At 63.8% G+C, this 56582-nt stretch carries 55 protein-coding genes, 1 tRNA gene, 1 pseudogene and 1 riboswitch (1 of these 58 running past the window's edge); of the genes and pseudogenes, 20 read left to right on the top strand and 37 right to left on the bottom strand.

What is annotated here, in order from left to right; translation table 11 throughout:
- Positions 1-455 carry the final stretch of an EAL domain-containing protein gene (locus HLH25_RS12680; RefSeq protein WP_310889104.1) on the top strand. Its footprint begins 1498 nt before the window's first position, so only the last 455 of its 1953 coding nucleotides appear in the window; its start codon lies off the left edge, out of view; its stop codon occupies positions 453-455.
- Here the strand turns inward: HLH25_RS12680 and HLH25_RS12675 are convergent.
- On the bottom strand, positions 430-1380 hold the full coding sequence (locus HLH25_RS12675) for a helix-turn-helix domain-containing protein (RefSeq protein ID WP_182974405.1): 951 nt from the start codon (positions 1378-1380) through the stop codon (positions 430-432). The two genes, HLH25_RS12680 and HLH25_RS12675, sit on opposite strands and share 26 nt — an antisense overlap.
- 186 nt (positions 1381-1566) lie before the next feature.
- Between HLH25_RS12675 and HLH25_RS12670 the strand changes: the two genes are divergently transcribed.
- Positions 1567-2463 (top strand): DMT family transporter, encoded by an 897-nt coding sequence (locus HLH25_RS12670; RefSeq protein WP_182974404.1) that lies wholly within the window; start codon positions 1567-1569, stop codon positions 2461-2463.
- Between the two features lie 91 nt (positions 2464-2554).
- Here the strand turns inward: HLH25_RS12670 and HLH25_RS12665 are convergent, their stop codons facing one another.
- From HLH25_RS12665 to HLH25_RS12625, 9 genes are all read right to left on the bottom strand, one after another.
- The gene (locus tag HLH25_RS12665; RefSeq protein WP_246402200.1) at positions 2555-3154 is read right to left on the bottom strand and encodes an IMPACT family protein; all 600 of its coding nucleotides are present in this window, start codon (positions 3152-3154) and stop codon (positions 2555-2557) included.
- Positions 3151-4554, bottom strand: coding sequence for a DNA repair protein RadA (gene radA, locus HLH25_RS12660; RefSeq protein ID WP_182974403.1), 1404 nt, complete (start codon positions 4552-4554; stop codon positions 3151-3153). Before radA ends, HLH25_RS12665 begins: the two co-directional genes overlap by 4 nt.
- Positions 4555-4682: 128 nt before the next feature.
- Positions 4683-5474, bottom strand: a complete 792-nt coding sequence (locus tag HLH25_RS12655) for an ABC transporter ATP-binding protein (protein WP_182974402.1) — start codon at positions 5472-5474, stop codon at positions 4683-4685.
- Positions 5471-6256, bottom strand: coding sequence for an MlaE family ABC transporter permease (locus HLH25_RS12650; RefSeq protein ID WP_182974469.1), 786 nt, complete (start codon positions 6254-6256; stop codon positions 5471-5473). The genes HLH25_RS12655 and HLH25_RS12650 overlap by 4 nt, the downstream gene beginning before the upstream one ends.
- Before the next feature lie 305 nt (positions 6257-6561).
- On the bottom strand, positions 6562-7818 hold the full coding sequence (locus tag HLH25_RS12645; RefSeq protein ID WP_182974401.1) for a multidrug effflux MFS transporter: 1257 nt from the start codon (positions 7816-7818) through the stop codon (positions 6562-6564).
- Between the two features lie 41 nt (positions 7819-7859).
- Complete coding sequence (locus tag HLH25_RS20310) at positions 7860-8153, bottom strand: hypothetical protein (protein ID WP_246402197.1); 294 nt, start codon at positions 8151-8153, stop codon at positions 7860-7862.
- A 293-nt stretch (positions 8154-8446) separates the two neighbouring features.
- Positions 8447-10984 carry a TonB-dependent siderophore receptor gene (locus HLH25_RS12635; RefSeq protein WP_182974400.1) on the bottom strand — a complete coding sequence of 846 codons (2538 nt, stop codon included), beginning with the start codon at positions 10982-10984 and terminating at the stop codon, positions 8447-8449.
- Positions 10985-11236: 252 nt separating this feature from the next.
- Positions 11237-12187 carry a FecR family protein gene (locus HLH25_RS12630; RefSeq protein ID WP_182974399.1) on the bottom strand — a complete coding sequence of 317 codons (951 nt, stop codon included), beginning with the start codon at positions 12185-12187 and terminating at the stop codon, positions 11237-11239.
- A gap of 127 nt (positions 12188-12314) precedes the next feature.
- Complete coding sequence (locus HLH25_RS12625) at positions 12315-12824, bottom strand: RNA polymerase sigma factor (protein WP_246402195.1); 510 nt, start codon at positions 12822-12824, stop codon at positions 12315-12317.
- 243 nt (positions 12825-13067) lie between these two features.
- Between HLH25_RS12625 and HLH25_RS12620 the strand changes: the two genes are divergently transcribed.
- Positions 13068-13310, top strand: a complete 243-nt coding sequence (locus HLH25_RS12620) for a DUF3297 family protein (protein ID WP_114725014.1) — start codon at positions 13068-13070, stop codon at positions 13308-13310.
- 97 nt (positions 13311-13407) lie between these two features.
- Positions 13408-14664 carry an NAD(P)/FAD-dependent oxidoreductase gene (locus tag HLH25_RS12615; RefSeq protein ID WP_182974398.1) on the top strand — a complete coding sequence of 419 codons (1257 nt, stop codon included), beginning with the start codon at positions 13408-13410 and terminating at the stop codon, positions 14662-14664.
- A gap of 118 nt (positions 14665-14782) precedes the next feature.
- Here HLH25_RS12615 and HLH25_RS12610 read toward each other — a convergent pair whose 3' ends face one another.
- The 7 genes from HLH25_RS12610 to HLH25_RS12580 form a co-directional block, all read right to left on the bottom strand.
- Positions 14783-17374 carry an MMPL family transporter gene (locus HLH25_RS12610; RefSeq protein ID WP_182974397.1) on the bottom strand — a complete coding sequence of 864 codons (2592 nt, stop codon included), beginning with the start codon at positions 17372-17374 and terminating at the stop codon, positions 14783-14785.
- Positions 17375-17594: 220 nt separating this feature from the next.
- On the bottom strand, positions 17595-18599 hold the full coding sequence (locus HLH25_RS12605) for a lysylphosphatidylglycerol synthase domain-containing protein (RefSeq protein ID WP_182974396.1): 1005 nt from the start codon (positions 18597-18599) through the stop codon (positions 17595-17597).
- Positions 18600-18667: 68 nt separating this feature from the next.
- Positions 18668-19150, bottom strand: coding sequence for a 6,7-dimethyl-8-ribityllumazine synthase (gene ribH, locus HLH25_RS12600; protein ID WP_182974395.1), 483 nt, complete (start codon positions 19148-19150; stop codon positions 18668-18670).
- Positions 19151-19160: 10 nt separating this feature from the next.
- On the bottom strand, positions 19161-20426 hold the full coding sequence (gene ribB / locus HLH25_RS12595; RefSeq protein WP_182974394.1) for a 3,4-dihydroxy-2-butanone-4-phosphate synthase: 1266 nt from the start codon (positions 20424-20426) through the stop codon (positions 19161-19163).
- A complete protein-coding gene (locus tag HLH25_RS12590) occupies positions 20411-21028 on the bottom strand; it encodes a riboflavin synthase (RefSeq protein WP_182974393.1) in 618 nt (205 codons plus the stop codon). The genes ribB and HLH25_RS12590 overlap by 16 nt, the downstream gene beginning before the upstream one ends.
- Positions 21010-22038, bottom strand: coding sequence for a bifunctional diaminohydroxyphosphoribosylaminopyrimidine deaminase/5-amino-6-(5-phosphoribosylamino)uracil reductase RibD (ribD, locus tag HLH25_RS12585; RefSeq protein WP_310889105.1), 1029 nt, complete (start codon positions 22036-22038; stop codon positions 21010-21012). The genes HLH25_RS12590 and ribD overlap by 19 nt, the downstream gene beginning before the upstream one ends.
- Before the next feature lie 152 nt (positions 22039-22190).
- Positions 22191-22358, bottom strand: a riboswitch (FMN riboswitch).
- A gap of 94 nt (positions 22359-22452) precedes the next feature.
- On the bottom strand, positions 22453-22659 hold the full coding sequence (locus HLH25_RS12580; RefSeq protein WP_182974391.1) for an entericidin A/B family lipoprotein: 207 nt from the start codon (positions 22657-22659) through the stop codon (positions 22453-22455).
- Between the two features lie 110 nt (positions 22660-22769).
- Between HLH25_RS12580 and HLH25_RS12575 the strand changes: the two genes are divergently transcribed.
- Together HLH25_RS12575 and HLH25_RS12570 are read left to right on the top strand one after the other, a co-directional pair.
- Positions 22770-23924, top strand: coding sequence for a serine hydrolase domain-containing protein (locus HLH25_RS12575; RefSeq protein WP_182974390.1), 1155 nt, complete (start codon positions 22770-22772; stop codon positions 23922-23924).
- Positions 23925-24040: 116 nt separating this feature from the next.
- Positions 24041-24535 carry a PaaI family thioesterase gene (locus tag HLH25_RS12570; RefSeq protein ID WP_182974389.1) on the top strand — a complete coding sequence of 165 codons (495 nt, stop codon included), beginning with the start codon at positions 24041-24043 and terminating at the stop codon, positions 24533-24535.
- Between the two features lie 76 nt (positions 24536-24611).
- Here the strand turns inward: HLH25_RS12570 and HLH25_RS12565 are convergent, their stop codons facing one another.
- Positions 24612-25499: a S1/P1 nuclease gene (locus tag HLH25_RS12565; RefSeq protein WP_182974388.1), complete on the bottom strand. Its 888-nt coding sequence runs from the start codon at positions 25497-25499 to the stop codon at positions 24612-24614.
- Between the two features lie 213 nt (positions 25500-25712).
- Between HLH25_RS12565 and HLH25_RS12560 the strand changes: the two genes are divergently transcribed.
- Positions 25713-25789 (top strand) — tRNA-Arg (locus HLH25_RS12560).
- 749 nt (positions 25790-26538) lie between these two features.
- Here HLH25_RS12560 and HLH25_RS12555 read toward each other — a convergent pair.
- Entirely contained in the window at positions 26539-27114 is a 576-nt protein-coding gene (locus HLH25_RS12555) for a recombinase family protein (protein WP_182974387.1), read from the bottom strand.
- Positions 27115-27431: 317 nt separating this feature from the next.
- Here HLH25_RS12555 and HLH25_RS12550 point away from each other — a divergent pair, with 317 nt between their 5' ends.
- Entirely contained in the window at positions 27432-27617 is a 186-nt protein-coding gene (locus HLH25_RS12550) for a hypothetical protein (RefSeq protein ID WP_182974386.1), read from the top strand.
- A 9-nt stretch (positions 27618-27626) separates the two neighbouring features.
- Here the strand turns inward: HLH25_RS12550 and HLH25_RS12545 are convergent, their stop codons facing one another.
- The 9 genes from HLH25_RS12545 to HLH25_RS12505 all read right to left on the bottom strand — a co-directional run bounded on the left by HLH25_RS12545 (position 27627) and on the right by HLH25_RS12505 (position 33844).
- Positions 27627-29549, bottom strand: coding sequence for a DUF927 domain-containing protein (locus HLH25_RS12545; RefSeq protein WP_182974385.1), 1923 nt, complete (start codon positions 29547-29549; stop codon positions 27627-27629).
- Positions 29518-30585 (bottom strand): DUF7146 domain-containing protein, encoded by a 1068-nt coding sequence (locus tag HLH25_RS12540; protein ID WP_182974384.1) that lies wholly within the window; start codon positions 30583-30585, stop codon positions 29518-29520. Before HLH25_RS12540 ends, HLH25_RS12545 begins: the two co-directional genes overlap by 32 nt.
- Complete coding sequence (locus HLH25_RS12535; RefSeq protein WP_182974383.1) at positions 30572-31132, bottom strand: hypothetical protein; 561 nt, start codon at positions 31130-31132, stop codon at positions 30572-30574. Before HLH25_RS12535 ends, HLH25_RS12540 begins: the two co-directional genes overlap by 14 nt.
- Positions 31129-31398, bottom strand: a complete 270-nt coding sequence (locus HLH25_RS12530; RefSeq protein WP_343065496.1) for a helix-turn-helix transcriptional regulator — start codon at positions 31396-31398, stop codon at positions 31129-31131. The genes HLH25_RS12535 and HLH25_RS12530 overlap by 4 nt, the downstream gene beginning before the upstream one ends.
- A 146-nt stretch (positions 31399-31544) precedes the next feature.
- On the bottom strand, positions 31545-32738 hold the full coding sequence (locus HLH25_RS12525; RefSeq protein ID WP_182974382.1) for a hypothetical protein: 1194 nt from the start codon (positions 32736-32738) through the stop codon (positions 31545-31547).
- A complete protein-coding gene (locus tag HLH25_RS12520) occupies positions 32735-33154 on the bottom strand; it encodes a hypothetical protein (RefSeq protein ID WP_182974381.1) in 420 nt (139 codons plus the stop codon). The genes HLH25_RS12525 and HLH25_RS12520 overlap by 4 nt, the downstream gene beginning before the upstream one ends.
- Positions 33151-33396 carry a hypothetical protein gene (locus HLH25_RS12515; RefSeq protein WP_182974380.1) on the bottom strand — a complete coding sequence of 82 codons (246 nt, stop codon included), beginning with the start codon at positions 33394-33396 and terminating at the stop codon, positions 33151-33153. Before HLH25_RS12515 ends, HLH25_RS12520 begins: the two co-directional genes overlap by 4 nt.
- Entirely contained in the window at positions 33393-33677 is a 285-nt protein-coding gene (locus HLH25_RS12510; protein ID WP_246402183.1) for a hypothetical protein, read from the bottom strand. Before HLH25_RS12510 ends, HLH25_RS12515 begins: the two co-directional genes overlap by 4 nt.
- Positions 33674-33844 (bottom strand): hypothetical protein, encoded by a 171-nt coding sequence (locus HLH25_RS12505; RefSeq protein ID WP_182974379.1) that lies wholly within the window; start codon positions 33842-33844, stop codon positions 33674-33676. The genes HLH25_RS12510 and HLH25_RS12505 overlap by 4 nt, the downstream gene beginning before the upstream one ends.
- A gap of 888 nt (positions 33845-34732) precedes the next feature.
- Here HLH25_RS12505 and HLH25_RS12495 point away from each other — a divergent pair.
- Both HLH25_RS12495 and HLH25_RS12490 read left to right on the top strand, forming a co-directional pair.
- Positions 34733-35062, top strand: a complete 330-nt coding sequence (locus tag HLH25_RS12495) for a hypothetical protein (protein ID WP_182974378.1) — start codon at positions 34733-34735, stop codon at positions 35060-35062.
- Positions 35059-35496: a hypothetical protein gene (locus tag HLH25_RS12490; RefSeq protein ID WP_182974377.1), complete on the top strand. Its 438-nt coding sequence runs from the start codon at positions 35059-35061 to the stop codon at positions 35494-35496. Before HLH25_RS12495 ends, HLH25_RS12490 begins: the two co-directional genes overlap by 4 nt.
- Positions 35497-35543: 47 nt before the next feature.
- Here the strand turns inward: HLH25_RS12490 and HLH25_RS12485 are convergent, their stop codons facing one another.
- From HLH25_RS12485 to HLH25_RS12470, 4 genes are all read right to left on the bottom strand, one after another.
- Complete coding sequence (locus HLH25_RS12485) at positions 35544-35816, bottom strand: type II toxin-antitoxin system HicB family antitoxin (RefSeq protein ID WP_182974376.1); 273 nt, start codon at positions 35814-35816, stop codon at positions 35544-35546.
- A 70-nt stretch (positions 35817-35886) separates the two neighbouring features.
- A complete protein-coding gene (locus HLH25_RS12480) occupies positions 35887-36300 on the bottom strand; it encodes a PIN-like domain-containing protein (protein ID WP_182974375.1) in 414 nt (137 codons plus the stop codon).
- A complete protein-coding gene (locus HLH25_RS12475; RefSeq protein ID WP_182974374.1) occupies positions 36297-36986 on the bottom strand; it encodes a MerR family transcriptional regulator in 690 nt (229 codons plus the stop codon). The genes HLH25_RS12480 and HLH25_RS12475 overlap by 4 nt, the downstream gene beginning before the upstream one ends.
- 120 nt (positions 36987-37106) lie before the next feature.
- Entirely contained in the window at positions 37107-38429 is a 1323-nt protein-coding gene (locus tag HLH25_RS12470; protein WP_182974373.1) for a tyrosine-type recombinase/integrase, read from the bottom strand.
- Positions 38430-39313: 884 nt separating this feature from the next.
- Here HLH25_RS12470 and HLH25_RS12465 point away from each other — a divergent pair.
- Both HLH25_RS12465 and HLH25_RS12460 read left to right on the top strand, forming a co-directional pair.
- The gene (locus HLH25_RS12465) at positions 39314-39601 is read left to right on the top strand and encodes a hypothetical protein (protein ID WP_182974372.1); all 288 of its coding nucleotides are present in this window, start codon (positions 39314-39316) and stop codon (positions 39599-39601) included.
- A gap of 41 nt (positions 39602-39642) precedes the next feature.
- Positions 39643-40101, top strand: coding sequence for a response regulator (locus HLH25_RS12460; RefSeq protein WP_246402181.1), 459 nt, complete (start codon positions 39643-39645; stop codon positions 40099-40101).
- 18 nt (positions 40102-40119) lie between these two features.
- Here HLH25_RS12460 and HLH25_RS12455 read toward each other — a convergent pair whose 3' ends face one another.
- The 3 genes from HLH25_RS12455 to gmk all read right to left on the bottom strand — a co-directional run bounded on the left by HLH25_RS12455 (position 40120) and on the right by gmk (position 43101).
- A complete protein-coding gene (locus tag HLH25_RS12455; protein ID WP_246402178.1) occupies positions 40120-40755 on the bottom strand; it encodes a LysE family translocator in 636 nt (211 codons plus the stop codon).
- A 61-nt stretch (positions 40756-40816) separates the two neighbouring features.
- Complete coding sequence (locus HLH25_RS12450) at positions 40817-42340, bottom strand: replicative DNA helicase (RefSeq protein WP_375288977.1); 1524 nt, start codon at positions 42338-42340, stop codon at positions 40817-40819.
- 98 nt (positions 42341-42438) lie between these two features.
- On the bottom strand, positions 42439-43101 hold the full coding sequence (gmk, locus tag HLH25_RS12445) for a guanylate kinase (RefSeq protein WP_182974370.1): 663 nt from the start codon (positions 43099-43101) through the stop codon (positions 42439-42441).
- A gap of 105 nt (positions 43102-43206) precedes the next feature.
- On the opposite strand from gmk, the gene HLH25_RS12440 reads away from it, so the two are divergent.
- From HLH25_RS12440 to HLH25_RS12430, 3 genes are all read left to right on the top strand, one after another.
- Positions 43207-44025 carry an SDR family NAD(P)-dependent oxidoreductase gene (locus HLH25_RS12440; RefSeq protein ID WP_182974369.1) on the top strand — a complete coding sequence of 273 codons (819 nt, stop codon included), beginning with the start codon at positions 43207-43209 and terminating at the stop codon, positions 44023-44025.
- Between the two features lie 79 nt (positions 44026-44104).
- On the top strand, positions 44105-45448 hold the full coding sequence (locus HLH25_RS12435) for a purine-cytosine permease family protein (protein WP_246402174.1): 1344 nt from the start codon (positions 44105-44107) through the stop codon (positions 45446-45448).
- A gap of 37 nt (positions 45449-45485) precedes the next feature.
- Positions 45486-48788: an efflux RND transporter permease subunit gene (locus HLH25_RS12430; RefSeq protein ID WP_182974368.1), complete on the top strand. Its 3303-nt coding sequence runs from the start codon at positions 45486-45488 to the stop codon at positions 48786-48788.
- A 79-nt stretch (positions 48789-48867) separates the two neighbouring features.
- Here HLH25_RS12430 and HLH25_RS12425 read toward each other — a convergent pair whose 3' ends face one another.
- Positions 48868-49854 (bottom strand): glycosyltransferase, encoded by a 987-nt coding sequence (locus HLH25_RS12425; protein WP_182974367.1) that lies wholly within the window; start codon positions 49852-49854, stop codon positions 48868-48870.
- An 11-nt stretch (positions 49855-49865) separates the two neighbouring features.
- On the bottom strand, positions 49866-50765 hold the full coding sequence (gene rfbA / locus HLH25_RS12420; RefSeq protein ID WP_182974461.1) for a glucose-1-phosphate thymidylyltransferase RfbA: 900 nt from the start codon (positions 50763-50765) through the stop codon (positions 49866-49868).
- Positions 50766-50887: 122 nt separating this feature from the next.
- Between rfbA and HLH25_RS12415 the strand changes: the two genes are divergently transcribed.
- From HLH25_RS12415 to HLH25_RS20775, 5 genes and pseudogenes are all read left to right on the top strand, one after another.
- A complete protein-coding gene (locus tag HLH25_RS12415; RefSeq protein ID WP_246402159.1) occupies positions 50888-53119 on the top strand; it encodes a hypothetical protein in 2232 nt (743 codons plus the stop codon).
- 14 nt (positions 53120-53133) lie between these two features.
- A complete protein-coding gene (locus HLH25_RS12410; protein WP_182974365.1) occupies positions 53134-53799 on the top strand; it encodes a histidine phosphatase family protein in 666 nt (221 codons plus the stop codon).
- Positions 53800-54031: 232 nt separating this feature from the next.
- A complete protein-coding gene (locus tag HLH25_RS12405; RefSeq protein WP_182974364.1) occupies positions 54032-55681 on the top strand; it encodes an NAD-dependent malic enzyme in 1650 nt (549 codons plus the stop codon).
- Between the two features lie 155 nt (positions 55682-55836).
- Positions 55837-56073 (top strand): type II toxin-antitoxin system VapB family antitoxin, encoded by a 237-nt coding sequence (gene vapB / locus HLH25_RS12400; RefSeq protein WP_182974363.1) that lies wholly within the window; start codon positions 55837-55839, stop codon positions 56071-56073.
- Positions 56073-56489, top strand: a pseudogene (locus HLH25_RS20775) (PIN domain-containing protein). Before vapB ends, HLH25_RS20775 begins: the two are co-directional and overlap by 1 nt.
- Positions 56490-56582 lie beyond the last annotated feature (93 nt).

Genomic DNA, 56582 nt, shown 5'->3' with positions numbered 1-56582 from the left:
CGGCCCTGCAACGTACGGGCTGCCCGCCTTCGCGCCTGGAACTGGAAATTACCGAAACCGCGATGATCGACGACGTGCCCAGGGCCGCCTGCGTCCTGAAGCGTCTGCGCGAGCAGGGAATACAGATCGCGCTGGACGATTTCGGAACCGGCTATTCCTCGCTCAGCTTCCTGCACAGCCTGCCGTTCACGCGGATCAAGATCGACCGCAGCTTCGTCAACGATCTTCATGGGGGGGAGGGGGATGGCGCGGCAATCATCCGGGCGATTACCGGCCTGTGCGGAAGTTTGAATGTCGTCGCCACCGCCGAGGGGGTCGAGACGCAGGAACAGTTCGATTACCTGAAGGGCATCAATTGTTCTGAAATCCAGGGCTTCCTGATCAGCCGCCCCTGTCCGGCAGAAGAAATCGGCCCGTTTGCCGAAAAGATCAACCGGTCCGATCTGCCCCGCTGACCATCCGGTCACCCGGAGCATTGCCACCGAAACCCGGTTCGGGCCGCACGCCACAATGGCGTTGGTAATCGCTGGGTGTCAGCCCGGTCTGCGCACGGAAACGGGCCGTGAGGTGGCTGTGGCTGCTGAATCCGCACAATTCGGCGATCCGCGCCAGCGGTAAGTCGCGGCGCAGCAACTGCCGGGCGCGTTCGATCCGCAAGCGGGTCAGGAACTGATGCGGCGTTTCGCCATGCGTCTGGCGAAACGCCCGCGCGAAATGAAAGCTGCTGAGCCCCGCCGCGCCCGCCAGGTCGTCCAGGCAGAGCGGCCGTTCCATGTGCGCGTCGATCAGCGCCCGCACCCGGCGGGACGCCGCCTGCGACAGCCCGCCCCGGCGCGGCATGTCCGGCCGGCGATCGGTCATGTGCGCCAGCAGATAGGTCATCAGCTCGGTTCCGGCCTGCGTGACGGCCACCCTGTCCGCCGGCTGTCTCCAATGCCGCGACAGGATCATCGCGCGCACCTGCGCCTCGATCCGTGGATCGCGAAAATAGGCGTCCTCCCGCAGGGTGACACGGGCGGGGTCCATGTCGAACAGTTCCACCGTCGCGCGATCGAAGGCTTGTGGAACGATATAGAGATGGAACATCCGGATCGGCCCGGACACCTCCCAGTCGCTGGTCGCCCGCGCGGGCATCAGGCACAGGTCGCCCGCGCCGTTGCTGCATTTCCAGCTATTGCCCAGACGTTTGCGAAACCCCTCGCCATGTTCCAGATACAGGCTCAGCGTATGGTGGTTGGGCGTGTCGTATCGGGTCTGGGCGATCTCGTCGCGATCCCACACCGCGACGGCCAACCCGTGGCCGACATGGGCCGCCGCGCGCCGGGTGGCGCCCGTCGCGTGCAGGGTACGGACAATCGTCAGGTCGGCCAGTGCGGTCATGATGGACAAGGGCAGGGAGCGGAGGGTGAACGGATTGGATGGCCGGCGCCGCCCTCCCGACTATAGACCGCGATCGACGGCCGCGCGCCACGCCGCAATGCAGGAAAGCGCAGGATTCTGACAGCCGCCCCCGCGCGGCAAGGCAGGCGGCCCGGTAGGATGACGGTCTTTCGAAGAGGAAACCGCATGCTCGGCCTGCTGTTTTTGTGTGTCGTGGTCATCTGGGGCACCACCTGGTTCGCCATCCATGTGCAGGTCGGCGTCACCGTGCCGGGCACGGCGATCTTCTGGCGGTTCATGATCGCGTCGGCCGCGATGGGCGCATGGCTGTATCTGTCCGGCCGGCTCCGCCGGGTTCCATGGCGCACGCATCTCTGGCTCGCCCCGATGGGGGCATGCATGTTTTCATGCAATTTCCTGGCGATCTACCGGTCCGAGATCACTCTGGCCAGCGGTACCGTCTCGGTCATCTTCAGTGTGGCAACCCTGTTCAACACACTGAATCAGTGGCTGTTCTTCCGCCTGCGTCCCAGCGTGCGCAGCATTGCCGGCGGCTGTATCGCCATCGCCGGCGTCGCCTGCCTCACCGGCATGGGCGGGGTCGCCGGCATCTCGCAGACCGGCGCGGCCCTGGCGCTGACGGGAACCTTCCTGTTCTCCTGCGGCAATATCCTGTCGCGCCGGGTGGCGATGGCGGGGGTGGACCTGCCCAACGCGGTCTATCGCGGCATGCTCTGGGGCTGCGCGGTGCTGGCGGTCTCGCAGGTGGCACGCGGGGAATCGCTGGCCGGATCGACCGATCCAGCCTGGATCGCGGCCCTGTTGTATCTCGCCCTGCCCGGATCGGTCGTCGCCTTCCTGGCCTATCTGCATCTGGTGCACCGGATCGGCGCCGACCGCGCGGCCTATACCACCATCCTGTCCCCGGTCGTGGCCCTGCTGATCTCGATCCTGTTCGAGGGCACGCACTGGACGGCGGGCATGACTCTGGGGGTCGGGCTGGTGCTGGCGGGCAATCTCGTGACCTTCGCCCGGATCGACAATGTTCGTTCTTTTTTGCAAAAAAGAACCCAAAAACCCTGATTCGTTCAGGAGCCTTGTGCTGGGGACACGCAACGTCCCCAAACGATCAAAAGCCTTTTTGCTTCTTTTTCTTCAGAAAAAGAAGACTCCTTCACGCCACCACCCGAGGAACCGACTGCCCCCGCGTCAGGTCGGCAATCCGGCCAATGGCGTTCTCCACGTCCCCTTCGGGCACGGCAATCACCATCCGCGCCCCCTCCGCGTCGAACGCTTCGTCCTCCACCACCGCATCCAGCGCGGGCAGCCGCGCCTGAAGCAGCGCCAGGTCGCCAAAGCCGCAATGAAAGGTCAGGCGCGTCCGCCGCACGATCGGCACGCGCGGCGCCAGACGCAGGCATTCCGCCGCCGTGCCGCCATAGGCGCGCACCAGCCCGCCCGCACCCAGCTTGATGCCGCCGAACCAGCGGGTGACCACCACCACCACATTGTCGAAACCCTGCCCGTCGATCACCTGCAAGATCGGCCGGCCGGCCGTGCCGCCGGGCTCGCCATCGTCATCGCTGCGATAATCCTGCCCGATGCGGTAGGCCCAGCAATTATGCGTGGCATCCAGGTCCGACACGGCGCGGACAAAGGCCAGGGCATCGGCTGGCGTCGTCACGGGTGCCGCCTGCGCCAGAAACAGGCTCTTGCGCACGTCGCGTTCCAGTCGGGCGGGTTCGGCCAGCATCACCAGGCCGTCGGCGCTCATGCCTCCTCGCTGTCCGTGCCGCCGAACAGGGCCACCAGGTCGCCCAGATGGCCGATCTCATTCAAATGCAGCCCCTCGGGCGCCACCAGCCGCGTATTGCCGCGTGCGATGCGCCGGGGCAGGAAGGCGGCATCGAAGCCCAGCTTCTGGGCCTCCTTCAACCGCGCATCGACCTGCGCCACCTGCCGGATCTCGCCGGACAGACCGATCTCGCCAAAATAGACGGCCCCGGCATGGGTAGGCTTGCCGGTGGCGGCCGAAACCAGCGCCGCCGCCACCGCCAGATCGGCCGCCGGTTCCAGCACGCGCAGCCCACCCGCGATGTTCAGATGCACATCCATGCCATGCAGCTTCAGCCCGCACCGGGCTTCCAGCACCGCCAGCAGCATGTTCAGGCGCGAGGTATCCCAGCCCACCACGGCGCGTCGCGGCGCGGAATCGCCCGATTTGGGCGAGAGCAGCGCCTGCACCTCCAGCAGCACCGGCCGCGTGCCCTCGATCCCGGCAAACACGGCCGAGCCCGCGATATTCCCCCGCCGTTCGGCCAGAAACAGCGCCGAGGGGTTCGGCACCTCGACCAGCCCCTGGTCGGTCATGGCAAAGACGCCGATCTCGTCGGTCGCGCCGAACCGGTTCTTGGCGGCCCGCAGGATGCGGAACTGATGACCGCGATCGCCCTCGAAATACAGGACGGCATCGACCATGTGCTCCAGCACGCGCGGCCCGGCCAGCGCGCCCTCCTTGGTCACATGCCCCACCAGGATCAGGCTGAACCCTCGCTGCTTGGCCAGCCGGATCAGTTCAAACGCGGTAGCCCGCACCTGGCTGACGGTGCCGGGCGCGCTCTCGACCGATTCCAGCCACATGGTCTGGATCGAATCGATCACCACCAGCGCAATATCGGGTTCGCTCTCCAGCGTGCCGGCAATGTCGGTCACGTTGATGGCGGCGGCGATTTCCAGCCCCGGCGCATCCAGCCCCAGCCGGCGCGCGCGCAGGCGGATCTGGTCCACCGCTTCTTCGCCCGAGATATATTTCACCCGCCGGCCGGCGGCCGCCAGCGCGCAGGCCGCCTGAAGCAGCAACGTCGATTTGCCGATGCCGGGGTCCCCGCCCACCAGCACGACCGAGGCCGGCACCAGCCCCCCGCCCAGCACGCGGTCCAGTTCGGCCATCCGCGTGCCGATGCGCGGCGGCGGCTCGGCCGTGCCGGCCAGACTGACGAACGCGACCTTGGCCCCCCGGCCGCGACGCGGCGCGGTGCCCCCGGTGGCGGCGGGCTCGGCGGCTTCCTCGACAATGCTGTTCCACGCGCCGCAGCTCTCGCATCGCCCGGCCCATTTGGGAAAGACGGCGCCGCAGGACTGGCAGACGTAATGGACGGAAGGACGGCGGGCCACGGTGACTCCGGGAAGGGTAAGGGAAGCCTGTTCTTTTTTGAAAAAAAGAACCAAAAAACTTTGATTCGTTCAGCAGTCCTGGGGTGGGGACTTGCGGTGTTCCTGAACGGATGAAAGTCTTTTTGCGTTCACCGCCGCAATTCCATGCTGATCGGCCCTTCACGCCGCCCATGGGTAAACTGGTCCACCATCGGGTTCCCGCTGTTCAGCAGCGAGGTCGCCGGGCCTTGCCAGATCAGCTTGCCCTTGTAGAGCATCGCCGCCTGGTCGCCGATCCGCTGGGCCGAGGCCATGTCGTGGGTAATCGCAATCGCGGTCGATCCCAGCTTGCGCACGCAATCCACGATCAGCCCGTCGATCACCGCGCCCATGATCGGGTCCAGCCCGGTGGTGGGCTCGTCGAAGAACAGGATGTCGGGCTGGCCGGCAATGGCGCGGGCCAGGCCCACGCGCTTCTGCATCCCGCCCGAAAGCTCCGAAGGCGACAGCGCACCCACCGAGGGATCCAGCCCCACCTGTTCCAGCACCCGGCCGGCGGTGGCGCGGGCTTCGGCCCGGCTGGGGCGCTTGCCATGCCGCCGCCCGGCGGCCAGCAGCCCGAAGGCGACATTTTCCCACACGCTGAGGCTGTCGAACAGCGCCCCGTTCTGGAACAGCATGCCGATGGTCTCGATCACCGCTTCCCGCCGCCGGGCAGGCAGCGACAGCACATCCACACCGTCGATCTCGATCGTCCCGGCATCGGCCGGAATCAACCCGAGGATACAGCGCAGCAGCACGGATTTGCCGCTCCCCGACCCGCCGATGATCACCATCGAGGTACCGGGCATGACATCGAGGTCGATCCCGTCGAGCACGATTTTCGGCCCAAACGCCTTGCGCAGGCCGCGAATACGGATCTTGGGCGTGGTCTGGGTCATTGCGAGAAGAACACGTCGGTCAGGAGGTAATCGGATGCCAGCAGCAGGATCGAGGCCGCGACCACGGCGGCCGTGGTGGCCGACCCCACGCCCTGCGCGCCCCCCCGGCTGGTATAGCCATGGTAGCAGCCCATCAGCGTGATCAGAAAGCCGAACACCGCCGCCTTGGCCAGCCCCACGGTCACGTCGATCGTCTTCACCGCCGTGAAGGTGGCGGCGATATAGGCCGGCGCCGAGAAATCGAGCTTCACGACCGACACCACGAACCCGCCCAGCACGCCCAGGATATCGGCCACCAGCACCAGGCAGGGCAGGGCGATCGTGCCGGCCAGCAGGCGGGGCGTGACCAGATATTTCATCGGGTTGGTCGAAAGGGTCGTCAGGGCGTCGATCTGGTCGGTCACCCGCATGGTGCCGATTTCGGCCGCCATCGCCGCGCCCACCCGCCCGGCCACCATCAGCCCGGCCAGCACCGGCCCCAGTTCACGAGTCACCGCCAGCACGACGATGCCGGCAATCGCGCCCTGGGCATGGTACTGCGCGAAGCCGGTATAGGATTGCAGCGCGATCACCCCGCCCGAGAACAGGGCGGTCAGCGCCACCACCGGCAGCGAGAAGAAGCCGATCTCGATCAGCGAACCGAAGAAGATGCGCCAGTAAAAGGGTGGCCGCACCAGATGCGACAGCGCGGCAACGCCGAACAGGGTCAGGGCACCGGCGGTCCGGACCAGATTCAACGCCGCCCGTCCGAGCGCCGCGATGAAATCGAGCACGGCGTTCACGCGGGGCATAACCGGCCAGCCGGCCGGGCAACAGGGGTGGAGCGCATCATGTCTCCTGCCGTAGCGCGGCAGGCCCGGCGCGTCAAAGGAAGGAAAAACAGGACAACCCCCGAAAAAAAAAACGGCGCCCCGAAGTGCGCCGCCGTAGTCTAGGGAGGAAACGTCCATGAAGCGCGTAACAGTGCTACTTCGACGTTATCTCATAATCGTGAAGACACCCCGAGTCAAGAAAATTGTGCGATGCAATATATCCGCGCGCATCCCGCCCCGGCACGTCATGCCCCCACGCGTCATATCTCGGCGCGTCAAATCTCGGCGGCGGCATGCCGCCGGTGCCACAGCATGCAGCCCAGCATCCCGGCGACGCCGCCCGCCATCGTGGCCGCCACCGGCACGGCGCTGGTCAGCGGCAGGTAGCCCAGCAGCACCCCGCTCAGCGATCCGATGGTGAATTGCAGCGTCCCCAGCAGGGCCGAGGCGCTGCCGGCATGGTGCCCATGCCGGGTAAAGGCCAGCACGGTGGCATTGGGGTTGACGAAACCCAGCGAGCCGGTGACCAGCCCGACCATGGCGCAGACCAGCAGCGGATGGCGCGGCCCGGCAAGCCCGGCGACGGACAGGGTCAGGAACAGCCCGGCCGACAGCGTAATCGCCACCACGCCGCGCTGCATCAGCACATGCGGCGCCACGCGGTGGACCAGCCGGCCATTGATCTGGGCACCGGCGATGAACAGCGCGGCATTCATGCCGAAGAACAGCCCGAATTGCTGCGGCGTGAAGGACAGGATCTGTTCAAACAGGATCGGCGCGCTGGCGAGGTAGGCAAACATCACGAAAGCCGAGAACCCCAGCAGCAGCGCCGCCGAGAGAAACATCGGCTCCCGTGCGATGCCGACATAGCGCCACAGTACGGTCGAGGCCGACAGCGCAATCCGCCGCTCGCGCGGCAATGTGTCCGGCAGGGTCCACGCAATCGCGATCACTCCGGCCATGCCGTAGAGCGTCCCGAACCAGAAGATCCAGCGCCAGTGGCCGACTGACAGCACCAGGCTGCCCAGGCTGGGGGCCAGGATCGGCATCAGGCCGAACACCAGGGTCAGTTGCGCCATGATCCGCGCGCCCTGGGCACCGGTGGCGATGTCGCGCACGATGGCGCGCGGCACCACCACGCTGGCCGACCCGCCCAACGCGCCCAGAAAGCGCCAGACGCAGAACATGTGATAATCGGTCGAGAGCGCACACCCGGCCGAAGCGATGCTGAACAGCGTCAGCCCGCCCAGCAGCGGCACCCGCCGCCCCAGCCGGTCGGACAGCGGCCCCTGCGAAAACTGCCCGATCGCCAGCCCGGCGAACCACGCAGCCAGCGTGATCTGTGCCGAGCCGGGTCCGCCCCCCAGTTCGCTGTCCAGGGCGGGAAAGGCCGGCAGGTACATGTCGGTCGCCAGCGGCCCGATCGCCGTCACCAGCCCCAGAAGGATCACCAGCCAGGCGGGCAGCGAACCAACGGGAATGCGGTGGCGATAGGCCAGTGCGGACGAGGAGGGAGAACTGGAAAACGACATGGGGCCGCGCCGTGGATCCGAATAACGAAAGGGACCGTATGTCACGGTTTCCGCGCCATCTGTCCATTGCATTCGGCGGGCGTGATGCCGCACCGGCACATGGCAGATGCGCGCCCGTGGTTGGATTGGCGGCCCGGACTGGCCATGGCCTCGGTCATAAGGGCGGAATATTCCGACTTTGCGCCATTGCCGCCTCCGGTGCGATGGGCCGCGCTCCCCTTCGCCAGATCAAGGATCGCCACCAATTCGCCGCGTAAGCTGGCATGAACCTCGCCCCGGTTCGGGCCGGGCGTCAGCACAATGCCGCCAATCAGGGCACGAATGGCCTCTGCCACCTCACGGAGCCGTCTTCCCGAGCCTTCGGAGAATCCTGACGCCTGATCACGGGCTGCCCCCCCGGTGAACGGGAACGGCTGTTGTCGTGTGAACCCACGCATCTTGCACAGAGCCATCCCACGAATTTGGCATGAGTCGCCCCACGGATATTGCCGGGGGCAGCCCACGTTTCTTGCATAGGTCCGCCCCTCGGAACTTGCTGCGCATCGGCCCCTCGACTTTGGCATGGAGACGAGGAGCAAGATGCTGAAAATAATGGGGAAAAGGTGCTGTAGTTCGGGGAGGAGAAATTTCACCAGTTATACGTGAGGTTCCCATACACCCGCCGCCCTTGCCCCAAATAACAAAGGCGCGTATTGCAGCCAGATGCATAGTATTTATTGGTAAGATTCGAAATAGCAAGCTGCGCTTTCAACCCTCTAAGCATTGGTACAGCCGATCCAAAGTCATAATGTGCCCCAATATCAAAAAGGAAATAGGAAGGAACTTTATAGGACTCAACATTATCTGAATAGGTAAACCCGACATATCTCACTCCGCCATTCACGCCAAATCCGGATAACAGCGAATTCCTAAACGTATAATCTGCAAAGACGTTGAACATGTTGCGCGGAATATACGGAACAAATTTTCCTTGCTCACTAACGTAGGCACCCTTTGAATTTGTCAATGGATAATATATTCGATCTGTATTCGTGCTTTTCCCAAACCGAACATCTTCGAATGTATAAGAAGCAACAACTTTCAGGCTCTTCGTTATGTTAGCATTTGCAGAAACCTCGAAGCCCCGTGATTTCACCGTTCCGGCGTCTTTTTCAAAATTAGTATGAACCATATCTTCAATGAGATAATGGTTTTCAACAATATCAAACGCTGATGTTGTAAGCAAAATATCTCGATCCGGCACTTTATACTTTAATCCGGCTTCTGACTGCTTGCCTGTAAGCGGTGAGAATGGTTGACCTAAATAGTTGGTTTCGCCAGTTTGCGGAATGAAGGAAGTAGAATAACTAAAATATGGATGCAAACCAAATTTAGTATTATAAACTATGCCACCCCTCCATGTGAAAGCCTTGTCCGTCTGGCTAGTTTTTGTGGCGGGGTCTGAACCTGTTACACCATTAAAATTATAGGAATCCGGAATGGATGAAGATTGGTGAGCCCAATCTTGCCTTCCGCCTAGTATGATGGAAAGATTTTTCCACTTAATCTGATCCTGGAAATAAATCCCTTCTTGAAAATATGACGAGCGGGGCATGAAATGAAAGGTTCTACAGGATGCAGAAATCAGACTGTAACATGGTTCATATTCGTACTCTGGGTTATAAACATTCAGTATCGGATGGGAAGTGTTATCACTTTCTGTCAAATCGTTATAAGAATAATTGCGAAAATCTGAACCTGTTACCCACGTATGTTGAACGGATCCGGTATTAAATTCCCCAAATAACCGCGTGTCCAGCGCTTCCTGCGTACCGCTAATATGGTTTGCCCATCCATGGAGAGCGACTACTCCAGGACTGACATTGGAATCGTAATATGCATTCAAATTATCGAATTTTGTATCTTCCCATCGGAATGTCTGGCTGAAATTAATATATTTCTTAAATTCGTGTTTAAACTGATACTCAAACATAGCATCTTTTTCACCAGATTGATTCCAATTTGGTTCCCCGACAAACGTACTCCGGGAAATGCGAGGCATGTCGTCAGTAAAACGCGTTCCTATTGCCGGTAACCCCGTGCCATTTGAACCATCTCCTGGTGTATACATATACATTCCCATGAGGGTCAAAGAGGTCTTTGGATCAATATCCCATGTAATTGACGGCAGCACTCCAACCCTGTGATAATCGACATAATTTACTTGCGTTCCCTGCGTCACACCAATTGCCGAGACCCGGTACCGAAGATTTCCACTCTTCGTAATTTTATCGCTAAGATCAGCCGTCGCTTCATAGCGCCCCCAATTACCGAAGCCGACTGAAACTTGATGCAGAGGCGTGTCGGTTGGTTTCTTCAGACTCATGCCAATCATTCCGCCTGGAGTGACTTGACCGTACATAACTGAAGCAGGGCCGTTAACTGCTTCGATCCGCTCAAGGAATGTTGTTTCCCCGGCGGAAGCAGAATGGGTCATCAGACCATCGACAAATTGCCAAGCTTTAAAACCTCGTTGAAAAATATTTCCGTTGATGCTGCCGGCGGCTCCCGTCGAGCCACCTCCATACGCTTCGGCATAAATTCCCGGCGTATAGCGCAGGGCGTCAGTGATGTTCTGAGGTTGTTGATCAACCATTTGTTGTTTTGTAATCACATAGATCGAATTCGGAATCTCCGTTATCGGGGTGTTGGTTTTCGTTCCAGCCATTGTTGTGTCGGCAACATATCCCACCCCTGGACCTGTTGGATCTTGGTGCGCCAAGGTTCCTCCGACGCGTACAGGATCGAGTGTGATGTTGGCGGACGCCGGAACAATCTGGATTGCGCCCCCAGCCTCGGATCGAAATGTAAGTCCCGTGCCCGAGAGCAGGCGGGTCAACGCCTCCGACGGCGTAAAATGTCCGCTTACTGCCGTACTTCTACGCCCTGTCAGCATTGGTCCTTGAGAGGTAATTTGCAAATGGGTCTGATGGCTGAACAGAAGGAGCGCTTCCCCCAATGGCCGGGCGGAAATGGCGAAACTCTGTGCGGACGTGGACGCTGCCCCAGTCTGGGCCACGGCAGGGGGCGACATGAGTGAAACGAGTGCCGTTGTCGTCAAAAAGAGTGCGGTAGCGAGCGTCATCCGTCGTGTTGCCGCGTTTTGCGTCTGCGTATTTCCAAGCATGTCGTTATCAGCCTCTCACACCACCAAAAACCCTATGATGCGACTAATTCACAGTTGCACCGTCTATTTAGGTGATGCGTGAGCCAGAAAATTTTCCCTGAAATTTTTTAGATTTTTGGTCTCTGCCCCAAGGTGGCGACATGGCCGAACAAACACATCTGGCGCAAAACGCAATTTTTTGCCCGTTTCCGGCAGCAGGAAAATCGCGCGCATCCGCGCGCCCTTTTCCGGTCTCCGTACCGGCCTGGAAGGCTAATGCCCTCTGACGATAATCACCCAAGGGGTGATGCGGACCACACGGCCGCCATAGGGCTCAATGATCAGCCGCAAGGTTTCCTCGGGATGCCGCAGATCGTAGGCTCCCGTGACTTTCCGCGCGGATAAGACACTGTCCGTCTGAATGATTCGGCCGGAATACCAAGGCCGTAGTCGCGCGATAACCTCGCTGATCGGCTGGTTCTGGACAAACACCGTTCCATTGGTCCAGTCCGCGACCAACTCGGGGGTCAGGTCGCCTGCCTGGTCCGCAGCTCCGGCCTCGGCACGCCACCAGTCGCCTGCCCCGAGTTCTCGTGGCGCCGCGCCGCTGTCATTGCGTTGTACCCGCACCCTGCCGGAGCGGACGGCCACCGTTGTCACGTCCCCGTCTGTGCGGACATCGAACACGGTTCCCAGGTCGGTTGTCGTCGCTTCGGCTGTCGTGACGACAAACGGCCTGCCCGCATCATGCCTGACCTCGAACAGCGCTTCACCTTCAAGCAGACGCACCCTCCGCGTATGGTCGGAAGAAAAATCGTAGGCAAGCGCGCTTCTGGGGGCGAGATGGACAACGCTGCCATCATCAAGTCGCACGGTTTCGGTTTGCCCGGTCCCGGTGACACGATCGGCTTTCAGACGCAGCATCACGTCTGGTCCGACCATAAGTCCCGCGATACAGGCGGCAGCCGCGAGACCAGCTAGCGCATAAAGACGCCAGCCGCGACGACGGGAAGAACGCCGGATATCGTAACCGTCCCATTCAGCCGTCGAATCGGCGATGATCCGGGCTGTCCCACTGGCATCGGCCCATGCCGCGGCGTGGCGAACGTCGGCGGCCAGCCATTCATCGAATTGCGTCCGTAAATCGGCGTCGTCCGGTTCCTCACGCAAGAGCATGAACCAATCGGCGGCCATACGTTCGACCGAACGGTTATCGTCCGGCACGCGGTGCGCTCTGGCTGGATCGGTCCCGATCTGTGATTTCCCCGGCGGCCCTGACGCATGTGTCATATTGGATAGACGCGGTCGGATCGATTATTTCCCGAGAAATCGCCGATGACATGGAATCGCATCACCGGGACTTGCGAAGCTGGGTGCAGATTTCCAGCCCTTCGGAAATCAGACGCTGTGCAAGCGAAATAGAAATACCAAGATTGGCGGCGACTTCGCGCAACTTCATTCCTTCGATATGGTACATTTTAATCGCGGCGCGTTGTCGTTCCGGCATATCGTTAATTGCATTCAGCACGATATCAAGCGTATGCCGCGAATCCACTATGGCTTCAGGCGATGGGGTGCTGTCGGCTACTGTGCGGGCGGCATCGTCAAAATCGCTTCCTTCGGTCCTGCTTAGCGCATGACGCCGTGCGCGAACGATTGCGAGATTATGGATGATGGTTTTCAGATAACCCACCGGCGAGGCAATATGCTCTGTGCTCGTTCGCTGATCGAACAGAAGCCATGCGTCATGCACGATGTCTTCCGCGATGCTGATATCCCCACCTGTGACGCGTCCGGCATAAGCGACCAAGGTCGCGCGATGGGCTTCGTAGAGATGCAGGGACGTGATCTTGCTTTTCAATCTCCTCCCTCCCTGCGCGGCCCGACGCGGCCAACAAAAATGCGAGACGTTCTTAATAGGCTGGCAGAGGCCGCTACGGAAGAGGGCAAGTGTGCGAGAACGACGGAAGGGCGAGCCTGTTCACTGGCCTATCCAATATTGGCGCTCACACGTCGATGGTGAGTGAATTATGATGGAAGTGGGTGCGGGGACCCGCTATGTCACCACCAATTACCGAACGTCCGCAGCAAAGGTTCCCTCTGAATGAGTGACACGCCCCCCGATCGCCTGTGCGCCAATGCCGAAAGCCCGTTCCACAACGCCGCCCTGCTGGAGCGCGGGATCGGCGTGCGCTTCAAGGGCGTCGAGAAGACGAATGTCGAGGAATATTGCATCAGCGAGGGCTGGGTCCGCCTGGCCGTCGGCCGCACGACGGACCGGCGCGGCAACCCGATGACGATCAAGCTCCAGGGCCCGGTCGAAGTCTGGTTCAAGGACGCGGAATAACCCGCCCGCTCGGCTGACCTCCGAATTTCGCTTACGAATTTCGGAACCGGGCCATTAGGATCGTCCTCCATACGAATACCAGCGTAAGGAGACACCCATGGCCCCGACCCAGACGGATATTCCCGACAGCGATCGCTTCACCGTCGTCATCGTCGGCGGCGGTGCGGCGGGCCTGACGGTCGCCGCACGCCTGCGGCGCGCGCGGCCCAACCTGTCGATCGCGGTCATCGACCCCGCCACCACCCATGCCTACCAGCCGGGGTGGACGCTGGTGGGGGCCGGCGTCATGTCCCTGAAGGACACATTGCGGCAGGAAGGCGGGCTGATCCCCAAGGGCGTACGCTGGCTGCGGGCCACCGTCGCGTCCTTCACGCCGGAAGAAAACGCCGTCACCCTGGCCGACGGCCGGCGTATAGGCTATCGCCGCCTGGTGGTCTGCCCCGGCCTGCAACTGGACTGGGGCAAGATCGACGGCCTGACGGAGACGCTGGGCCGCAACGGCGTGTGCAGCAATTACTCCCGCGATACGGTCGAATATACCTGGGCCTGCATCCAGTCGCTCAAGGGCGGAACGGCGCTCTTCACCCAGCCGCCCATGCCCATCAAATGCGCCGGCGCCCCGCAGAAAATCGCCTATCTGGCGTCCGACCACTGGCGGCGCGAGGGGGTGCTCAGCCGCATGAAGGTCGAATTCGACGTGGCGGGCGATGCGCTGTTCGGGGTCAAATATTTCGTGCCTTCGCTCCAGGATGCCATCGATTATTACGGCATCGACCTGCAACTGAAGCATAATCTGGTCGCGGTCGACGGGCCGAAGCGGCAGGCGACCTTCGCCGTCACCGCGCCCGACGGCAGCAGCAGCATGGTCACGCGCGGTTTCGACATGCTGCATGTCACTCCGCCGCAGAGCGCGCCCGATTTCATCAAGTCCAGCCCGCTGGTCAACGCCGCCGGCTGGCTGGATGTCGACGCCACGACCCTGCGCCATGTGCGTTTCGACACCGTGTTCGGCCTGGGCGATGTCATCGGCACCAGCAATGCCAAGACGGCCGCCGCCGCCCGCGCCCAGGCGCCGGTGGTGGTCGAAAACCTGCTGGCCTCGCTCGATGGCCGCCCGCTGGCCGGCGCCTATGACGGCTACGGTGCCTGCCCGCTGACGGTGTCCTACGGGCGCGTGGTGCTGGCGGAATTCCTCTATGGCGGCGTGCCGGCCCCCAGCTTCCACTACGACCAGCGCAAGCCCAGCCGCTTCGCCTGGGCGCTCAAGACGAAAGTGTTCCCACGGCTTTACTGGAACATGATGCTGACCGGCCGCGACGTGCATCTGCCGCACAAGCCCATCAAGGATATCTGAAGTCCCCGGCGGCCATCCCAACTCCCCGATCATCGCCAGACGATTGGGTTTCCAAAGGGCCGCCGCCCTTTGGTGGGTCAAGGGCAAAGCCCTTGCGGGAATAGAGGCGCAGTCGGCCTTACCGCTCGTCGATCGCCCGCTTGGGCAGCAGCGCCGGCACGAAGATCAGCGTAGCCAGCAGGGTGCAGGCCAGCGACAGCAGCAGCAGCCGGCCCATGCTGGCGGTGCCCGGATGGTGCGACGCGGCCAGCGAGCCGAAGGCGGTGCTGGTCGTCAGGGCCGAGAACAGCACGGCCCGCGCCGTCGGGCTGGAAAGCGGCGCGCGCACCCCCGCCCGCCAGTTCATGACGAAATAGATGTTGAACGACACCCCCACGCCCAGCAGCAGGGGCAGGGCGATGATGTTCGCGAAATTGAGCTGCTCCGGCACCAGGACGATCAGGATCACCGTCATCAGGGCCGAAAGCAGCAGCGGCGCCAGCACCAGCGCCACGTCCAGCACCCGGCGCAGCGCCACCAGCAGGATCACCGCGATCATGCCGATGGCCGACAGCGCCGCGAAGACGAAGGCGTGGACCATGGTGGCGGCGCTTTCCACCACTTCCACCGCCGGCCCGCCGGCATCGGGCGCCACGCGGGTGATTTCGTTCACATAGCGGCGCAACTCGGCGTTGCTGTCCATGCCCGCCTTGGGATGGATCGAAACGATGGCCCGGCCGTCGGGCAGCAGATAATCACGCCGGATCGACGGCGGCACATCGTCCTGGGTCACGGCGTGGGCGGTCAGCATCTGGCGCAACTGGTCCAACTGTCCGGGCAGAAAGCGGACCAGCGCGGTATTCGCCGCCATCAGCCGCTCGTCGGGCGCGTGCGACAGCCGGTCCAGCGCCGCCTGGATGCGGCGCAGCGGGTCGTGCGGGCCCAGCCGGTCCAGCACGGCGCCCAGGTCATGCGCCGATTTGGCGGCCGAGGCCCGCAGGGCGGCGGCATCCGGCGCCGGGCGCGGATTGGGCACCACCAGCGTCGGCAGCAGGATCGAAGCCGCATCCTGGATCATCGCCAGCTTGGGCGTCTGGTCGGCGGGCACCAGCGAGCCCAGCCACATCGCATCGTCCACCAGCGGCAGGCTGGCCAGCCGGTCGGCCAGCACCTGGGCCTGCTTCAGGTCGGGCACCAGCACCTCCGCGCCATAGGGCGAGGATTGCGGGTCCTTCATCAGCAGCTTCAGCGTGCGCATCCCTTCCGACTTCGGGTCCTTGGTATGCAGCGGGTCGGCATCGAAGGTCAGCACCGGGATCAGCGCCGCCCCCAGCACCGCCAGAAAGGTAAAGACGCTGAGAATCTGCGTCCGATACAGGCGCACCGCGCGGTCCGCCGGCCTGGCGAAGGCAAAGCCCGCCACCTGCTGGTCCAGCGGCGGATTGAACAGAAGCAGCAGCGCCGGCAGCACCGTCACGGTGCAGATAAAGGCGATCAGCATGCCAAAGCCGGCGATCAGCCCCAACTGCGCCACACCGACAAAGGCGGTGGGTGTAAAGGCCAGGAAGCCGGCCATCGTCGCCATGGCCGCCACCAGGATCTGGTGGCCCGTTTCCTCGCCCGTATGTTCCAGCGCCGTCCGGATCGGCGGAATCTGGCCCGAGGGCAGGCGCTGGGCGCGGAAGCGAACGGAAAACTGGATCGCGAAATCGACCGCGATGCCCACGAACAGCACGGCGAACGCCACCGAGATCAGGTTCAGCGTCCCGACCGCCAGGGCCGCGAACCCGGTGGTCAGCACCAGCCCCGCGACCAGCGTCACCACGATCGGCACGATGATCCGCCAGCTCCGCACCGCCAGGAACAGCCACAGCGTCACCAGCACCAGCGACCCCACAAGCCCCGCCACCATGCCTTCGGCAACGGTGGCGAACTCCTCGTCACTGATCTGCACATCGCCGGTCAGATTCACCCGCGCGTGGCCCGAACGCACGAATTCCAGCCCGGCGATCGCCTTGTGCATCGCGTCGCTGGCCTCGCCTCCCGGCTGGAACGATCCATAATCCAGATGCGGCCGGGTCACGACGAAGACATATTTGCCCGCCAGATCGGCCAGGCTGCCGGCCAGCAGCCGCTCCCACGACAGGGGCTGGGGCGTGCCGTCGGCGGCCTGTTCCAGCGTGTCGGCAAAGCCGGTCAGCGCCGGCTGGAAAGACTTCAGGTCCGCCTGGCCCTGCGACACCCCCAGGGCGATCAGCGACAGCGCGTCGAACAGCCCGCGCCCAGACGGGTCGGCCGCCAGGCCGCCCAGGAAGGGTTGCGCCGTCACGGTCGTATCGAGCACCGAAGACAGGTTCTTCTGGTCCAGAAACAGCAGCCCGTTGCGCACGAAATAAGGATTGTCCTGCGGAATGGTCACCGACAGGAAATTCTTGTCATGCTGTAGCCGCGCGGCCAGTTCGCGTGCCGTGGCCATGGCCTCTTCCGGCAGGTCGGCGTCGATGACCGCCACCATCTGGTCCTGGTTCTGCGGAAACAGGCGCGCCAGTTGGTCCGACCGCTGCTTCCACGGCAGGGTGGAGGAAAACATCGTCCCGGTGTCGGTCGTGACATCCAGCCGCTTCATGCTGCACACGACCGCCCCCCCGACGAGCAGCGCGAACAGCACCAGTGTGAGCACGGCATGGCGGGAACAGAACGCCACAAGGCGACCGATCGGAATGGACGGCATGATTCGTAATTCAGCCCTTGAGGTACAAAAGGCGCGGCTGCAACGAAGGCGATGCCACGCGATGGGGGATCGTTTGGCCCATGATGATAACCGGATGCAAGGCGCATGTTCGGCATGCCGCCTTGCCTGTCAACGTGGCGGCAGTCGTTTCGGCCCGTAACCCAGCCGCCGGGCAGAACAAAAACAATGTATTAAGACAGATTGTGTCCTGCCTGCCGCGTCAGTGGCCGGGCAGGCCGACACCATGGTCCAGCTTGCGGCTCGGCCCTCGCCAGTGCGTTTCCATCCACTGCCAGCCGGCGAGTGCGGGCAGCCCCCAGGCGATCTCCCGCAGCCGCTTGATCAGCGACAGCCCGATGGAAACCGCCGGCGGCAGACCGCACAGGCTGCCGACCAGGATGAACCCGCCTTCCGACACGCCCAGGGCGCCCGGCACGGCGAACCCGACCGATTTGGCCGCCTGTCCCACGCTTTCGATCACGAAACCGTGGGCGAGCGACCGGTCATGGCCCATGAAATGCAGGATCAGACAAACTTCGACCGCACCGAGGGACCATGCGACAAGCTGGCAGAAACCGGCCCGGATCGCGTGGCCGGGCGCCGTGTACAGCCCCATGATCTCGCTATGCAGGCCCCGGATGCTCTCCACCCCCGTCCAGCCCAGATGGGCCGCGATGCGCACCAGCAGCCGCTCGACGACCGAAACCGCGCCCAGGCACTGGCTGCCGAGGCACACCGCCCCCAGCACCAGCGCCACCCCCGCGCTCTCCACCAGTTCGTCCGTCACGGATGACCGCTTGACCAGGCACAGCAGCACCGCCAGCCCCATCAGGGTAAAGACCACCTGGCTCAGCAGCTCGATCGTCAGGTCGCAGATCGTCGCCGCCGCCGCCCGGCGCAGGCCAGGCCCGCGCCGCGCCAACAGCCGGGCCGAGATCACTTCCCCCCCGACCTGGGCAACCGGCAGCAGGTTGTTCACGCCCTCGCGCACGCAGCGCAGCGCCACATAATCCCGCAGCTTCAGTTCGGGTTCATTCTGCCCGGCAATGACCTGCCAGGACCGGGCGGAGAGCAGGATCTGGATGGCATGGAACACGATCGCGGCCAGGATTCCCCAGCCGCCGACCATGACCAGATGCAGGATGGCCTGTACGCCGAAGCGGGACAGCAGCCAGAGCGTGAGCGCCATGCCGAACAATCCGGCGGCCAAAGTCACCAGCTTCATTCCGTGCTCCCGCGTTCCGGCCCGGCCAGACCCAGCGCCGGCCTCAGCCAGCGTGCAGAAGTAGCGTATCAGTCCTTGATTTTGCGTATCAAGGCCAGACTTTCCACACAGGCTGCGGCAGCCTCGCGCCCCTTGTTATGTTCGTCATGGCGCGAGCGCAGAACGGCCTGCTCGTCGGTGTAGGTGGTCAGTACGCCAAAGGCCACCGGCACCTCGGTCGCCAGCGACGCCTGCATGAGTCCCATCGCGGCACCGAGGCTGATGAATTCGAAATGCGCGGTATCGCCCTTGATCACGCAACCCAGGCAGATCACCCCCTCGTACCGCCCGGTGCGGGCCAGGGTCTGGGCCAGCAGCGGCAGTTCATAGGCGCCGGGGGCATACAGCAGATCCTCGTCGGCGACGGTGATGCCATGCTCGCCCAGCCATTCCAGGGCGCCGTCGCGCAGGCCGTGGGTCACGGTTTCGTTGAAGCGGCTCACCACCAGAGCAAGGCGCGGCGGCCTGGCGAAGGTGAGGTCGGGCGAGGTCGCGGGCTTGTTGGTGCTCATGGTCGGTCTTTCACTCGGCCGCGGCGTCGATCGCGGCAAAAAGCTGGTGCCCCATGCGGGTGCGCTTGGCATCCAGATAGGCGCGGTTGAAGGGGTTGGGCGCGATGTCCAGCGGCACGCGCTCGCGCACGGCAAAGCCATGCTGCGCCATCGCCGTGACCTTGGCCGGGTTGTTGGTCATCAGGTCCAGCGTCCGCACGCCCAGCGCACGCAGGATCGCCCCGGCCGCCGTCCAGTCGCGCGCGTCGGTCTCGAAGCCCAGCCGGTGGTTGGCGTCCACCGTGTCCAGTCCACGGTCCTGCAAGGCATAGGCGCGGATCTTGTTGGCCAGGCCGATGCCCCGCCCTTCATGCCCGCGCAGATACAGCAGCACGCCGCTTTCCGCCGCGCCGATGCGCGCCAGCGCGGCCTGAAGCTGGGCGCCGCAATCGCAGCGCAGCGACCCCAGCGCGTCGCCGGTCACGCATTCCGAATGCAGCCGCACCAGTGGCACCGCGCCGGGCTTCGCGGGGTCGCCCTTCACCAGGGCGACATGCTCCGTCCCGTCGACGGCGCGAAAGGCATGGATCACCAACTCCTCGCCGCCATAAATGCTGGGCAGCGCGGCCTGTGCGACCTTCTCGATCCTTGGTTCGGACACGGCGGCGGCAGCGGCCTCGCGGGCGCGCAGCCACTCCACCAGTTCCGCGATCGACAGGATCGGCAGCTTGTGGCGCTCGGCATAGGGGCGCAGGTCGTCCATCCGCGCCATCGACCCGTCCTCGTTCATGATCTCGCAGATCACGGCGGCGGGCGCCCGGCCCGCCAGTCGCGCCAGTTCGATCGAGGCTTCGGTGTGGCCGTTGCGCGCCAGCACGCCGCCCGGCACCGCGCGCAGCGGAAAGATATGGCCGGGCGAAACCAGGTCGGCCGGGCCGGCACCCGGCGCCACCGCCACCTGGATGGTCCGGGCGCGGTCGGCGGCGGAAATGCCGGTATCCACGCCCTCCCGCGCCTCGATCGAGACCGTAAAGGCGGTCTCGCGCGGGCAGGTATTCACCCGCGTCATCATCGGCAGGCCGAGCTGCTCGACCAGCCCGGCCTCCAGCGGCAGACACACCAGGCCGCGCGCATGCGTGACCATGAAATTGATCGCGGCGGGCGTGACCAGATCGGCGGCCATCACCAGATCGCCTTCGTTTTCCCGATCCTCGTCATCGACCAGGATCACCATGCCGCCCGCGCGGATCGCGTCGATCGCGGTCCGCAGGCGCTGGCCCATTACCGGTACTGACATAGTGTCTCCACATATTTGGCAATCACATCCACCTCGACATTCACCGCGTCGCCGGGGGCCAGCGTGCCCAGGCTGGTATGGGTCCAGGTGTGTGGGATGATCATCAGGGCCACAGGAAATTCGTCCGGCCCGGCACCCGCCGTTCCGGTCTCGCCGATTTCGTTCAGCGTCAGGCTGATGCCGTCCAGGGTGATCGACCCCTTTTCGACCAGATAGCGGCGCAGCGCGGTGGGAATGGCAAAGACCACCCGCCGCGCCTCGCCGGCCAGCTCCACCGCCAGCAGGCGCCCGGTGCCGTCCACATGGCCTTGCACGATGTGGCCCGACAGCCGGGTGGCCGGGGTGACGGCCCGCTCCAGGTTCACCCGCCCGCCCTCGGCCAGACGGCCCAGGCTGGTCCGGTCCAGCGTCTCGATGCTGATGAAGAAGGACGCATTGCCCGCCGCGTCGAATGCGGTGACGGTCAGACACACGCCGTTCACCGCAATGCTCTCGCCCATCGACAGGTCGCCGATACCGGTGGCGATCGCGACATGCAGCGCGCGGTCGCCGCGCCGGGCCTGCGTGACGGTGCCCAGATGCTCTATGATGCCGGAAAACATGCTTCCCCTTCAGGCGCCGTCAGCACGGCCGCCAGTTCCGGGAACAGGCGCAGCGGCGTGTCCGTCCCCGTGCGAACGGCCACATCCAGCCGCTCGGTTCCATCCGGGCCGACCCCGATGGTCAGCCAGTCATCCCACAGCCCCGCCGCGCGCAGCGCCGCCAGCAGGCCCGGCCCGGCCTCGACCATGGCCCACAGCACGCCGGCCGCGCCCAGCATCTCGGGCAGGCGGGCGATGTCGTCGCAGGTCCGCACGTCGAACCCGCGCGCGACCGCGTTCGCGCGCCAGTCCGCCGGCACCCGGCCAGTGCGGTCGCACACGACCAGCAGCCGGGGCGCGCGGTCCGCATGGTCGGCTACCCGGCGCACATCCAGCCCCGGCCGGTCGGCCAGTACCGTGCCGATGCCGGTCACGATCGCATCGGTCGCCCGGCGCAGAAGGTGCGCCAGCGTCAGGGCTGAATCGGAGGTAAAGGTCGTCCGCCCGGCGGGCGGGATCATGGAGCCGGCGGCATCCACCGCCTGCTTCACGGTCAGCCACGCCCGCCCGGTCCGCGACCAGTGGGCGAACGGCGCGATCAGCGCCCGGCACGCGGCGGCCACGTCCCCGTCCTGGTCCAGCACCTGCACGGCACAGCCGCCGGCGCGCAGCCGGTCTATCCCGCCGCCGGCAACGCGCGGATTGGGGTCGGCCACGCCCACCCAGACGGTGCGGATCGGCGAGGCCAGGATGGCTTCCGAGCACGGGCCGGTGCGGCCGGTATGGTTGCAGGGTTCCAGCGTCACGACCGCGATGGCGGCGCGCGCCATCAGCCCCTGTTCGGCGCATTGCCGCAGCGCCAGCGCCTCGGCATGCGGCATGCCCGCGCGGTGATGGGCGGCGACGGTCAGGATGTCGCCATGACGGTCCAAAATGGCGCAGCCAACGGGCGGATTGGGGGCGGTGGCGCCGACGAAGCGCGCGGCCTCGTCGATCGCGGCGCGAAAGGCCCGTGCGATGGGGGGAGGGATGGCCACGGACGCAGATCGACCGATCGGGGCATGCCCCGTTTGCTCGGATTGCGCATCGACCGCAGACATAGCCAAAACCAATGGTCCCATCCAGCGGACGGACCCGGGGCGCATCAACCCGACGACGCGCCACGAATGGCGCGCCTTGCGAGTGTCGTTCTCTCTCATCCGGACTATGACCGTCGGCTCCGGAATCACACCGGATCTGCTGTCCCCACCCGGCCAGAAGGCCAGACGGGCGCTCGCGGGCTTATGCGCGGCCGGCAGGACCGGGCGCACTTACCGCCGGTGGGGATTTTCACCCCGCCCCGAGAACGTCAATTTATCCGGCTACAGGAGCCGGCACGCCAATACTATTGGGCAAGGGCCCGCAGGAATGCAAGAGGCACCTGCGGACCGTCGCCCAATCGAGGATTATCGTTCCGACGCCCCGGTCGAGCGGGTGATCGCATTCTGCGAGGCCGTGGCGCCGCGCGACACGTTATGCCCGACCGAGCTGACATCCTGGCCGGCGCCGCGTACCGTATTGCAGGCCGACAGTCCGGCCGACAGCCCCAGCATCGCGACAACCAGCAGGGCCGTGCGGGCAATGCCGGATGCAGGGAAATGTGAATGGTCCATGGAAGCCTCTTTCAAGGATTGATATCACACGAGAAACTCCAATCACGGTCCAGAGTTCCCAACGGCTCTCGGCCTGTTACCCTGTTGGCGGATGGGAGCATGCCGAAACGATGAGACATTCCGGACGACGGACGATCCTGCGAACGATGCTGGCGGCTGGCGGGGCAGGGCTGACCGCCGCATGCGCCACCCCGCCCCCCCGGCGGTTCGCCGCGGTCGACCGGCTGGTGGACCGCGCGATCGCGGCGGGCCAAACCCCCGGCGCCGTGGTGGTGGTCGCCCATGGCGGCATGGTCGTGCATCACCGGGCCTATGGGCACCGCGCGCTGCAACCGCACGCCGAACCGATGGACGAGGCGACGGTCTTCGACATGGCGTCGCTGACCAAGCCGGTCATGACCAGCGTGGCCGTCATGCAGTTCTTCGAAGCCGGCGCCTTCCGGCTGGACGATCCCGTCTGCCGCTACCTTCCGGACTTCGCCCGCAACGGCAAAACGTCCATCACCATCCGCCACCTGCTGACCCATTATTCGGGCCTGCCGCCCGACCTGGACCTGTCCACACCCTGGCAGGGCAAGGCGGAAGCGGTGCGCCGCGTCATGGACACCCGCCCCGACCACCCGGCCGGCGAACGTTTCGTCTACAGCGACATCAATTTCATCACGCTGGGGCTGCTGGTCGAGCACCTGTCGCATCAGAATCTCGCCCAGTATGAGCACACCAACGTCCTCTCTCCGCTGGGCATGACACGGTCACGTTTCCTCCCGCCCCCCTCCTGGTACCCCACCATCGCACCCACCCAATTCGACGAACATGGTGTGATGCTGCGCGGCATCGTCCATGACCCCACGGCCCGCCGCATGGGCGGCGTAGCGGGCCATGCCGGGCTGTTTTCCGATGCCGCCGACATGACGGTCTACGCGCAGGCCCTTCTGGACCGCCGAGCCGGCCGCCCCAGCGCCTTCCCCCTCAAACCCGAAACCCTGCTCCTGATGACCACCCCCCAGCAACCGCCCGGCAAGGACGATTGGCGGGGCCTCGGCTGGGATATCCGCACACATTATTCCTCGCCTCGAGGCGATGTATTTCCAATAGGTTCATTCGGTCACACCGGCTTTACCGGCACGTCGCTCTGGATGGACCCGACCAGCGACAGTTTCGTGCTGATCCTGACCAACCGGGTGCACCCATCGGGTGGTCACAGCGTCGTACGCCTCCGTCACGATGTCGCGACAGAGGCCGCCCGCGCCCTGCAAATGCCCTGACGACGGCTTGCCCGACACCATATTCCGGCTCTGCACGCCGAAGCATTCAGACTTCTTGACGGAGAATTTCCGATGGACTCAGTCCTTACCACCCAGCCCGTTCCGGCAGGTCATGCATGACTGTCACCCCCCAGTCTGTCGACGATGCCCTGCCGCCCCCGCCCGGCTTCGTTCCCCTGCCAGAAGCCCTGACCAGCGGTTACAATCTGGCAAGCGGTGGTTTTCTGGTCGCGCAGGAAGCGGGCGCGTTGATCGGCGGCTTTCGCGTGACCGCCAGATGCTGCAATCGGGCCGGTTTCTGTCACGGGGGCAAACTGGCGACTGTATGCGATATCTTCCTGGCGCTGGCAGTCGTCTTTCGGGAGGATCTGCGCGATGATTTCCTGCCCACCGTATCGCTGACAATGGATTTCATGGCACCGGTCGCCCGGGGCGCGTGGGCCGAATTGCAGGCGGACACGTTGCGCATCACCCGCAGCCTGGTCTTCGCGCAAGGGCTCGTAACGGTGGACGGCATCCCGGCTGCGCGGGCCAGTGCCGTTTATCATCGCACGCCGCCTGCGCGCGACAGTGCGCATTCCATGGGCGCTGCCCTGCGGGCCATTCTGTAATTGGGATAGCGATCCGGATTTGGGGGCGTTTCAGGTTGAAGCAACCTGAAGCGCCCACATTCTCGCGAATGGCTGCCTAGCGGGCGGCGGCGAACGTTGCAGGGTCGAGTGCGCGATTGAGTAGCAGGGCCAGGCGAACCCCCGCTTTCTTCAACTGTTCCGTGACCACGCCGCGTGCCATGGCGTCATATCCGGGCGGCAAGGCCATGGGGGCTGCATCCTGCTGGCATCCAGGGGGGGAGCCAATGCTGTATGCATCCGTGCGGGCAAGTTCGAAACTCTGCTGGACCCATGCCTTCGGGTCGCCCTGTTCCCATTCCTCCTTCTGGCTCGTCGTGATTTCGTGGAACAGTCGTTCGGCCAAGTGCCGCGCGTTCGGGTCGACTTCGGACACTGCCACGGTGTCCCAATAGCTGTGCAGATTCACGGTGCGCGGGCCGCCTAGTGCCAGACGCACGCAATTGCCGCCTTTGTCATGATTGTCGGCAGCGTGTAGCGGCTGGTGCATGTCCGCCACGAAATGAACGACGTATTTCAGTGCCAGCGCGCGTTCATCCGGGCTGGTCGCCTTGTCGGCGAGTTCATGGTCGAAGGCGTCCAGACGGTCGATGACGCAGTCCTGAACCGGTCCGGTGCTGGCAGGTACCGATGAGGTGGGAAAGCCATGGCAGGCCGATGCCAGGTCCGGGTGGTCGATCTCGATATCGACGAAATGCCACTCACCTGTCTCGGGATGTGTGCGGCGCCAGACATCCGCCCAGACCGCCCGCGACATCAGGTCCGGCCCCGTGGTCGTGTCGTGGTCGCTGGCCAGGATCGCGTCGACCGCGTGCCGGGTGGTGGGCGTCAGGTAATTCCAGGCCAGAGCGGCGACCACTTGGTGGCCTTCAACGCCCCATGCGCCGGCTTTCTGTGGCCCGGCTAGAAGCCCCAGTAGCAACGATGCCACCCCGATCACGCCCATGCTTGCGCGCCTGCCGTTTCTCCACATCTGACCGGCCATGCCGCCCCCCTCGTTGTTTTTACCCATCCGCTCCCCTGAGCCGGAAGTCGGCCGTACTCTGCCATGCCGGGCCGTCCTCTGGAACCATTCCCGGACCGTTGTCATGGAGATGAAAAAAATCGCTGGAAGGGGGTTGTCGTTTCCCGACCTCTCGGTTAAACAGCGCTCCACGACGCACCCGTAGCTCAATTGGATAGAGCACCAGACTACGAATCTGGGGGTTAGAGGTTCGAGTCCTTTCGGGTGCGCCATTCTCCATCTACAATTTTTCGAAATTGACGGTTCTGGCCGCTCGGTCTGTTCGCGTCTCCGGACTCAATCCGGACTCATTCGAAACACCATGCCAGCAGGATCAGGCGTAGCTTTTTCCTGCAATTTCGCGGGTGCAGAAATTTGCCCTTGGCGCGGTCCGGCCCCCAGGGGCGGCTAGAGATCGAACACCCCCCACCGCCATGCTCATCCTTTCGGCTCTGCTGTTTGATTGCTTTGATTGTTTTCAAACGCGGCCCAAAAAATCTGCGCGTGAGCCTGGTGCGGTTGGCCCCCCGAAGGGCGGATCAAGATTTGACCTCCCCCCCCTTCGATCCATGCCCGCGCGAGGTATGCGTTTTATGCATGATGATCGCGGATGCTCACCTCATCTTTTTGCCTCCCTTTCTTCCACCCTCTTAGAAAAAAGGTGTAACAGGTGTAGAAGGTGTAAATTCGTCCATAAGTTACTGAAATAACATTGTTATTTAGATTACACCTTTGGCTTTTTGGCATTCTGAAAGGTGTAGATAGGTGTAACTCCGCGACCGGTCGAATGGCAGTTTTCTGCCGATTTCCTCTTTTTGGCTTCATCCGAGCGTCAGTTATCCACAGGATTTCGGCGCCATTTCATCGCGGTGAAGTTATGCGTTTACATCATGGCTTTGGGCGATGATGGGTCGGAGACGGTCACAAAAACGGGAAGAAAACCACCGCGCTGCCCGCGCGCACCGGGCAGGCTTCGCGAGGTTCACGCCACTCCGGACGCGGCCTCTGCCAGGCAGCGATAGACGGACGTGCGGCCGATGCTGAGACGCCGGGCAATCTCGGTGCCACCGATTCCTTGCGCCGCCAGCGCCCGCACCTCGGCAGCCTGGTCGCGTGCTGTCGGCTTGCGGCCCAGATACTTGCCCTCGGCCCTTGCCTTGGCGATCCCTTCGGCCTGCCGTTCCTTCATGATATCGCGCTCGAACTCGGCCACGGCGGCCAGCATCGTCAGCATCAGCTTGCTGGTGGGACTGGTGGTATCCAGCACTATGCCGTTCATGGATAGCACGATCAGGCCGCAGCCCTTGGCCTTCACCGTTTCGACATGAGCCAGCAGGTCGGCCGTGGACCGAGCCAGGCGGTCTGGCTTCGTCACCACCAGCACGTCGCCGGGTCGAAGCTGATCCAGTGCGGCGGAAAGCTGGGGGCGATCGGTCAGTGACCCGCTGACCTGTTCGGCATAGACCCGCTCGCACCCGGCCGCGCGCAGGTCACGGGCCTGAGCATCAAGGCCGGCAGTCTGTTCGGCGGTGCTGGTGCGGGCGTATCCGATCTTCATTTCCGGGTTCCAAACTGTTCCAAAAGGTCTAGACTCTAAACCCTTATCGTTCCAGAAGTCTGAAAACAACCCTTTTGGAACAGTTTTCTGTTCCAAAACTGTTCCAGGCCGATTGTTCCAATAGGGCTTGCCCTAATGGAACAGTTCCAAGCCATGTACCGGGTGCATAGGTCTGTCGGAGGGGCGTTGAAGGCAACGACCCATGCCTTGTCGTCATCCGCCCGGCCGGATGTCGCCTGCACGTTTTGGTTCCAGCATCCGCAGTGTACGGGTAGGCGGGGAAGCATGCGCAAGGCCGACACAGGGGGGCAACCGAGATGAAACGCAAGATTGATCTGATCTATCCGACTGACGCAGAAGACGCGGCGATCAATCGGGGCATCGCGCTGGATGCGGACAATCCGGAATTGACGGATCAGGATTTCACGCACTTGCGGGATGCCCCCATGGGAAAGGGCCGTCACCAAGATGATGATGGCCTTTCGGCGCGTTCCGGAGTGTGAAACGCACTTTCAGCCTGTATCGCCCGCATCAGACCCAAGAATGACGGGTCGCACCTCATAGGCGCGCACGGCCTTGAAACCCGGCGGGCTGACGACTTTGGCCATCTTGCCGTCCGCAGCCGGCACCAGAAAGCCGCGATCCACCAGCACCCGTTTCGCCTCGCGTCCGTTCAGGCCGGACAGGGCTTCATTCATGCCGGCGCTGCTAAGGTAGAAGGTCCAGCCCATCCGGCCGTCATCCTGTTTCTGCCACCGCTTCCAGCCCGCGCGGTTCTGAGTCCGGAAGCGTTCGCCCGGCGGTTCGGACGGATCGCCACTTTGCGGGGTGTCGGTGGCTTGCGGATCAACCCACCGTTCAAACCGTCCTTCGCCGTTGCGGGACAGGAAATCGCGTAGCTGTTCGACGGCCTGTTCGTCTTCACGCCGGCCGGCGGTTCCGCGTGCCGTCAGCCAGGCGTCGAAGCACAGCTTCACCAGTTCGGATGCTGTGTCATCGTCCCAGCCTGTCAGGCCGAAGCCGGTGGCCAATTCGCCGCCCAGGGCGACGATGGCGAAGCGTCGGGCGACAGACCGCACCTGCCCGGATGCCTGGGGCCAGTTCCGCAGGTAATGGTCCGTCAGTTCGATCACACGCGCCCGCAAGGCATCGCGCACCGCCTGTTCGCTTTCCGTGGCCAGCCTTTGTGTCAGCCGAGTGAGGAATGCCCGGAACGGCGCACCGTATAGCTGCCCCGTCTCGGCGCGTAGGTGCTCGGCCAGATCGCCCGGTGCATCGGCGTGATGCAGTCGCTCGAATAAACCGGACCCGGCGCCAGCATCGGCCGGGATATCGACAAACCTAACTTCTTGCCCGGCCTTGGTCGCCCGACCGGCTTCCGCATTCATGTCCGCCAGCGTCCGTTCGCCGGTCGAGAGGAACAAAATCTTCCACCTGGTCACGGCCCGCGCGCCGCCGGTGCGGCTGGCCCGTGCCTTGCCGGCGCCGTTGCTCAGCATATAGGCGGTGTCGCCAGCCTCGCGCGGATCAAGTTGGCCCAGTTCATCCAGGCACAGCAGCCCGTCGCAGGCTGCCAGCGCCACGCTTTCAAGGGCATTGCCGGTGGCGCGCCAGCTCCGCACATAGCCCTCGGCACCGGCCTGCATCGTGCCGCCGCAGACAGAGGCTGCCACCCGCAGAGCGGTGGACTTGCCCAGGCGGCTGGCCCCCATCAGCGAGAAGCCACCGCCATCTTCGCCCATCAGGGTCAGCAGGGGCGCGGCGAAGGCGGCCGAGGCGGACAAGACCAGGCGGCTATTGCCACGGCATAGCGCGCCGATCCGGTTCCGCCACTCTTCAACCGTGCCGCTGACACCGAACAGGTCGGGCTCCGGCGTTTCCTGTTGCAGCACCACCCGTTCGTCGGCCATGCCGAATGTGGCGCTGGGCAGCACATACACGCTGCCGCTGCCGAAGGCGTGCCAGCCGATCCGGGTGACGCTACGTGCCCGTTCCTCGGTGGCGATCAGGGCCAGCCATTCGGTGAAGGCGTTCTTCGCGGCGGCCGAGGCGGCCAGTGTCAAGCCGCCATTGGCCAGACGGCTGCGCAATTCGCCAGCCTCGCCCGAAAACATGGCGCGAGGAAAGGCTTCCTCATGGCGGACGCCATCACGGTCGGTCCAGCCTAGCAGGAGGCCCCAGCCATTGCCCTCGGCGTCGCGCGTCTCGGCCAGCAGGTCGATGGGGCCGGCAATGAAGAGTGGGGACGCGCCATCATCGGTCGGGCGCCGCCATAGGCCGCTTTCGTCTCGGTTGAAGCGGCGGGAGACGCCTGGCGGTGGGCGGCTCTGACCCTGTTCGACGTTGGCACCAGCGCTGGGGAAGGCCACGACCTCGGCGGACTCGACGGCCTGTCGGACGCCCTTACGGCCCGTGCCGGTCGGTTTCTTGCTCATGCTCGTTCATCCTCAGGACATCATTAAAGTCCGAGTTAGGCATTGAAGGTTTGGCGAGGCGGACGGTATGGCCATGACGGCCGAACCATGCGCAGGCGGCTTGCAGCGCCTTGGCTGCCGCCGGATTGTCACCGTCATTGTCGGCGCAGATCGTCACGTCGCTGATCGCGTCTGGCAGTTCCAGACGGCTCATGTTCGACAGGCTGACGGCACACAGAACGCGGCGTTCTGGACACGCCAACGCCACGGACAGGCCGGTTTCGATCCCCTCCGCGACGATGACGCTTTCGCCCGGTTCGGCCATGCTCAGGTTCTTGCCCGAAGCGCCGCGCCACAGGCGGACGGCGCCGCCGGCAAATGAACCCAGCGCCTTCCTGGGTGCCCGCAGATCGGCCTTTGTCCACCCACCGTCAGGGGCCGAGGCCAGCCAGGTGCGATGCACGGCCACCAGCTTGCCGGACGGCCCGCAGATCGCGGCCAGCATCGCCGGCAGGGGTCGCCCGACCTCGCCACACCAGGTGCCGGGATGAAAGCGCAGGCTGCCCGGCTGGCGGCCCATCTCGCGCAGGTCGATCCCTCGCCCGAGCAGATAGGCTTCGACCGGTGTGCCGGCGATACCGGCGGGGGCGCTATGCCAAAGCTGTCGGGCCTTGGCCCGCCGGCGCTGGTCGTCGTGGTCTTGCTCGGCGGTGGTGGCTTTGGTCGCCACCGCCCGCCGGGCAATCGCCGGAACTGGACTGTCATCCAGCCCCAGCCAGGTGCGAGCCCAAGCCATGGCGTCCCGCCGATTGCCGCCGAACATGACCGCCGCCACCAGATCGAGCGCGTCCCCGCGTTCGCCCGAACTGAAATCGGCCCATACGCCCCGGCGCGGTCCGGTCAGACGCACGGCTAGGGACTGCCCCCGGTCACCGGCCAGACTGCCGCAGCGCCATTCCGCACCCTCGCGGTGGCCATGCGGCAGCAGCTCCAGCACGAGGGGTTGAACCCGCTCGGCCAGAAGCTGCGCCAGCGTTGCCGCGTCAGGTCTCCGCATAGCCCGGATCATACAAGGGGCCGAATACCCAGATCGGTGCGACCCTCGGCAGGGCCTCGCGAACATTGCGAAGAGCGCTATCCAGTTCTTCGGAGTTTTCCGCCGACAATCCTCGGATGCTGGCTCCTCGCAGTTCTTCAAGGCGCTCGCTCGCGATGCCGTAGAAGTAATCAATCGCCTCATTTGCCCAGTCCCTCGCGGGCGTGTCGGGCACGGCGGCAAGCATGGCACCCAACCATACCGCGCCCCAGAGGGCCGGCACCGTCAGGTCGATCCCGCGAAGCCGGCTCATCCGGTCCAAGCCTGCGGGAACGATCAGTTCGGGCCACCAGCCTGCATCGTGCGCGTTGACGATTTCCCGCGCCTTCGCCAGATGCGGGCAGGAAACGACCGTAAACGGGGCATCCGCCTCCCAAACCTCTTTGGCCGCCGACCGGAAGGTGGCGCGTTCATCGGCGCTCCATGCCTCATTATCGACGGGATGCAGTAGGCCGAGGAGCGCCATGTGGCGCAGGCTCAAGCCGGCGGTGGCGAGAAGATCGGTCATGCCGCACCGCCGATCTGGCGCATGGTGATGTCGGAAGTGGAGCGGGCTGAGCGCGAGGCGATCCAGTCCTGAAGACCGGCCATGCTGTAACCGATGCGGCGGCTGGTCAGCTTCACGAACGGCGGGCCTGCGCCATCGGCACGAAGCTGCTGCATCGTGCGGATACCCAGTCCGACTAGGCGGGCGGCTTCGGGTTCAGAAACCACCAGCGGAGGTGTGGGCATCGCCGGGGCGGTGGGCAGAGTCGGTCTGTTGCGTGTTTTCACGCGGTGCATAAGGTTCTCCCTGTCTATGCAGCACGCCGCCGCAGGATGTTGCGGCCCAGTGCGTAAGACATGGGTAAAGGCGGAAATGAACTCAGGTCTTCTCAGTAATTCTCAGACTGAGCAGTTCTGAGAAAATTGAGAACGGGCTACTGATCTGGGTTTAATCTTTGATATTTGCCATGGAGGCGCTTCTGTCTGCTCTCAAAAGTGCCCCCGCCCTCAGCACGATCGGCCACTAGCTCAGCGGCGTGCCAGGCGCTATGCGCTTTCTTGTGGACGATCATCGTCCGCATTTCTTCCACCAGCGGCGCATCTGCTTCCTCATAACCTCGGGCGCAACGGCCACTGCCGACCAGATGGCCTTTACTGTGGGAGTTATTTGCCGATGTGTTGCCTTCCAAAGGAGGGATGGGGCTAACGATTTTTACAGGAAGCCATTCCCCTGGTCTGGTAGAAATCTCCGATCTAGAAAGAGAAATTTTGCAATGATTCCAAACAGAAGCGTCTATTTCCATGCCGTCATCAGTGCGGAATGCTTCAAGGTGTCCTTTCTGCATTAATAATAAAAAATACTTTAAGAATGTTCGAATTTCATCAAGTAAATATGCTTTGTAAGCACCTTTGGTGAGGGTAGAACGGCAATATCCGGCAAGCCGCATTAATCGAGGCACCAATTCTTGGTCTCCGTATGCGATAAGTGCGCATGAGATGGGCAAGGACTCCGCGCAGACAACACGCACGTCGAGAAAGCTTTGGCCTTCTATTACTATTTTGTTTTTGCTGAACAAAAGCTCGCAGTCCAGAGACAGGTCAGAACAGCGAATAACTTTCCAATGTTTATCTTCTATGGATGTTTTCCCATAAGCGGACAACCGCCCGCTTTTCAGTAAAGACTCTATTTCTTTGTATATTGAATAATAATGATGGTGGAAATTTCGTAGGTAAATCGAAGGAAGATCCGTCGCTGAGATAAAATGTTTAGCGTTTTCGGGATGATCAAAGGCTTGTTCAGGCATGCCGGAAGCTATGCATTGGCACATGGCCTGACTCATGCCGTTAAAATGATTCTCGATCCAGTCATCCAGAAAGGCGAACGCATGGAAAGTATCGGAAAGCCTGATGCCATTCTGGAGCCTGTCTTCGGTAGAAGGCAGGGTATACATTTCCCACACAACCGCCCCACGCTGGTCATCCCCATGATTGAGAACAGACGGCGCGGCGGGCCAGTCATGGGGACCAGGCGTTCGGCGGCCAAACCTAGCCGCGCCTCCCTGCATCATCTGGCACGAAACAGGAACAGGCAAGCTTTTCGGCGGGGTGATATGGCTGAGGCCGATCATGCGGCGCCACCGATCAGATCGCGGCAGAGCGACCAGGCTTCGAAATCGTCTTGATCCGGACGGATTGTGCCATCGGCGTTCAGGTCCAGCGCGGTGAGGACCAGTCTTGCCTTGGCTTGCAGCCCCGCCGTCGTGCGCGCTGGCAGTTCCATGGCCGCTAACCGCAGATCGTTCACCAGATCCAACAGGCGGGCTTCCTCAGCTATCACGGCCCCTGGAATGCGGACGGTATCGCCCCACCGCTTGGCCAATGCCGTGAAGGCAGCATGGGCGGACAGTGCAGCATCGACCCGGCGCAGCAGGTCGGCATCATCAGCCACCACGTGAGGGGCACAGGATGCCGTTGCGGTGGTGCCAAGGGCCAAGCCGCCGGTAAGGGCCGTGCGGCGGGAGAGGGTGGGGCTGGTACGGCTCATTGGCCAGCCTCCTGCCGGGCGATTTCCTCTTGCGGGGAGGCTATGGCTGCTCCGATGGAATCACGAAGCCATTGCAGGGCGTTTGCCCAGTCCATCGCCGTTTCGAAGTCAGCACCTGCCTCGGTATTGGCGATCTGCCCCAGCAAGAGCGTCAGGCCCGAAAGGGCCAGATTTACGTCACGCAAGGCGCCTTTGGTCACGACGATGATACGATCATGGCCGGGCGTTCTGTGGGACTTCATACCGCGCTCTCCGCCTTTCGGGGGGCAGTGGCGAGCCTGTAGGGCACGGCATCGCTGATGCTTTCGGAGATGACGGCGCAGCGGCGCTCGATCTCGGCACCGGCCCAGACCATGGTGCTGCCGAGGCCGGGAAGGTCATCGCCGGCAGAAAGGATCATGACCTGTTCCGCAGCCCTGCCGGCCCAGCGCAGTAACGTGGCCAGGTTAGCCAGGGCGTCGCTGGCCACCGCGATCTTGTCGATATTCTGATCCGGCATCGTGCAGAGGGCATTCTGGGTCATCGCACGGCCTCAATGGCGGTGGCGTGGCCGCTGGTGACGGGATCGGGCGTGCCGAGGCCGCAGATGGCCAGGGCGATCAGGAAAGGGGCGATCAGCGCCGCCAGAATGTGGGCGCGTGACTCCGCTGCTCGCGTTGACGCGGGTGTGCTATAGGCGTGTTCAGCCATTGCCGAAACTCCAGTTCGGTTGTGGTCAGGCCGGACCGGAAGGCTCCTACCCCTTCCGTTCGGCCGCCTTGTCACAAAGTGACAAGGTTCACTCAATGTGCCAGATTCATCCCTGAAGTCAATAACTTTGACACAGGGTGACATCATGAACGCAACACAATGTCGAATGGCGAGGGCCGCCCTCCAGTTAGGCGTTCGAGAATTGGCTTTAGCCGCTCAGGTGTCACCCACGACAATCACCCGGCTTGAGCGCGGCGAGGATCTCTATCCCCGTACCATCGAAGCTATTCGCATTGCCTTGGAGGCTGCCGGGGTAGAGTTCATAGGAGAGAATGGGTGTAGTGTGGGTATAAGGTTGCATAAATAATGGGAATTATAACATTTATAAATAATGGAATGATAGTTTTAGATGGAAATAATTATTATATGACGGATGCGAAAACAAATAACTATTTTTATAATATTTTATCGCGATTTCCAACGACCAATTATTCAGCTAAAATAGTGAAAATGCCAATTCCATTTGGAAGGAAAAATATTCCAAACCACATTTTCACATATATGATAATCGGAGACATACCAAATCAAGCTAAGCCGTGCGTTCGAAATCATCGAGTTCACCACAAATTTGTTTTTTGGGTGGTTTAATCAATTTGTTTAATACTTTTTGGTTCTGTATTTCAGACGTTAATTTCGTCATCCTCACATCGACATGACTACGCATCTGCATGTCTAATCGTTAAAGGCAGTATATGTTTCATGACAGCGATGCTACATTATCGAGAGTGCCCAGTGACTTATCACTTTCGGTCTTTAGGGGATTGTATCGCCAAGTAACACGTGGGATGCCTTATCCCTCAATAGATGCCGCATTGTGGGGAAGTAGCTTTGAGCGTTACAGCCGCAGGAATCGCCTCTGCTGCCACTATGTGGGCCCTTTGTCTTATTGGTGCAGTAGGTGCGTATCTTGGTGGAAGTCAGAAGGGGTTCACAGTTTCGCATGAGAAAATGAGAGTTCTTTTGCCAGGAAGATCCGATACGACTTACGCTTGGATTGAAATGGTGGGGACGGTTTTTTTTGGTACTATTGCAGGAATGGCTATTTATTCTCCACACTCTGCTTATCAAGCTATAGCTGCTGGGGTAACGGGACCTAGTACAATCATGGTTTATTTTTCTCCTTCTTCTGCAAGCTCGCGGAAAGGAAAAAAGTCATGACCTTTCCTGTTTGGTTATTTGTTGATTTATTCTGGAGCCTCCTGTCATCAGTGGCCGTGTTCAAGTTTTTTTCGGCCTTTAATAAATCTCTTAAGGAAGGGGTTCCTCTGATAAAGGTTATTAGTAGATCTCGTTTTTTTTGGAGGTCATTATTTTATCTTTTGGGTATGTATTTTTTATTTTCCGCTGGTTCTAGTATTCTTAACCAACATCGCCAGACGGCGTTGGAGCGCCAGATTGCGACTCCGGCTCCGTTGCCTCCCTTTGATTGCGAGCAGGTGAAGAAGATTGGCGGTTCTTGGTATATAAAAGGACCAATTACTATTCGGTCTATGGTCCTTTCTAATGATCTTGTTTCTCCGCATGGAATTAAGATTGGTGATATAGATGTGTATACATATATAGAGTTGAGGTGTGGGGTTAATCAAAAATAAATATTTCTGGAGCATTTCAGAATGAATCGGGGCAAGTCTGCCCTTTTTTATATCCGCAAGGTCCGGAGGCCCGCGCGGACCAGGACTGGCGTGGCGCCGGCATTGTCTGGATTGGCCATGGCCACATCCAAGGGAGATGGATCGGGGATAGTGTCGCCATCTTCCTTCATGTTTGCGATATGCCCGGCCAGTGCCTCCGCTGCCATGACGCGAGCCTCTTCCATCGTGAGGCCAGCGCTGATGCAGCCGGGAAAGTCGGGGAAATCAACGCAGAAATCGGTGTCGGGGTCCTTTCGGATCAAGGCGATATAGCTTGTCATCGTGGCCTCATGGTTTCACCCCTGCACCTGCATTATACAGGCTTAGGGGCCTCCATTGCGACGACGCCTTTCAGGCTCGCCACCGCTTAAGCGTTGCTACTGCGCTGGACCAAGGCAGTTCCAGAAACGATCCACTATCCGCCCCGGCCGCGCATCGGACGATGCTTGGCCACCACCAGACCATCATGCGGACGCGCTCCACCGTGTCCTTCTGCTGGTTCCAGCCCTTCATGCCCACTACGACCACCGCCCCGGTTTCCCGGATCGCCGCGACTTCGTGCCGACGACGTGACATGGCCATGTCGGCCGTGATCAGGACCGTAGGGCGGTTGGGGTCGGCCAGAGCATGGAATAGGTCCACGTCCTTCGTGCCGGCAAGGCCGAGATGACGGACAGATGCCACCGTATGGCTGTCTATTCCGGCCAGCGGAGCCAGCACCCGTGCAAGGATCGGCGGGTGGTTTTCATCGAAGATGAATTTCAAGCCGCCAGTCGCTTGCTGATCCGCATCTCGAATTCAGCCGCCTGTTCGACGGCTTCGGGCGGAACCTCCCACAAGGCGGCCACGCGCGCCACGTTGCCGCCTTCCGCGCGCAGGGCATTGGCCAGAATCTCGGTGGGCATGCCGGTCTGGCTGTCGATCGGCCGGCCGAAGCGTCGCGCCGGGTCCAGCACGATGCGGGGCTGATCGGCGCTGGGGCGCCACAGATTGGCAATGCCGGCGGTGGTGTCGTCGAAGGACACGGACTTGCGGAAGCTTCGTTCGAGCACCTGCAACATGGCACCATTGCCGTCCGTCAGGTCCACAAGCCGCCGATCCCCCGTGGCTTCGGCCGTTTCCAGCCAGATCGCCTTGCCGTCCGTATGGAACCGGCGGACCGCGAAAGGATGTTCCGTGCCCAGCATCCGTTTGGCCCGGTCCAGCATGGTTCGAATGGATTGCAGGCTGACCCCTTGCCCACGCAGCTCGGCGAGGAACAGGATTTCGACCAGGTTAATGAAGCTGAGGGCTTCCTGTCCGTCCTCGGTCGCCAGTTCGGGCGTCAGAACGGCCTCTGACCCGTTGCCATATACCCATGCCCGTACCCGTGCCGCCGGCATATGAAGCAGCCTGGCAGCCACAGGCACCGGGTAGATGCCCCGTCCGATGATGTTGCTTCCGTCCGGCATAAACTCTCCCGTGGGCGGGCTATACGGACCAAGGACGGGCTGGGTAGCCCCTATCGCGTCCCAATCCAGCGATGCGCCGCCTATATCACGCACATAGTGCCCTCGAAATGCAAATCACCCTTACGGCCGCAGCGTTACAACATCGCCGGCCTGCTGGCGGTCTGCGTGGCCTGCCGCCACAGCCTGAACATGACGGCCCCAGGTATCGAGCGCCGCCGCCCGCTCGGCCTCGAATTCATGGCGCTGGTAGACCGCAGCCACGCCCCGGATCGTGCCTTGCACATGGTTCAGAACCCGGTCTGCGACATGCGGGCCGATCCCCAGCCGCGCCATGATCGTTACGCCCGTTCTCCGCAGGTCGTGCAGCCGCCAGTCTGCCCTTGGCGGTGGGGCTGCTGGCTTTCTGACCTTCTTTCCCGCCTGTTCCGTCCGCATGTCGGCTATCAGGGCGTCAAGCCGTTCCTTGGCGTCGGAAAAGCCTGAAATCGGGGTTCGTCCGTTGCTGGTAAAGACGTAGGGCGACAGTGCGCCGGTCTTCGGGTCGGCTTGGCGTGGCAGGCCGGCAAGGATGTGACGGGCAGGCTCGGCCAGGTGGACGATATGCGCCCGGCCGTTCTTGGTCCGGTCGGCCGGGATCAGCCAGGAGGTCAGGTCCGGGGCCAACTCGGCCCATTCCATGTGCGCCACCTCGTCCCGCCGTTGCAGCGTCAGGGCCAGTAGCCGGAAGAACGGGCCAAAGGGGTATGGCTGGCGGCCGGCGGCGTTCCACAACTCGGCCAACTCGGTATCTGTCAGCACGCGGTCGCGCGAGGTCTCCCGACCTTCCACGATCACGCTGGCGAACACGTTGGCGGGTACGAACTGCCGTTTCTCGGCCCAGCCGAACATGGCCCGGCCATAGGCATGAATCCGGCGGGCCGTGACCGGGTGCTGCGCCGCTACCTCGTCCAGACGGGCTTGGACCTCGCCTGGTGTGATTGACCGTGCGGGCTGGCCTAGAAGGGCAGGGACGCCGGTGCGGAGCCGATCCGGGGCTTCCTTGCGATAGGACGCGCTCCGGTCCCTCAATGCCCCGTCACGCCAGCGGTCTATCAGTGCATCCAGCGTCAGGGCATCGGCAGTTTCTTCCGCCTTCTGGCGGGCCATCTCGGCCTGAGCGGCCAGGGCGCGGACCTTTCTTTCCCCGGCTGGATCGCCACCGGCCCGCACCCGGCCGCGCGCTTCCTCGGCCTCCTTACGTGCCTGGGCAGGCGTGACCTCGCCATAAGGGCCGATGACCAGGCGCCGGATGCGGCCGGCGAAGCGATACTGGAACAGGAAGACCTTGGACCCGGCCTCGGTCACGCGGATCGCGAAACCCGGCAGCGAATCGTCCATGAACATGGCGTCGCGCTTACCCGGCGGGCAGGCCAGGGCGTCTATTTCCCGTTTTGTGAGCTTCATCCGGCGGTCTCGATTACACCTGTTACACCTCGAAAACCGAAAGGTGTAATTGGCTGGGGAGGGAAAAAGTGAATAAAAACAGTATATAATATATGTGTGTTACACCTCTTACACCTTTACACCTACAAAAGTGTTTCCCAATGAATGCGCCAGCCCACCGTCACCCTGTTAGGCGGGCTATCGGGTCGATTCTCCGGACTCTTTCCGGACTCATCTGGAATCGTAATCCCTGCGATTCGTTGCGCCTCGTTGCGTGAACCCCTCATCCAACGCACTGTTTAACATGTTGTTATTTCGTGTCTTTGCGGCTGTTTGCATCTTACTGCCAATTCTGCCCTTGTGACTACGAATCTGGGGGTTAGAGGTTCGAGTCCTTTCGGGTGCGCCATTCTCCTTAAAATTAGACGGATCGCTTCCTGTTAAGGGGCAAAACTTGCGGACTTCGCCGGTCTCATGACAGGTTCGTGTCCGGGAACGGCGCGACGCGTGTATCCCGGCTTTGGCGCCTTGGTTGCGTCGCTTCCGTTGAGTTTGATCTTGGGCGTGTTCTGTAGCAGGCTCAGAGGCGCGATCCGCATGGAAGCCTATGTCGGCGCCACCTTCTGATATGTCATCCCGCCATTGCCGACATTTCCGCTGACTTCGTGGATCATGCGGTACGGTGTCCGTTTCTGCGGTGCATACGCACTTAGATGCGATGTTACTGCGTTGCTCTACGGGTTGACCATGTAAGTCGCCGGATGAATGAGTGTGATCATGCAAGGGCGGAACATTCCACAATATTCAAGGATCTTTTGAGGCAGAGTTCTGCCGGATTCCGCTCTCGGCGTGTGTCGGAAAACGGTGGTAGAACAGGGCCGTGGTGAAGAGGTGTCATTGTTATAATGAAATCTGTTGTGGTCTTTGCCATGGTCGGATCGGCCTTGTCCGGATGTACCCATCCTACTGCCCGGCATGATGATCCTCGGGCCGTTCTTTTTCGTCATGTCGGCGGTGATCCGTCGCTGGATGGGGCGGCCTACAAGCCTGACGACGGCAAGATGCATGGGCGGGTCACGGTGGGTGTGGGGGCAAGCCCTCGCCAGGGGCGCGGCGCCGTGCCGATGAGTTCGGCCGATATCACGAATGTGCTGCCCGGCCTCAGCATCGGGGAAACGTCATGGGGACGATAGGGGTGGCAGAGGGGTAGAGGTGGGGCGCTCATTGGACGGGGATGGAGGTCTTCGGTGGTCGACTGATGGTTGAGAACCCCGCCATCGTGGACCCGCCGCGGGGCGGTGATCTTTCTTCTGATGAAGCAGCGGAGCATGCGACCGTGAAAGACCGGACCATCCTTGTGCTGGAAGATGAGTTCCTCATCGCGATGGAGTTGGAAGACGTGCTGGGCATGGAGTATGGGGCGCATGTCCATATTGCGTCCACGCCTCAGGCCGCGCTCGATATCCTGGAGAGATATCCGGTCGATGCGGCCATTCTCGATGTCAATATTGCGGGAGAAAGTTCCTTCCCGGTCGCTCGGGTCCTGTCCGAACGGGGCATTCCGTTCCTGTTCGCTACGGGGTACGAATCGGCTTCGTCGGCGATGGAAGCGTTTTCGGCGGTTCCGGTGCTTGCGAAGCCCTATACGATGTCAAGCGTTGTCGCCGCTCTGCGGGGCATGATACGGGCGTGAGCCTTCGCGGCCGCTCGTTCAATGTCGGTCGGTCAGGGCCAGTTTGAGGCCGAAGCCCATGAAGATGCAGCCGGTCAGGCGGTCGAGCCTTCTGACGACGGCGGGGCGTGACAGGATGTGGCTGAACGGAACCGTCAGGGCGACCAGCAGGGAAAGCCAGGACATGGACATGACCGCCTGAAGACCGGCCAGCAGCAGGGAAAAGAGAATCACGTTGACGCCGTGAGGAATGAATTGCGGCAGGAACGTGATGTAGAAAATACCCACCTTCGGGTTGAGGATATTGCTCATGAACCCCTGCCGGAAACCGGCGGCGGGAGACAGCCTGCGGGTTGCCGTCGTGGGGTCCCCCGAAAAAGCCGTGCGCGGGCGCAGAAGCATGCCGATTCCGAGATAGAACAGATAGGCGGCACCAGCCCATTTCACGATATTGAAGGCGAGCGTCGATGCCGCCAGCAGGGCCGTCAGCCCGAACGCCGCGCCGATGCCCCACACCAGCAGGCCGCCGGTGATGCCGAGCGATGCGCTTAGCCCGCTTTTCGTCCCCGATGTGGTCGAGGTGCGCAGGACGGTTGCCGTGTCCAGGCCGGGCGACATCGTGAAAATGGCCGCCGATGCCGTGAAGGCGGCCAGAGACATGGTGATGGTTTGCATGGATATCTCGGCAGGATCGCAGGGAGGAAGGCGGTTTCGGATCAGGTGCGGGTTCTGGTGATCATGAAGGCGGGTATCCGCCTTCATGCACCAGGTCGAGATCGCCGAAGCGGGTGAATTCGCCCTCGAAGAACAGATGCACAGTTCCGGTGGGGCCGTGACGCTGTTTTTCCAGGATCAGTTCGGCGCGGTTGTGCGCCAGGTCCATCTTGCGTTGCCAGTCTTCCAGCGCCGTCTGGAATTTGTCGGTCGAATCGTAGGCCGTTTCCTTGGGCTGGCGCTGTTGCAGGTAATACTGGTCGCGATAGACGAACATCACCGCGTCGGCGTCCTGTTCGATCGAACCCGATTCACGCAGGTCCGACAGCATCGGCCGTTTGTCCTCGCGGCTTTCGACCTGACGCGAGAGCTGGGACAGGGCGATGACCGGTACGCTCAGTTCCTTGGCGATCGCCTTCAGGCCCTGGGTGATCATGGAGATTTCCAGCACGCGGCTTTCCGGCCGGGTGCCCACCGACGGGCGCATCAGTTGCAGGTAATCGACCACCACCAGGCTGAGGCCCTTGGTGCGGGCCAGGCGACGGCAGCGCGTGCGCATGGCCGACAGCGAGATGGCCGGGGTGTCGTCGATATGCAGCGGCAATTGCGCCAGTTCGCGCGTGACGTGCACGAAGCGGTCGAATTCCTTCTGCCCGATCTCGCCCCGGCGGATGCGTTCGCCCGAGACGCTGGCCTGTTCGGACAGGATACGGGTGGCCAACTGCTCGGCCGACATTTCCAGCGAGAAGATGGCCACCGACCCTTTGGGCTGGGTGCCCGGTGCGGCGTCCTGGGCCTCGCGCATCAGGGCGCGGGCGGCGCTGAAGGCGATCTTGGTGGCGAGTGCCGTCTTGCCCATCGCCGGACGTCCGGCCAGGATCAGCAGGTCGGAGGGATGCAGGCCGCCGGTTTTCTTGTCGAGATCGCGCAGGCCGGTCGTCAGGCCCACCACGTCGCCTTCGCGGTGGAAGGCCTTCTCGGCCACCTCCAGCGCATCGGCCAGGGCGCGGTCGAAGCTGGTGAAGCCGCCATCCTGCCCCTTGTCGGTGGCCAGGCGGAACAGTGCCTCCTCGCCCGCCGCGATCTGGTCGACGCCGGTCAGGTCCGGGCGGGCGCCGAAGGCGTTGTTCACGACTTCTTCGCCGACTTCGATCAACTGGCGGCGCACCCAGGCGTCGTGGATCACCCGGCCGTAATCGCCGGCATTGATGATGCCGACCATCGACGTGAGCAGGCGGGCCAGGTAGGCCATGCCGCCGACCGGCTCCAGCATGCCGGAATGTTCGAACTCGCCGCGCAGGGTGACGGGGTCGGCCAGTTGCCCGGCCTCGACCCGCCGGGCGATGGCATCGTAGATCCGGCCGTTGACCGCATCGGCGAAATGGGCGCCGGTCAGGAAGTCCGACACCCGCTCATAAGCGCGGTTATTGGTCAGCAGCGCGCCCAGCAGGGCCTGCTCCGCCTGCATGTTGGCGGGGGGCTGGCGTTGGGTCAGGCCCAGCAGGGAGCCTTCTCCGGGGCGGGATTCGGTCTGGGAGGTATCGATCTGGTTCACATTCCCATCCTAGCAGACAGGCGGGCGACGACACAGGGATTGCCGACCGTGGGATGATGCGGGTGCATGGCAGGCAGGCTTGCCGGTATTCAGCCCTCGAAGCTGGCGACGAATGTGGGGAGGCCCTTCTGGCGTGCCGTCTGGAGCCGGGCGGCGACCAGGATCGAGCGGGCTTCGGCGATCGCCTGGTCCAGGTCGGTATTCACGATGACGTGGTCGAATTCCCGCCAATGGGCGATTTCATCCCGTGCCGCCGTCATGCGTCTGGCGATTTCCTCCGCATGGTCGGAGGCGCGGCCGTGCAGGCGGCGTTCCAGTTCGGCCAGCGAGGGGGGCAGCACGAACAGGCTGATCACGTCGTCGGGCAGGGCCGCGCGGATCTGGCGATGGCCCTGCCAGTCGATATCGAAGACCATGTCGCGCCCCTCGGCCAGGGCGGCTTCGACCGGGCCGCGCGGCGTGCCGTAGCCCCGGCCGAACACGGTCGCCCATTCCAGCAGGTCGCCGGTCGCGGCCATCTGCTCGAACTGTTCCATGGTGCGGAAATGATAATGCACGCCCTCGCTCTCGCCCGGACGGGGCTGGCGGGTGGTGACCGAGACGGAGTGCAGCAACTGGGGCTCGGCCGCGCGCAGGGCGTTGGCGATGGTGGATTTTCCGGCACCCGAGGGGGCGGAGATCACCAGGCAGACCCCGCGCCGCGCAACGTGCGGCCGGGCGGATGGGCCATGTCGTTCCCTGCTGGGCGTCATCGTCGGCATATCCCCCCTCTGTCCTGGTCCGCTGCCACTACCGTTCCGCACCGGACCCGGCGCGGATTTGCGGTCTTTTATCAGGCAGTCTCTATTCTGGCGAACATGAAACGGGACATGATTCTGATTACCGGCGCTTCGTCGGGCATCGGGCGCGCGATCGCCCTTCATCTGGCGGCCCCCGGAGTGCTGCTGCACCTGGGCGGGCGCGATCCGGACCGGCTGGAGGCCGTGGCGCGGGACTGTGCCGCGCGTGGCGCGCGGGCGCTGACGCGGCGCCAGGACGTGCGCGACGCGGAGGGCATGGCGGAATGGATCGGCGGTGCCGGGACTCTGGACCTGGTGTTCGCCTGTGCCGGTATTACGGCGTCCACGGCGGCGCGGGCGGCCGGCGCGCCGCGCGAGGCGCCGGGGCAGGTGCGGCGGGTGCTGGATGTGAATGTGGGTGGCGTGATCAATACCGTGCTCCCGGCGCTGGAGACGATGAGCGGGCAGGCGCGGGATGGGCGGGGCGTGCGGGGGCGGATCTGCGCGATTGCCTCCGTGGCGGGGCTGGTCGCGTTTCCCGGTACGCCGTCCTATTGCGCGTCGAAGGCGGCGGTGGACCGGTTCATGGTCGCGACCGGGGGCAATACGGCGCGGGACGGTATTCTGCTGTCCAGCGTCTGCTGCGGGTTTGTCCGCACGCCGATGGTGGTGGCCAATGATTTTCCGATGCCGGGCCTGACCGAGGTCGATGACGCTGCCGCCGCGATCCTGCGCGGGGTGGCGGCCGGGCGGCGGCGGATCGTGTTTCCGTGGTGGCTGGTGGCCGGGTCGCGGCTGATGGACCTGCTGCCGCCGCGCCTGGCCGAACTCTATTACAGCCGCCAGCCTGCCGGGCAGGCCGGCTCGATGCCCGAGACGGGGGGCATGTCGTCCTGACGGACGGCTTGCCAGCGGTGAAGGTTCGGGCCACGATTGCTTTCGACGTCATCATGATCGGGGGTCCGGACTGTTGTCGATGTCCTTTCTGCGTCCCCCGGCCATGGAGGAGCTAGGCGCCGCCGCCGTGTCGCGCCCGGTTCCGGCCGAGCGCAAGACGATGAAGCTGGACCGGGTGTTCTGGAGCCATTTCTCGCCCAATCTCGGCCCCGGTGGCTGGGTGACGGGGGCGCTGCTGGTTTCGCTGGGGCTGGATTTCCGCTTCGGGCTGCTGGCGATCGTGATCGGCAATGTGATCGGGGCGGTGCCGGTGGCGCTGGCGGCCGCGATCGGCCCGCCGACCGGGCTGACGCAGATGGAGGCTTCGCGCCGGGCGCTGGGGCGGCTGGGTATCCGGCCGCCGGCCTTTCTCAACTGGATTTACTGCGTCGGGTGGGACGCGGTGAACAATGTGCCCGCCGCCACGGCGCTGATCGCGTTTCTGTCGATCGTGGCGGGGGTTGCGCCGCCGTTCTGGCTGGCGCTGGGCGTGCTGGCCGCGGCACAGATGGTGGCCAGCATCTACGGCCACGACGTGGTGCAGGCGTTGCAGAAATATCTCGGCGCCGCGCTGCTGGCGGCCTTTGCGGTGATCGGGTCGCAGGCGGCGTGGCATGGGGGGGCGCTGCCGCATGCGGCGCATCCGCCCACGCTGGCGACCATGCTGCTGGCGGTGGCGATCCTGGCCAGTTTCAACCTGTCCTGGGCGTCCTATTCCTCGGACTATACGCGCTACCTGCCGGCCGATACCGCGCCGGGGCGGGTGGTGTGGCTGGCGCTGGCCGGGCTGCTGGGTTCAGCGGTGCCGTTTCAGATCCTCGGCCTGCTGACGGCGGCCAGCGTCGCCGAGCCGTCGCCGACGGCGGTGATCGCCAGCCTGCAACATGCGGCGGGGCCGCTGGGGCCGATGGTGCTGGCCGTGATCGCGCTGTCGTCGGTGACCGGCAATTCGTTCAACGACAATACCGCCAGCTACAGCCTGATTTCCGCCGGCGTGCATATTCCGCGCGTGCTGGCGGCGATTATCACCGCATCGCTCGGCTATGGGCTGGCGGTGGCCGGAGCCGGGCGGTATGCGGCGCTTTATACCGATTACCTGGTGGTGACGATGTACTGGATCGCGCCCTGGATCGGCATCGTGCTGGCGGACTGGTATTTCGGCGACCGTACGGTGCATCCCGTCCCTGCCGGCTGGACGCGGGGGGCGACGATCTTCATTGTCGTTTCGGTGGTCACCATTCTGCTTTTCTCGACCAGCCAGATTTATACCGGTCCTGTCGCCCGATGGTTGGGCGGGGCCGATATCGGCTATTATGTGGGCTTCTTCGTCGCGGCGCTGTGGTACGGCCGGGGCGGGGTGCGGCCGGGCGTGATGGAAAGCTGATGCACAGGCCGTTGTCATCCGCTATGCGCATTTCCGTATGAACCCCTGCCGTCCTTTCATTCTGCGCCCGGTCGCGACAACGCTGATTGCGGTTGCGCTGGTGCTTGCGGGCCTGTTCGCCTACCGCGCGTTGCCGGTGGGGGACCTGCCGAACATTTCGGTTCCTGTGATCTATGTGGTGGCGACCCAGCCGGGGGCCTCGCCGCAGCAGATGGCGACCTCGGTGACCACGCCGCTGGAACGGCGGCTGGGCCAGATTGCCGGGATCAGTTCGATCGAGTCGGATTCGACCGACAGCACGGCCTTCATCCTGCTGACGTTCGACGACAGCCGGAACATCGACGGTGCGGCCAATGACGTGCAGGCGGCATTGCGGGCGGCGGCGCAGGACATGCCCACCACCTTGCAGATGGTGCCGCAATACTGGAAGGCCAATCCGTCCGACAACCCGATCATGATCATGGCGCTGACATCGGACAGCCGGCCGATGTCCGAACTGTACGATGTCATGAAGACGCATCTTCAGCCGATGCTGTCGCAGATCAAGGGTGTGGGCTGGATCGAGATCGCGGGCAGTTCGGCCCCCGCCGTGCGGGTGGAGATGAACCCGTATGCGCTGTTCAAATACGGCATCGGTTTCGAGGATATCCGCTCGGCCCTGGCTTCGGCCAATGCCAACACGCCCAAGGGTTATGTCGATGTGGGGCCGCAACGCTACACGATCGCGACCAACGATCAGGCCCGGCGGGCGGAGGACTATCGGGGCCTGATGGTGGGATACCGGTCCGGGCGGCCGGTGCGTCTGGCCGACGTGGCCTCGGTGGTCAACGGGGTGGAGGACGAGCGGCAGACGGGCTATTTCAGCGGGCATCGCGCGGTCATGGCCGTCGTGCGGCCGCAACCGGGTGCCAACGTCATTCATGTGATGGATGCGATCCGCGAGCGTATCCCGAGCATGCGGGCGGCCCTGCCCTCGGGCGTGACGCTGACGCCGGGCATGGACCGGTCGATCACGATCCGTGCCTCGCTGACCGATACGCAATTGACGCTGCTGATTTCGGTGCTGCTGGTGGTGGGGGTGGTGCTGGTGTTTCTGCGGGCGCCGCGTTCGACCCTGATCCCGGCGGTGACGGTGCCGATCTCGCTGGCGGGCACGCTGGCGGTGATGTACCTGCTGGGCTTTTCGCTGGATACGCTGTCGCTGATGGCGCTGACGATCGCGACCGGCTTCGTGGTCGATGACGCGATCGTGGTGGTGGAGAACATCGCCCGCCACATGGAAGACGGGATGCCCCGCCGCGAGGCCGCGCTGCTGGGTTCGGGCGAGATCGCCTTTACCGTGCTGTCGATCACCATCGCGCTGGTCGCGGTGTTTCTGCCGCTGCTGCTGATGCCGGGGACGCCGGGCAAGATCTTCTTCGAATTCGCGATGACGCTGGCGACCGCCGTTACGGTTTCGCTGTTCCTGTCGGTGACGCTGACGCCGATGATGTGCAGCCTGCTGCTGGATGTGGCGCACGGGGCGCCGCTGCCCGCCGGTGCGTCGGCCCTGCGGCGCGGCCTGCGCCGCCTGGGCGACGGTTTCGAGTCCGTGTTCGAGGCGGTTCTGAATGGTTATGTCCGCTCGCTGGACCGGGCGTTGCGGCACCGGTGGCTGGTGCTGGCGACCCTGCCGTTCAGCCTGCTGGCGACCGTGGGCATTATCGTCCTGATGCCCAAGACCATCATCCCCAAGGAGGATGTGGCGCTGGTCGTGGGCTATTTCCGTGGCGACGAATCCGGCTCGTTCCAGAAGATGAACCAGAAGATCCAGGCCGTGAGTGCCGCGATGATGGCCGACAAGGATACGGAATCGGTGGCGGCCTTTTCGGGTGATACGCGGGTGGAGGGGCAGGCCTTCGCGCAGATGATCGGCAAGCATGAGCGAGGCGACGGGCCCGACGAGATGATCGCCCGCGTGCGCGAGCGCCTGAAGGGGCTGCCGGGCGTGCGGCTGTCGCTGTTTTCGGCGGGGGACGTGAATGGCGGTGGTGGCCGCCAGCAGCAGGGCGCCTATCGCTACGTGCTGCGCAGCGACAATGCCGAGCAGATCTATGAGTGGACGCCGCGCATCGTCGACGCCCTGAAGGGCAGCAAGGTAATGACCGACATCACCACCAACCTGACCGGTCACGGGGTGGCAACGCATGTCGATATCGTCCGGGATACCGCCGCGCGCTTTCTGGTGACGCCGCAACTGGTCAGCCAGGCGTTGTATGACGCCTATGGCCAGCGCAGTGCCTCGAACATTTCCACCCCGCTGGCCACCTATCATGTGGTGATGGAGGTTGCGCCGGTCTATCGCCAGTCGCCCGACATCATGAAGGCTTTCTGGGTTTCGACCTCGGGCGGGACCGCCGGGGGCGGCACGGTGTCCAACACGGTGCGCGTGCCCACGCCCAGCAGCGGCGACGCCTCGCGCGTCGCGACGCTGAGCCAGCAATCCTTCCGCAATGCCATCGCGAACCGGCTGGCGGGTGGGGCGGGGGCTTCGAGCGGGTCGGCCGTGTCGTCCAGCATCGAGACGATGGTGCCGTTGCCGGTGGTGGCCGCGATCCATGATCGCCCGACCTCGATTTCGGTCGGGCATCGCGATGGTTTCGTCTCGGGGGCCATTTCTTTCAACCTGGCCGCGGGGCGGTCGCTGGACGAAGCGACGGCGGAAATTCGTGGTGCGATGGTGCGGCTGCATGTGCCGGTGTCGATCCAGGGCGGCTTTACCGGGCAGGCGGAACAGTTCCAGACCGCGATGATCAACGAATTGCTGGTGTTTCTGGCCGCGCTGGCAACGATGTATGTCACGCTCGGCATTCTGTACGAAAGCTATGTGCATCCGCTGACCATTCTTTCCACCCTGCCGTCGGCGGCGGTGGGGGCGGTGCTGGCGCTTTGGATAACGGGCGAGGAGTTCTCGCTGATTGCGATGATCGGCGTGATCCTGCTGGTCGGTATCGTGAAGAAGAACGCGATCCTGATGGTGGATTTCGCGCTGCATGCCGAACGTGACGGCAGCATGTCGCCCGAGGAGGCGATCCGCGAAGCCTGCGCCAAGCGTTTCCGGCCGATCCTGATGACGACGCTGGCCGCTGCCTTCGGGGCGGTGCCGCTGATCGTCAGCAGCGGCTACGGGATCGAACTGCGTCGTCCGCTGGGCATTGCCGTGGTCGGCGGACTGGTGATGAGCCAGTTGCTGACGCTTTACACGACGCCGATCGTCTATCTGCTGCTGGAGCGCATCCGGGCGTGGGTGACGCGGCAGGCTTCGCGCCCCTGGCGGGGCAATATGCGGACGGCGGGCTAGGAACATCGCATGTCCCCAGCAAAAAATTTCTGAACGAATCAGAGTTTTTTGGTTCTTTTTTGCAAAAAAGAACGAAGACTCACGCTCCGGCGATAAAACGCAGCCGGAAAATCATGTTTTCCAACCATCGGGGCCGGTGCAGCCCCGGCATGGTCCTGAGCAGCCGCAGGCGGTCGCGGCGGCGGCCGTCGAGAACGGCTTCGATGCGGCCGAGATCGCTGCGGGCCGTTGCGGAGAGCAACCCTTCATGGGCCAGCAACTGGCGGACATTCCGGCGGAAAGCCGTCATGAAACGCTCGGGACCGTATGGTTGTCGTTCGCCGCGATGCCGGCGGTGCAGCACTGTGGGGTGTGGATCGACCCGTACCGTGCCGCCGGCGGCCAGTACCAGCAGGCAGGCCCACCAGTCATGGGCGGCGGGTGTGTCGGGCAGGGTGCCGGACGTGGCCAGGGCGCGTGCCGCGTCGTTCATCATGACGGTGCATCCGGCGGCCGCGTTCTGCGCCAGGGCCGCGAGCAGGCCCGGTCGTTCGGTGCGGGGTGACGACAGGCCGAGCGGGCGCAGGGCGGAATCCACCAGAATCTGCCGGCTGCAATAGAGCGCGGGGCCGTTCGCCTGCATGTCGGCCAGGCAGGCCAGGCCGCGTGCGAGTTTCTCGGGCAGCCAGACATCGTCCTGCTCGGCGAAGGCGACGGTCGAGGCGGGCGGTGCCGCGCGCAGGAGCATCTGGTAGGAGGCGGCGATGCCCAGATGGCCGCCGCCGGGGTCGATTTCCCGGCAGCGCCCGGCCCCCGGACCGCTTTGGAATTGCCGCATGATGGCCACCGAGCCGTCGACCGACCCGTCGTCGCGCCACAGGAGCATCCACTGCATCCAGTCCTGCGCCAGGATCGAATCGAGCATGGCCTGAAGCCAGGGGGCGCCGTTGAACGTGGAGAGCAGGATCGCGACCCGGGGGGCGCGGCGTGCGGGGCTGGGGAGAGCGGCCGGCCAGGCCGGTGCCGCCTCCGGCCCGCTTGCGGACCAGGGCGACGGGGCATCGGAAGACGGAGGCAGGATGTCCATCGCGTGCCGGTTTATGCCGAGATCGGCACGGGGGTGGATGGCGCGGCCGCCTCGGCCACGTCGTGCAGGTGCCGGCCGAGTTCGGTCTTGAAAACGCTGCCGGCGAGCGTGCGGAGCTGCTGGGCGTCGATGAAGCCCATGCGGAAGGCGACCTCGGCCGGCGAGCCGACCAGCATGCCCTGGCGGGACTGGATGGTCTGCACGAACATGCCGGCCTGGAGCAGGGCATCGGGCACGCCGGCATCGAGCCAGGCGCAGCCCCGGCCGAGTTTTTCAACCTGGAGAGAGCCTTCTTCGAGATAGATCCGGTTCAGGTCGGTGATTTCCAGTTCGCCTCGGGGCGAGGGGCGGATCTGGCGGGCGAAGGTGCTGACGCGGGCATCGTAGAAATACAGCCCCGTGACCGCCCAGGGGGAGGCCGGATTGGCGGGCTTTTCGACCAGCGAACTGGCCCGGCCTTCGGCATCGAAGCTGACCACGCCGTAGCGTTCGGGGTCGCGCACCTGATAGGCGAAGACGGTGGCCCCGCTGTCGCGTTTTGCCGCGCCTTGCAGCAGCGTGCCGAGATGGTCGGCGAAGATCAGGTTATCGCCCAGCGCCAGGGCGCAGGGGGCGCCGGCCAGCCAGTCTTCGGCGATCAGGAACGCCTGGGCGATGCCGTCCGGGCTGGGCTGGGCGCGGTAGCTGAAGCGTGCGCCGTATTGCGACCCGTCGCCCAGCAGGCGCTGGAACTGCGGCAGGTCGTCGGGGGTGGAGATGATCATGATGTCGCGGATGCCGGCCAGCATCAGCGTCGAGAGCGGATAATAGATCATCGGTTTGTCGTAGACCGGCAGCAACTGCTTGCTGGTGGCCAGCGTCATGGGGTGCAGCCGGGTGCCCGACCCGCCGGCCAGGAGGATGCCTTTCATCGCGGGTGCGGTCGTGCGGTCGTTTGCCGCAGGCGCGTTCGCGCGATAGGGGTGCAGGTGCGACAGGTTGGTCATCGGGGTGGGGTCCGATCCTGGGGTTTGCATGGGTCGGTCCTTTCCTGATGGTTCGTGATGGTCCGTCGGGGGGCGGGGCGATTGCCGCGCCGGGGGCCTGCGCGCATAATGATGATGGCAACAGGGATTTTTGCGTGCTCGCCGAACGATTGACCCATGACCTGGCCTGCGTTCTGGAACGCCCCGACCTGCGCGTGATCGCGGGGGCGCGGCGCATCGGGCTGGATACGGCGCTGGAGCGGGCGTTCGTGGTGCGGGCCGGTGGCATGGTCGTGCTGGGGGCGCCCTGCCTGCGGAAGCCGGCCTGCGCGCCGGTCGTGCTGCGCCACGCACTGGAACTGGCCCGGCTGATCGAGGCCGTGCCCGACGATGGCGTGCTGGCGGGGCTGTGCGCGGCGCGGACCGCCGCCCTGTTCGCGGAACTGGATGGGCCGGGTGGGCCGCCGGGGCCGCCGTCGAGGCCGTGGTGGCATGCCGACATGGCCGCCGTGGCACCGCCCGGTGCCGGCCGCCTGCGGCAGATATGGGCGGAACTGGCGGGCTTGCAGCCTCCGGTTGCCGCCGGGTGTGTCGATGCCGGCGCATTCGACCGGCTGGCGGCCCGGCTGGAGACGCTGTGGCCGCTGCTGGGGCCGGCGGAGCAATTGATGGCCGAGGGGGGGGATGCCCGGCTGGCGATCGACCCGGCGACCGGGCTGAATCACTATGGGTCGTCTCATCGGCCGCGCCCCTGGGCTGTGACCTATGCGTCCTCTACCGCGTCTTCGGTTTCCGAACGGGGTTTCGCGGGGGCCGAGGCGGCGCGCCTGCGGCTGGTGCTGGGCGGGTTGACGGGGGACGGGGCGCGGGTCCGGGCGGAGATGGTCGCGGAGGTGCGTCGCCGGATCGCGGACCATTACGGGATGGCCGGGACCCAGGGCGTCGTACTGGCGCCATCGGGAACCGATTGCGAACTGTATGCCCTGGCGCTGGCGATGCTGGGTTCTGATGGCCATCCGGTCAGCAACATCCTTCTCGCCCCCGAGGAAACGGGGAGTGGCGTACCGTTAGCGGCAAAAGGTTGCCATTTCGCGAATGACACCGCGCTGGGCGCGCAGGTGGCCAAGGGCGGGCTGATCGACGGATTTCCGGCGGACACGCTGCTGCTGGCGGTGCCGTTGCGCCAGCCGGACGGAGCGTCGCGCGCGCCGGCCGAGATCGACCGGGATTGCATCGCACTGGCTCGGGGGGCCTGGCAGGCGGGGCGGCATGTGCTGCTGCACCGGCTGGACCTGTCCAAGACCGGGCTGCTGGCGCCGGGGCTGGAGATGCTGGACGGGCTGGCCGAGGCCGCCCGTGCCGATGGCGTGCCGGTGCCCGATATCGTGGTGGATGCCTGCCAGGCGCGGCTGGACCCGGCGCGGGTGCGCGATTACCTGGACCGGGGCTGGATGGTGATGATCACCGGGTCCAAATTCTTTACCGGCCCGCCCTTCTGCGGCGCGCTGCTGCTGCCCGAGGGGGTGACGGCGCGGTTGCGGGAAGGGGCGTTGCCGGCGGGGCTGGCGGATTACTGCCATCGGGCCGCGTGGCCGGCGTTGCCGGCGGCGCAGGGGCTGCCGGCGGGCGAGAATGTGGGGCTGATGCTGCGCTGGTATGCCGCATTGGCCGAGATGACGGCGCTGCGGGAGGTGCCCCGGCCGGTGGTGCGGGCGCGGCTGGCGCGGTTTCTGGGCGCGCTGGAAGCGGCGATCGACGCCGACCCCGACCTGCGGCGGCTGGCGGTGCCGCATCCGGCGCGGCCGCCGCTGGCCGATGCGTGGGACGATCGCGGGACCATTCTGAGCTTTTTCGTGCGCGACCCGCTGGCGCCCTTGCCCTGTGGCGATGATTTCGTATCGCCGGAGTTCGTACCGCTGGGGCTGGAGCCGGCGCGGGCGCTTTATCGGTGGCTGAATGCCGATCTGTCGCGCGTGGTGCCGGAGGGGGCTGACCGGGTGCTGGCCGGGCAGTTATGCCATGTCGGCCAGCCGGTGCCGTTGCCGCACCCGATGCTGCCGGGCGGGGTGGCGGGGGCGCTGCGGCTGTCGGCCGGAGCGCGGCTGGTTTCGGGTGAACCGTCCCATGACGGGCTGCTGCCCGATCTGCGCATGGATCGGGAAATCGCCGATGCGCAGCTTGTTCTGGCCAAGATCGGGCTGATCCTGCGTTATTGGGAGAGGCTGGTGGCGGCCGACCCGGTACAGACCTACGCGCCGCTTCCGGCTATGGATACCGGACCGCCCGTTATCCTGCCCTGATTGGACCGGCTTGCATGAACCAGAATCACGGTCACTTCCTCGACACCCCCAAGCTGACGGACGGTGTCACCCGTTTCTGGCTGATCCGCCATGCGGTGGTCGAGGAAAATGCCCGGATGCGGGTGTACGGCACGCTGGACGTGCCGCTGTGCCCCGACAGTCTGGTGGCGCAGCGCGGCATGTACGAGGCGCTGGCCGCGCGGCTGCCGCAGAACGCGCAATGGTTTACCTCGCCCCTGGGGCGCACGCAGCATACCGCGCGGACCATCCAGGAGGCCGGCTATGGCGAGCGGGACTGGACGGTGGAGCCCGGATTTCTGGAACAGTCGCTGGGAGCGTGGCAGGGGTTGCGCCACCATGAATTGCTGGACCAGTTGAAGCTGGCGCCGCATCTGTTCTGGTCGGTCGCGGCCTCCGAACGGCCACCCGGCGGCGAGAGCATGCTGGATGTGTGCGCCCGCGTGGGCGAGACGATGGACCGGATGGCCGAGGTTCATGCGGGCCGGAACATGATCGTGGTGAGCCATGGCGGGGCGATCCGCGCGGCGCTGGCGCATGCGCTGCGCGTGCATGCCGATACGGCGCTGCATTTTTCGATCCAGAATCTTTCCCTGACGATTATCGAGCGTTTCCCGGAAGCGTGGCGCATCGTTGCCGTCAACGAATTGCCGGGCGTATGAAAACCTGCCTGGAGGTGCGCGCTGATGGCGAGCCGACGCGCGTTTCCTGTGCTCCGATGCTCGCGGCCATTGAGGCCGCTCCGCTTCGGTGCTGGGAAATACATGACGGGCGCGCCGCCTTGCGGCGCTCTCGCTCGCCAGCCCGCATTTCCGGGCGGGTTTTGAGGATTATTGCTGAAATGACCCGGTAGGGCGGCTTTGGCCGCTGATCAGTGCATGGAGGACCCCAAACATGACGTCATCCGATCGCCAAAGCCTGCGCGGCACGGCTTTGCTGGCCGATCCGTTCCTGAACCGTGGAACCGCCTTTACCGCTGACGAGCGGCGGGCGCTGGGGCTGGAAGGGTTGCTGCCGCCGCAGGTGGAGACGCTGGAGCGGCAGGCCGAGCGGGCAATGGCGCATCTGGACGCCAAGCCGACCGATCTGGAGCGGTATATCTACCTCTCCGCGCTGGTCGATCGGAACGAGACGCTGTTCTACAAAGTGCTGATGTCGGACCCGGCGCGTTTCGTGCCGATCGTCTATGCGCCGACGCTGGGCGAGGTGTGCAAGTCGTTCAGCCATCTGTACCGCCGGCCCCGAGGCATGTATATCAGCCTCGACATGAAGGGGCGCATTGCCGAGGTGCTGCGCAACTGGCCGGTGCCGGATGTGCGCTTCCTGTGCGTGACCACCGGCGGGCGGATTCTGGGGCTGGGCGATATCGGTGCCAACGGCATGGGTATTCCGATCGGCAAGTTGCAGCTTTACACCGCCTGCGGCGCGGTGCCGCCGCATACCACGCTGCCGGTGCAGTTGGATATCGGCACCACCAATGCCGCGCTGCGGGCCGATCCGCTCTATCTGGGCCTGCGGCGGGAGCCGCCGCCGGAGGCGGAACTGGATGCGTTCGTCGAGGAATTCGTGACGGCGGTGCAGGAGGTGTTTCCGGCCTGCTGCATTCATTTCGAGGACTGGAAGGGCACGGATGCGATCCGGTATCTGGAGCGGTATCGCGACCGGGTGCTGTGCTACAACGACGACATTCAGGGCACGGCCTCGGTGACGCTGGCGGGGCTGGTGACGGCGCTGCGCATCAAGGGCGAGCAACTGGCGGACCAGACTTTCCTGTTTCTCGGCGCCGGGTCTTCGGCGCTGGGGACATCGGACCTGCTGGTGACGGCGATGGAGGCCGAGGGGCTGACGGTGGCGGAGGCGCGGTCGCGCATCGTCATGATGGATGTGAAGGGGCTGGTGGAGCCTTCGCGCACCGATCTGAGCGAGGAACAGCGGCGCTATGCCCATGCGGCGGCCCCGACGCGCGACCTGCTGGAGACCATTCGCCGGGTGCGGCCCAGCGTGCTGATCGGGGTTTCCACGGCCGGGGGTGCGTTTACCCAGCCGGTGGTGGAACTGATGGCCGAGATCAATGCGCGGCCGATCATCTTTCCGCTGTCGATCCCGCGCCCGGAATGCACGGCGGAGCAGGCTTATGGCTGGTCGGACGGGCGGGCGCTGTATGCCGCCGGCATCCAGTTTCCGCAGGTGATGCGGGGGGATATGGTGTTCCGGCCTGGGCAGGCCAATAATTTCTATATCTTCCCCGGTCTGGGGCTGGCGGTTTATGCCACGCGGCCGCATCTGATTACCGACGGGCTGATTATCGAGGCCGCGCATGCGCTGGCCGATCAGGTTTCGCCTTCGGCGCAGGCGCGGGGGATGCTGTATCCGCCGCAATCGCAGATTCTGGAAGTTGAGGTGACGTCGGCCTGCCGGCTGGCGGAGTATCTGTTCGCGAACGGCATGGCGACGGTGCCGCGCCCGGATGACATTCGGGCGTGGATCGAGGGGATGTGCTACAGCGCGGAGTATGGGGCGGTTGAGGCGGTGGCGGGGGGCTGAGGTGGGCTTTCCGGCTTCTGCTTTGCCGTAGGCTGGTTGCCTGAGATTTCTATCCTGTAGGAATTTCAGGACCTGTCCTGATCTGCGCGCAGGTGGACAGTGAGCCTGCGAATTTCATTGATTATGGACGCGGATATACAAGGCATATATCCAATATGGAGCGTGTCATTCTGGCCCGTACGACTCTGTTCCTTTCAAATCGTTCCCAAGCCGTACGTTTACCCAAAGCGTTGGCTTTTGACGGTGATCTGAAAGAAGTGGTCATCATTTCCGATGGTGCGTGCTGGATTATCGCGCCGGCGGATGCCGCATGGGATGATTTTTTTGTCGCGCCCGGCATTGATCTGGCCCCCCGCAATCAGCCTGCGATGCAGGAGCGTGACGGCTTCTGATGCTGCGTTATCTGCTGGAGACGAGTTTCTGCATCCGCGTGCTGCGCGACCGCCCCAAAGGCGTGTGCAAGCGGTTCAATGACAATGCGGAAGCACTCTGTGTTTCCGATGTCGTGTTATAAGACCTTCTGTATTGGGCTGAAAAATCGTCGGAACCCGTCAAGGTTCGGCGGCAGGTTGAATTGTTCGCGGCGCCTGTCGGTTTTATCGTTTGATGATGAAGCCGTCGCTATGCGGCGGAAATCAGAACCGATCTGGAGCGCCGGGGCTGCGTGATAGGCCCTTATGATCTGATGATTGCGGGACATGCACGCAGCAAAGGACTTGTTGTTGTGACCGGCAACTCTCGTGAGTTCACGAGAGTTGAAGGACTGCACGTCGAGGGCTGGATGGCAAGTTGGGGGCAACTGTGTTGATCATGTGATCTGCAAAGTCTGACCTTTCTGGATCATGGCATTGAGGATGACGAGAAGCTGGCGTGCGATGGCGATAAGGATGGTCTTGGGTGC

Origin of the sequence: Gluconacetobacter dulcium, from assembly GCF_014174165.1 — a bacterium.
Classification (GTDB): domain Bacteria; phylum Pseudomonadota; class Alphaproteobacteria; order Acetobacterales; family Acetobacteraceae; genus Gluconacetobacter; species Gluconacetobacter dulcium.
The sequence above is the reverse complement of the archived record's forward strand: the minus strand, read 5'-3'. Positions and strand labels throughout refer to the sequence as shown.

Coding starts and splice junctions, on each gene's coding strand:
- HLH25_RS12620 (WP_114725014.1), top strand. CDS start 13,068: ATGAGTGACACGCCCCCCGATCGCCTGTGCGCCAATGCCGAAAGCCCG.
- HLH25_RS12435 (WP_246402174.1), top strand. CDS start 44,105: ATGTCCTTTCTGCGTCCCCCGGCCATGGAGGAGCTAGGCGCCGCCGCC.
- HLH25_RS12410 (WP_182974365.1), top strand. CDS start 53,134: ATGAACCAGAATCACGGTCACTTCCTCGACACCCCCAAGCTGACGGAC.
- HLH25_RS12440 (WP_182974369.1), top strand. CDS start 43,207: ATGAAACGGGACATGATTCTGATTACCGGCGCTTCGTCGGGCATCGGG.
- HLH25_RS12635 (WP_182974400.1), bottom strand. CDS start 10,984: ATGCTTGGAAATACGCAGACGCAAAACGCGGCAACACGACGGATGACG.
- HLH25_RS12575 (WP_182974390.1), top strand. CDS start 22,770: ATGAGACATTCCGGACGACGGACGATCCTGCGAACGATGCTGGCGGCT.
- HLH25_RS12580 (WP_182974391.1), bottom strand. CDS start 22,659: ATGGACCATTCACATTTCCCTGCATCCGGCATTGCCCGCACGGCCCTG.
- HLH25_RS12655 (WP_182974402.1), bottom strand. CDS start 5,474: ATGACCCAGACCACGCCCAAGATCCGTATTCGCGGCCTGCGCAAGGCG.
- HLH25_RS12460 (WP_246402181.1), top strand. CDS start 39,643: ATGGAGGTCTTCGGTGGTCGACTGATGGTTGAGAACCCCGCCATCGTG.
- HLH25_RS12470 (WP_182974373.1), bottom strand. CDS start 38,429: ATGAAGCTCACAAAACGGGAAATAGACGCCCTGGCCTGCCCGCCGGGT.
- HLH25_RS12605 (WP_182974396.1), bottom strand. CDS start 18,599: ATGAAGCTGGTGACTTTGGCCGCCGGATTGTTCGGCATGGCGCTCACG.
- HLH25_RS12555 (WP_182974387.1), bottom strand. CDS start 27,114: ATGAAGATCGGATACGCCCGCACCAGCACCGCCGAACAGACTGCCGGC.
- HLH25_RS12675 (WP_182974405.1), bottom strand. CDS start 1,380: ATGACCGCACTGGCCGACCTGACGATTGTCCGTACCCTGCACGCGACG.
- HLH25_RS12525 (WP_182974382.1), bottom strand. CDS start 32,738: ATGATCGGCCTCAGCCATATCACCCCGCCGAAAAGCTTGCCTGTTCCT.
- HLH25_RS12520 (WP_182974381.1), bottom strand. CDS start 33,154: ATGAGCCGTACCAGCCCCACCCTCTCCCGCCGCACGGCCCTTACCGGC.
- HLH25_RS12430 (WP_182974368.1), top strand. CDS start 45,486: ATGAACCCCTGCCGTCCTTTCATTCTGCGCCCGGTCGCGACAACGCTG.
- HLH25_RS12665 (WP_246402200.1), bottom strand. CDS start 3,154: ATGAGCGCCGACGGCCTGGTGATGCTGGCCGAACCCGCCCGACTGGAA.
- HLH25_RS12670 (WP_182974404.1), top strand. CDS start 1,567: ATGCTCGGCCTGCTGTTTTTGTGTGTCGTGGTCATCTGGGGCACCACC.
- HLH25_RS12590 (WP_182974393.1), bottom strand. CDS start 21,028: ATGTTTTCCGGCATCATAGAGCATCTGGGCACCGTCACGCAGGCCCGG.
- HLH25_RS12490 (WP_182974377.1), top strand. CDS start 35,059: ATGACCTTTCCTGTTTGGTTATTTGTTGATTTATTCTGGAGCCTCCTG.
- HLH25_RS12540 (WP_182974384.1), bottom strand. CDS start 30,585: ATGCGGAGACCTGACGCGGCAACGCTGGCGCAGCTTCTGGCCGAGCGG.
- HLH25_RS12570 (WP_182974389.1), top strand. CDS start 24,041: ATGACTGTCACCCCCCAGTCTGTCGACGATGCCCTGCCGCCCCCGCCC.
- HLH25_RS12405 (WP_182974364.1), top strand. CDS start 54,032: ATGACGTCATCCGATCGCCAAAGCCTGCGCGGCACGGCTTTGCTGGCC.
- HLH25_RS12535 (WP_182974383.1), bottom strand. CDS start 31,132: ATGACCGATCTTCTCGCCACCGCCGGCTTGAGCCTGCGCCACATGGCG.
- rfbA (WP_182974461.1), bottom strand. CDS start 50,765: ATGAAAGGCATCCTCCTGGCCGGCGGGTCGGGCACCCGGCTGCACCCC.
- HLH25_RS12485 (WP_182974376.1), bottom strand. CDS start 35,816: ATGACAAGCTATATCGCCTTGATCCGAAAGGACCCCGACACCGATTTC.
- HLH25_RS12645 (WP_182974401.1), bottom strand. CDS start 7,818: ATGTCGTTTTCCAGTTCTCCCTCCTCGTCCGCACTGGCCTATCGCCAC.
- ribB (WP_182974394.1), bottom strand. CDS start 20,426: ATGTCAGTACCGGTAATGGGCCAGCGCCTGCGGACCGCGATCGACGCG.
- ribH (WP_182974395.1), bottom strand. CDS start 19,150: ATGAGCACCAACAAGCCCGCGACCTCGCCCGACCTCACCTTCGCCAGG.
- HLH25_RS12550 (WP_182974386.1), top strand. CDS start 27,432: ATGAAACGCAAGATTGATCTGATCTATCCGACTGACGCAGAAGACGCG.
- HLH25_RS12415 (WP_246402159.1), top strand. CDS start 50,888: ATGGTTCGTGATGGTCCGTCGGGGGGCGGGGCGATTGCCGCGCCGGGG.
- HLH25_RS12505 (WP_182974379.1), bottom strand. CDS start 33,844: ATGGCTGAACACGCCTATAGCACACCCGCGTCAACGCGAGCAGCGGAG.
- HLH25_RS12465 (WP_182974372.1), top strand. CDS start 39,314: ATGAAATCTGTTGTGGTCTTTGCCATGGTCGGATCGGCCTTGTCCGGA.
- HLH25_RS12455 (WP_246402178.1), bottom strand. CDS start 40,755: ATGCAAACCATCACCATGTCTCTGGCCGCCTTCACGGCATCGGCGGCC.
- HLH25_RS12615 (WP_182974398.1), top strand. CDS start 13,408: ATGGCCCCGACCCAGACGGATATTCCCGACAGCGATCGCTTCACCGTC.
- HLH25_RS12515 (WP_182974380.1), bottom strand. CDS start 33,396: ATGAAGTCCCACAGAACGCCCGGCCATGATCGTATCATCGTCGTGACC.
- HLH25_RS12475 (WP_182974374.1), bottom strand. CDS start 36,986: ATGCCGGACGGAAGCAACATCATCGGACGGGGCATCTACCCGGTGCCT.
- HLH25_RS12545 (WP_182974385.1), bottom strand. CDS start 29,549: ATGAGCAAGAAACCGACCGGCACGGGCCGTAAGGGCGTCCGACAGGCC.
- gmk (WP_182974370.1), bottom strand. CDS start 43,101: ATGACGCCCAGCAGGGAACGACATGGCCCATCCGCCCGGCCGCACGTT.
- HLH25_RS12610 (WP_182974397.1), bottom strand. CDS start 17,374: ATGCCGTCCATTCCGATCGGTCGCCTTGTGGCGTTCTGTTCCCGCCAT.
- HLH25_RS12425 (WP_182974367.1), bottom strand. CDS start 49,854: ATGGACATCCTGCCTCCGTCTTCCGATGCCCCGTCGCCCTGGTCCGCA.
- HLH25_RS12565 (WP_182974388.1), bottom strand. CDS start 25,499: ATGGGCGTGATCGGGGTGGCATCGTTGCTACTGGGGCTTCTAGCCGGG.
- HLH25_RS12510 (WP_246402183.1), bottom strand. CDS start 33,677: ATGACCCAGAATGCCCTCTGCACGATGCCGGATCAGAATATCGACAAG.
- vapB (WP_182974363.1), top strand. CDS start 55,837: ATGGAGCGTGTCATTCTGGCCCGTACGACTCTGTTCCTTTCAAATCGT.